Source organism: Kaistia hirudinis (assembly GCF_014196455.1).
GTDB lineage: Bacteria > Pseudomonadota > Alphaproteobacteria > Rhizobiales > Kaistiaceae > Kaistia > Kaistia hirudinis.
Genome location: NZ_JACIDS010000003.1, coordinates 226739 through 282131, shown reverse-complemented (window position 1 = coordinate 282131; position 55393 = coordinate 226739). Strand labels below are relative to the sequence as shown.

Annotated in this window: 58 protein-coding genes, 1 tRNA gene and 1 pseudogene (2 of these 60 cut by a window edge); 27 read left to right on the top strand and 33 right to left on the bottom strand. The window is 65.2% G+C overall.

The window, feature by feature from the left end; translation table 11 throughout:
• From tsaE to trxA, 5 genes are all read left to right on the top strand, one after another.
• Positions 1–4 carry the end of a tRNA (adenosine(37)-N6)-threonylcarbamoyltransferase complex ATPase subunit type 1 TsaE gene (gene tsaE, locus GGR25_RS11380; RefSeq protein WP_183398911.1) on the top strand. It extends 1529 nt beyond the left edge of the window, so only the last 4 of its 1533 coding nucleotides appear in the window; its start codon lies beyond the left edge, outside the window; it ends in the stop codon at positions 2–4.
• A gap of 24 nt (positions 5–28) precedes the next feature.
• Entirely contained in the window at positions 29–778 is a 750-nt protein-coding gene (locus GGR25_RS11375) for a nucleotidyltransferase family protein (protein ID WP_183398910.1), read from the top strand.
• 5 nt (positions 779–783) lie between these two features.
• A complete protein-coding gene (addB, locus tag GGR25_RS11370; RefSeq protein WP_183398909.1) occupies positions 784–3813 on the top strand; it encodes a double-strand break repair protein AddB in 3030 nt (1009 codons plus the stop codon).
• Entirely contained in the window at positions 3810–7286 is a 3477-nt protein-coding gene (addA, locus tag GGR25_RS11365) for a double-strand break repair helicase AddA (protein ID WP_183398908.1), read from the top strand. The genes addB and addA overlap by 4 nt, the downstream gene beginning before the upstream one ends.
• Before the next feature lie 76 nt (positions 7287–7362).
• Positions 7363–7683 (top strand): thioredoxin, encoded by a 321-nt coding sequence (trxA, locus tag GGR25_RS11360; protein ID WP_183398907.1) that lies wholly within the window; start codon positions 7363–7365, stop codon positions 7681–7683.
• Positions 7684–7805: 122 nt separating this feature from the next.
• Here trxA and GGR25_RS11355 read toward each other — a convergent pair whose 3' ends face one another.
• From GGR25_RS11355 to trpA, 3 genes are all read right to left on the bottom strand, one after another.
• Positions 7806–9125 carry a bifunctional folylpolyglutamate synthase/dihydrofolate synthase gene (locus GGR25_RS11355; protein WP_183398906.1) on the bottom strand — a complete coding sequence of 440 codons (1320 nt, stop codon included), beginning with the start codon at positions 9123–9125 and terminating at the stop codon, positions 7806–7808.
• 95 nt (positions 9126–9220) lie between these two features.
• Positions 9221–10126 (bottom strand): acetyl-CoA carboxylase, carboxyltransferase subunit beta, encoded by a 906-nt coding sequence (gene accD / locus GGR25_RS11350; RefSeq protein WP_183398905.1) that lies wholly within the window; start codon positions 10124–10126, stop codon positions 9221–9223.
• Between the two features lie 14 nt (positions 10127–10140).
• A complete protein-coding gene (gene trpA, locus GGR25_RS11345; protein WP_183398904.1) occupies positions 10141–10983 on the bottom strand; it encodes a tryptophan synthase subunit alpha in 843 nt (280 codons plus the stop codon).
• 50 nt (positions 10984–11033) lie between these two features.
• Between trpA and GGR25_RS11340 the strand changes: the two genes are divergently transcribed.
• Positions 11034–11426 (top strand): endonuclease domain-containing protein, encoded by a 393-nt coding sequence (locus GGR25_RS11340; protein ID WP_183398903.1) that lies wholly within the window; start codon positions 11034–11036, stop codon positions 11424–11426.
• A 100-nt stretch (positions 11427–11526) separates the two neighbouring features.
• Here the strand turns inward: GGR25_RS11340 and trpB are convergent, their stop codons facing one another.
• From trpB to GGR25_RS11325, 3 genes are all read right to left on the bottom strand, one after another.
• On the bottom strand, positions 11527–12750 hold the full coding sequence (trpB, locus tag GGR25_RS11335) for a tryptophan synthase subunit beta (RefSeq protein WP_343068032.1): 1224 nt from the start codon (positions 12748–12750) through the stop codon (positions 11527–11529).
• Between the two features lie 10 nt (positions 12751–12760).
• Complete coding sequence (locus GGR25_RS11330; RefSeq protein WP_183398901.1) at positions 12761–13432, bottom strand: phosphoribosylanthranilate isomerase; 672 nt, start codon at positions 13430–13432, stop codon at positions 12761–12763.
• A gap of 76 nt (positions 13433–13508) precedes the next feature.
• Complete coding sequence (locus tag GGR25_RS11325; protein WP_183398900.1) at positions 13509–14006, bottom strand: MarR family winged helix-turn-helix transcriptional regulator; 498 nt, start codon at positions 14004–14006, stop codon at positions 13509–13511.
• Between the two features lie 82 nt (positions 14007–14088).
• Here GGR25_RS11325 and GGR25_RS11320 point away from each other — a divergent pair, with 82 nt between their 5' ends.
• Positions 14089–15306, top strand: a complete 1218-nt coding sequence (locus tag GGR25_RS11320) for an MFS transporter (RefSeq protein WP_183398899.1) — start codon at positions 14089–14091, stop codon at positions 15304–15306.
• Between the two features lie 25 nt (positions 15307–15331).
• On the opposite strand, the gene GGR25_RS11315 is transcribed toward GGR25_RS11320, so the two are convergent.
• From GGR25_RS11315 to aroA, 6 genes are all read right to left on the bottom strand, one after another.
• Positions 15332–15676, bottom strand: a complete 345-nt coding sequence (locus tag GGR25_RS11315) for a LapA family protein (protein ID WP_183398898.1) — start codon at positions 15674–15676, stop codon at positions 15332–15334.
• Between the two features lie 25 nt (positions 15677–15701).
• On the bottom strand, positions 15702–15983 hold the full coding sequence (gene ihfB, locus GGR25_RS11310) for an integration host factor subunit beta (RefSeq protein WP_183398897.1): 282 nt from the start codon (positions 15981–15983) through the stop codon (positions 15702–15704).
• A complete protein-coding gene (gene sppA, locus GGR25_RS11305; RefSeq protein WP_183398896.1) occupies positions 15980–16978 on the bottom strand; it encodes a signal peptide peptidase SppA in 999 nt (332 codons plus the stop codon). The genes ihfB and sppA overlap by 4 nt, the downstream gene beginning before the upstream one ends.
• A gap of 193 nt (positions 16979–17171) precedes the next feature.
• Positions 17172–18866: a 30S ribosomal protein S1 gene (rpsA, locus tag GGR25_RS11300; RefSeq protein ID WP_183398895.1), complete on the bottom strand. Its 1695-nt coding sequence runs from the start codon at positions 18864–18866 to the stop codon at positions 17172–17174.
• Between the two features lie 291 nt (positions 18867–19157).
• A complete protein-coding gene (locus GGR25_RS11295; RefSeq protein WP_183398894.1) occupies positions 19158–19781 on the bottom strand; it encodes a (d)CMP kinase in 624 nt (207 codons plus the stop codon).
• On the bottom strand, positions 19778–21133 hold the full coding sequence (gene aroA, locus GGR25_RS11290) for a 3-phosphoshikimate 1-carboxyvinyltransferase (protein WP_183398893.1): 1356 nt from the start codon (positions 21131–21133) through the stop codon (positions 19778–19780). The genes GGR25_RS11295 and aroA overlap by 4 nt, the downstream gene beginning before the upstream one ends.
• Positions 21134–21340: 207 nt before the next feature.
• Here aroA and GGR25_RS11285 point away from each other — a divergent pair, with 207 nt between their 5' ends.
• The 5 genes from GGR25_RS11285 (at position 21341) to GGR25_RS11265 (ending at position 26146) form a co-directional block, all read left to right on the top strand.
• On the top strand, positions 21341–21730 hold the full coding sequence (locus GGR25_RS11285; protein WP_183398892.1) for a TIGR02300 family protein: 390 nt from the start codon (positions 21341–21343) through the stop codon (positions 21728–21730).
• 109 nt (positions 21731–21839) lie between these two features.
• Positions 21840–21915 (top strand) — tRNA-Ala (locus GGR25_RS11280).
• A gap of 579 nt (positions 21916–22494) precedes the next feature.
• Entirely contained in the window at positions 22495–23388 is an 894-nt protein-coding gene (locus GGR25_RS11275; protein WP_183398891.1) for a hypothetical protein, read from the top strand.
• Positions 23389–23400: 12 nt separating this feature from the next.
• Complete coding sequence (locus GGR25_RS11270; RefSeq protein ID WP_183398890.1) at positions 23401–25467, top strand: hypothetical protein; 2067 nt, start codon at positions 23401–23403, stop codon at positions 25465–25467.
• 10 nt (positions 25468–25477) lie between these two features.
• Positions 25478–26146 (top strand): hypothetical protein, encoded by a 669-nt coding sequence (locus GGR25_RS11265; protein ID WP_183398889.1) that lies wholly within the window; start codon positions 25478–25480, stop codon positions 26144–26146.
• A gap of 474 nt (positions 26147–26620) precedes the next feature.
• Here GGR25_RS11265 and GGR25_RS11260 read toward each other — a convergent pair whose 3' ends face one another.
• From GGR25_RS11260 to GGR25_RS11245, 4 genes are all read right to left on the bottom strand, one after another.
• Positions 26621–27955: an MFS transporter gene (locus GGR25_RS11260; protein ID WP_183398888.1), complete on the bottom strand. Its 1335-nt coding sequence runs from the start codon at positions 27953–27955 to the stop codon at positions 26621–26623.
• Between the two features lie 29 nt (positions 27956–27984).
• A complete protein-coding gene (locus GGR25_RS11255; RefSeq protein ID WP_343068030.1) occupies positions 27985–28419 on the bottom strand; it encodes a hypothetical protein in 435 nt (144 codons plus the stop codon).
• Positions 28420–28430: 11 nt separating this feature from the next.
• Positions 28431–28931: a DUF3833 family protein gene (locus tag GGR25_RS11250; RefSeq protein ID WP_183398886.1), complete on the bottom strand. Its 501-nt coding sequence runs from the start codon at positions 28929–28931 to the stop codon at positions 28431–28433.
• 421 nt (positions 28932–29352) lie between these two features.
• Positions 29353–30255: a LysR family transcriptional regulator gene (locus tag GGR25_RS11245; RefSeq protein WP_183398885.1), complete on the bottom strand. Its 903-nt coding sequence runs from the start codon at positions 30253–30255 to the stop codon at positions 29353–29355.
• On the opposite strand from GGR25_RS11245, the gene GGR25_RS11240 reads away from it, so the two are divergent.
• The 3 genes from GGR25_RS11240 (at position 30254) to GGR25_RS11230 (ending at position 34876) form a co-directional block, all read left to right on the top strand.
• The gene (locus tag GGR25_RS11240; RefSeq protein WP_210299912.1) at positions 30254–31927 is read left to right on the top strand and encodes a proton-conducting transporter transmembrane domain-containing protein; all 1674 of its coding nucleotides are present in this window, start codon (positions 30254–30256) and stop codon (positions 31925–31927) included. The two genes, GGR25_RS11245 and GGR25_RS11240, sit on opposite strands and share 2 nt — an antisense overlap.
• A gap of 25 nt (positions 31928–31952) precedes the next feature.
• A complete protein-coding gene (locus GGR25_RS11235) occupies positions 31953–34424 on the top strand; it encodes a YbcC family protein (RefSeq protein WP_183398884.1) in 2472 nt (823 codons plus the stop codon).
• A gap of 83 nt (positions 34425–34507) precedes the next feature.
• Positions 34508–34876 (top strand): response regulator, encoded by a 369-nt coding sequence (locus GGR25_RS11230; protein WP_183398883.1) that lies wholly within the window; start codon positions 34508–34510, stop codon positions 34874–34876.
• Positions 34877–35026: 150 nt separating this feature from the next.
• Here GGR25_RS11230 and GGR25_RS11225 read toward each other — a convergent pair whose 3' ends face one another.
• Together GGR25_RS11225 and GGR25_RS11220 are read right to left on the bottom strand one after the other, a co-directional pair.
• Entirely contained in the window at positions 35027–35305 is a 279-nt protein-coding gene (locus tag GGR25_RS11225) for a hypothetical protein (RefSeq protein WP_183398882.1), read from the bottom strand.
• 47 nt (positions 35306–35352) lie between these two features.
• Positions 35353–35529, bottom strand: coding sequence for a hypothetical protein (locus GGR25_RS11220; protein WP_183398881.1), 177 nt, complete (start codon positions 35527–35529; stop codon positions 35353–35355).
• Between the two features lie 282 nt (positions 35530–35811).
• Between GGR25_RS11220 and GGR25_RS11215 the strand changes: the two genes are divergently transcribed.
• From GGR25_RS11215 to GGR25_RS11185, 7 genes and pseudogenes are all read left to right on the top strand, one after another.
• Entirely contained in the window at positions 35812–36120 is a 309-nt protein-coding gene (locus GGR25_RS11215) for a DUF2834 domain-containing protein (protein ID WP_210299911.1), read from the top strand.
• Positions 36121–36199: 79 nt separating this feature from the next.
• Positions 36200–36913: an SOS response-associated peptidase gene (locus tag GGR25_RS11210; RefSeq protein ID WP_183399549.1), complete on the top strand. Its 714-nt coding sequence runs from the start codon at positions 36200–36202 to the stop codon at positions 36911–36913.
• An 82-nt stretch (positions 36914–36995) separates the two neighbouring features.
• Entirely contained in the window at positions 36996–37193 is a 198-nt protein-coding gene (locus GGR25_RS11205) for a hypothetical protein (protein ID WP_183398880.1), read from the top strand.
• Between the two features lie 268 nt (positions 37194–37461).
• A complete protein-coding gene (locus GGR25_RS11200; RefSeq protein ID WP_183398879.1) occupies positions 37462–37920 on the top strand; it encodes a thermonuclease family protein in 459 nt (152 codons plus the stop codon).
• Between the two features lie 35 nt (positions 37921–37955).
• A pseudogene (locus GGR25_RS11195) lies at positions 37956–38133 on the top strand (IS1595 family transposase); the annotation flags it as partial.
• Between the two features lie 218 nt (positions 38134–38351).
• Positions 38352–38537 (top strand): hypothetical protein, encoded by a 186-nt coding sequence (locus GGR25_RS11190; RefSeq protein ID WP_183398878.1) that lies wholly within the window; start codon positions 38352–38354, stop codon positions 38535–38537.
• 12 nt (positions 38538–38549) lie between these two features.
• Positions 38550–39398 (top strand): hypothetical protein, encoded by an 849-nt coding sequence (locus tag GGR25_RS11185; RefSeq protein WP_183398877.1) that lies wholly within the window; start codon positions 38550–38552, stop codon positions 39396–39398.
• Between the two features lie 198 nt (positions 39399–39596).
• Here the strand turns inward: GGR25_RS11185 and GGR25_RS11180 are convergent, their stop codons facing one another.
• Complete coding sequence (locus tag GGR25_RS11180; protein WP_183398876.1) at positions 39597–40358, bottom strand: hypothetical protein; 762 nt, start codon at positions 40356–40358, stop codon at positions 39597–39599.
• 179 nt (positions 40359–40537) lie between these two features.
• Between GGR25_RS11180 and GGR25_RS25100 the strand changes: the two genes are divergently transcribed.
• The gene (locus GGR25_RS25100; protein ID WP_183398875.1) at positions 40538–41164 is read left to right on the top strand and encodes an SH3 domain-containing protein; all 627 of its coding nucleotides are present in this window, start codon (positions 40538–40540) and stop codon (positions 41162–41164) included.
• A gap of 231 nt (positions 41165–41395) precedes the next feature.
• Here GGR25_RS25100 and GGR25_RS11170 read toward each other — a convergent pair whose 3' ends face one another.
• The 3 genes from GGR25_RS11170 to GGR25_RS24575 form a co-directional block, all read right to left on the bottom strand.
• Positions 41396–41620 (bottom strand): hypothetical protein, encoded by a 225-nt coding sequence (locus tag GGR25_RS11170; RefSeq protein ID WP_183398874.1) that lies wholly within the window; start codon positions 41618–41620, stop codon positions 41396–41398.
• A gap of 136 nt (positions 41621–41756) precedes the next feature.
• On the bottom strand, positions 41757–42668 hold the full coding sequence (locus tag GGR25_RS11165; protein WP_183398873.1) for an Abi family protein: 912 nt from the start codon (positions 42666–42668) through the stop codon (positions 41757–41759).
• A gap of 289 nt (positions 42669–42957) precedes the next feature.
• The gene (locus GGR25_RS24575; RefSeq protein WP_246409575.1) at positions 42958–43260 is read right to left on the bottom strand and encodes a helix-turn-helix domain-containing protein; all 303 of its coding nucleotides are present in this window, start codon (positions 43258–43260) and stop codon (positions 42958–42960) included.
• A 77-nt stretch (positions 43261–43337) separates the two neighbouring features.
• Here GGR25_RS24575 and GGR25_RS11160 point away from each other — a divergent pair, with 77 nt between their 5' ends.
• Positions 43338–43787, top strand: a complete 450-nt coding sequence (locus GGR25_RS11160; RefSeq protein ID WP_183398872.1) for a hypothetical protein — start codon at positions 43338–43340, stop codon at positions 43785–43787.
• A 794-nt stretch (positions 43788–44581) separates the two neighbouring features.
• Here GGR25_RS11160 and GGR25_RS11155 read toward each other — a convergent pair.
• From GGR25_RS11155 to GGR25_RS11125, 7 genes are all read right to left on the bottom strand, one after another.
• Positions 44582–45670 (bottom strand): AAA family ATPase, encoded by a 1089-nt coding sequence (locus tag GGR25_RS11155; RefSeq protein ID WP_183398871.1) that lies wholly within the window; start codon positions 45668–45670, stop codon positions 44582–44584.
• Positions 45667–46209, bottom strand: a complete 543-nt coding sequence (locus tag GGR25_RS11150) for a hypothetical protein (protein WP_183398870.1) — start codon at positions 46207–46209, stop codon at positions 45667–45669. Before GGR25_RS11150 ends, GGR25_RS11155 begins: the two co-directional genes overlap by 4 nt.
• Entirely contained in the window at positions 46206–46451 is a 246-nt protein-coding gene (locus tag GGR25_RS11145; RefSeq protein WP_183398869.1) for a hypothetical protein, read from the bottom strand. Before GGR25_RS11145 ends, GGR25_RS11150 begins: the two co-directional genes overlap by 4 nt.
• A complete protein-coding gene (locus GGR25_RS11140; RefSeq protein WP_183398868.1) occupies positions 46448–46651 on the bottom strand; it encodes a hypothetical protein in 204 nt (67 codons plus the stop codon). Before GGR25_RS11140 ends, GGR25_RS11145 begins: the two co-directional genes overlap by 4 nt.
• Positions 46652–46873 (bottom strand): helix-turn-helix transcriptional regulator, encoded by a 222-nt coding sequence (locus GGR25_RS11135; RefSeq protein ID WP_210299910.1) that lies wholly within the window; start codon positions 46871–46873, stop codon positions 46652–46654.
• 166 nt (positions 46874–47039) lie between these two features.
• Positions 47040–47681 (bottom strand): hypothetical protein, encoded by a 642-nt coding sequence (locus GGR25_RS11130; protein WP_183398867.1) that lies wholly within the window; start codon positions 47679–47681, stop codon positions 47040–47042.
• A gap of 179 nt (positions 47682–47860) precedes the next feature.
• A complete protein-coding gene (locus tag GGR25_RS11125; protein ID WP_183398866.1) occupies positions 47861–49195 on the bottom strand; it encodes a site-specific integrase in 1335 nt (444 codons plus the stop codon).
• 462 nt (positions 49196–49657) lie between these two features.
• Here GGR25_RS11125 and GGR25_RS11120 point away from each other — a divergent pair, with 462 nt between their 5' ends.
• The gene (locus GGR25_RS11120; protein WP_183398865.1) at positions 49658–50071 is read left to right on the top strand and encodes a DUF2177 family protein; all 414 of its coding nucleotides are present in this window, start codon (positions 49658–49660) and stop codon (positions 50069–50071) included.
• 48 nt (positions 50072–50119) lie between these two features.
• On the opposite strand, the gene GGR25_RS11115 is transcribed toward GGR25_RS11120, so the two are convergent.
• From GGR25_RS11115 to GGR25_RS11100, 4 genes are read right to left on the bottom strand one after another with little or no spacing between them, the layout of a single operon-like run.
• A complete protein-coding gene (locus GGR25_RS11115) occupies positions 50120–50935 on the bottom strand; it encodes a DUF1295 domain-containing protein (RefSeq protein ID WP_183398864.1) in 816 nt (271 codons plus the stop codon).
• A complete protein-coding gene (locus GGR25_RS11110) occupies positions 50932–51810 on the bottom strand; it encodes an alpha/beta hydrolase (RefSeq protein ID WP_183398863.1) in 879 nt (292 codons plus the stop codon). Before GGR25_RS11110 ends, GGR25_RS11115 begins: the two co-directional genes overlap by 4 nt.
• A 7-nt stretch (positions 51811–51817) precedes the next feature.
• On the bottom strand, positions 51818–52501 hold the full coding sequence (locus GGR25_RS11105) for a ChrR family anti-sigma-E factor (protein ID WP_183398862.1): 684 nt from the start codon (positions 52499–52501) through the stop codon (positions 51818–51820).
• Positions 52498–53076: a sigma-70 family RNA polymerase sigma factor gene (locus tag GGR25_RS11100; protein WP_343068028.1), complete on the bottom strand. Its 579-nt coding sequence runs from the start codon at positions 53074–53076 to the stop codon at positions 52498–52500. The genes GGR25_RS11105 and GGR25_RS11100 overlap by 4 nt, the downstream gene beginning before the upstream one ends.
• A gap of 237 nt (positions 53077–53313) precedes the next feature.
• Between GGR25_RS11100 and GGR25_RS11095 the strand changes: the two genes are divergently transcribed.
• Both GGR25_RS11095 and GGR25_RS11090 read left to right on the top strand, forming a co-directional pair.
• Complete coding sequence (locus tag GGR25_RS11095; protein ID WP_183398861.1) at positions 53314–54663, top strand: NAD(P)/FAD-dependent oxidoreductase; 1350 nt, start codon at positions 53314–53316, stop codon at positions 54661–54663.
• A protein-coding gene (locus tag GGR25_RS11090; RefSeq protein ID WP_183398860.1) for a DUF1365 domain-containing protein crosses the window boundary here: on the top strand, positions 54660–55393 show its 5' portion. Its footprint extends 52 nt past the window's final position; 734 of the gene's 786 nt are visible here — the first part of the coding sequence; the start codon lies at positions 54660–54662; the stop codon falls past the right edge of the window. Before GGR25_RS11095 ends, GGR25_RS11090 begins: the two co-directional genes overlap by 4 nt.

Sequence of the window (55393 nt, the reverse complement as noted above, 5' to 3'; positions counted from 1 at the left end):
TTGAGACGAAGAAGAAGAAGAGCGTTCGATGAGTACGCCCATCCCCTTCCGCAAGCCCGCCGGACCCAAGCGGGCCATGATCCTCGCCGCCGGCATCGGCAAGCGCATGCGCCCGGTCACGGCGACCGTGCCGAAGCCGCTGATCGAAGTGGCCGGCCGTCCCCTGCTCGACCACGCGCTCGACCGCCTCGCCGAGGCGGGCGTCGAGACCGTCGTGGTCAATGTCCATTATCTGGCGCAGCTGCTCGAATCGCATGTGAAGCGCCGTCGTCCGCCGCCGCAGATCATCGTCTCGGACGAGCGCGGCCAGCTGCTGGAGACCGGCGGCGGCGTCAAGAAGGCGCTGCCCCTGCTCGGCAATGACGCCTTCTACCTGATGAATTCGGACAGTTTCTGGATCGAGGGGCCGCGGCCCAATCTCGACTGGCTCGCCGCCGCCTGGGACGATGAGCGGATGGATGCGCTGCTGATGCTGGCGCCGACCGTCTCGTCGATCGGCTATCCGGGACCCGGCGATTTCGTCATGGACAAGGATGGCCGCCTGACGCGCCGGCCCGAGCGCACCATTGCGCCCTTCGTCTATTCAGGCGCCGCGATCCTCTCGCCGCGCCTCTTCGACGGTGCCCCGGAGGGATCCTTCTCGCTGAACCCGCTGTTCGATCGCGCGATCGAGGCCGGGCGGCTCTTCGGCGTGCGCATGGACGGAATCTGGCTGCATGTCGGAACGCCCGAGGCGATCCGCGAGGCCGAGATCCGCGTCCAGGAAAGCGCTGCCTGAGGCGGATGGCGCGCGCGGCCCCCCGCCTCTTCTCGATCCAAGCGGGCCTCGCCTTCCTGCCCACCCTGGCCGATGCGCTGCTCGGGGGCCGCTTCGGCACGATCGGCGATGATCCGCTGGCGCTCGGCGACGTCACCATCTTCCTGCCGACGCGCCGCGCCGCCCGCGCGCTGCATGCGGCGATCCTCGCCCGCCTCGGTACGGGAGCGGCGATCCTGCCGGCGATCCGGCCGATCGGCGATGTCGACGAGGCCGACCTGCTGCTCGCCCCGTTCGAGACGCCGGGCGAGCGGGTCCTCCTGCCGGCGGCGATCTCGCCGCTCGAACGGCAGCTGCATCTGACGCGGCTGACGGCGGCCTGGTCGAGCCTGATCCATCGCCAGCTGCTCGCTTTGCCCGACGGCGCGCCCTCCCCCGTTCCCGCCTCCGCCGCCGATGCCTTTCATCTTGCCGGCGAGCTCGCCCGCCTCATCGACGAGGTCGAGACGGCCGGCCTCGACTGGCAGGGCCTGAACACGCTCGTACCCGACAACCTCGCCCGCTACTGGCAGGTTTCGCTCGATTTCCTGAAGATCGTCTCCGAGGCCTGGCCGGCGCATCTGGCCGCGGCGGGGCGGACCGACCCGTCCGTCCGCCGCGACCGGCTGATCCGCGCCGAGGCCGCCCGGCTGGCGGCCACGGCCGGAGACCGCATCGTGCTCGCCGCCGGCTCGACCGGCTCGATCCCGGCGACGGCACACCTGCTCGCGACCATCGCAAGGCTGCCGCGCGGCGCCGTCATCCTGCCCGATCTCGACGAAGGCCTCGATGCGGCCGGCTGGCAGGCCATCGGTGGTCCGGGCGAGGCGGAGGCCGCGCCGGCGCATCCGCAATATGGCCTCCGGCAATTGCTGACGGCGATCGAGGTCGCGCGCGACGAAGTCGAACAGCTCGGGACGCTGCCGGTCCCGATCGCAGCGCGCCGCCGGCTCGTCTCGGATGCGTTCCGACCGGCTTCGACGACCGAAATCTGGGCCGAGACGCCGCCCGCGCCAAGCGAGGCCACAGAGAGCCTGGCGCTCGTCGTCGCCAAGAGCGAGCAGGAAGAGGCACTCGCCATCGCGCTGGCGCTGCGCGAGACGATCGAGACGCCGGGCCGTACCGCCGCCTTGGTCACGCCCGACCGGCGCATTGCCGGCCGCGTCGCCATCGAGCTCGGCCGCTTCGGCATTGCCGTCGATGATTCGGCCGGCCGGCCGCTCGCCACGGCGCCGCCCGGCGTGCTGGCCCGCCTCCTGCTCGCCGCCGCCGCCTCCGACGGCGCGCCGCTCGACCTCATCGCGCTCGCCAAGCATCCGCTCGCGACCTTCGGCATGGAGCGCGCCGCCTGCCGCCGCGCCGCGGAGCTGCTGGACCTCCGCCTGTTCCGCGGCCGCCTGCTGCCGGGCGGCCTCGCCGGCCTCAAGGACGCGCTCGCGGGCGCCGCGCTCGACGCGGAAGAGCGCCCGAGCGCCGAAGCGCTGCTTGCCGGCTTCGCCGCGGCCCTGGCGCCGCCGGTCGCGCTGAACCGCAGCCGCGAACCAATTCCCCTGAGCGCCATGGCGGCGGCGCTCGGCGACGCGCTCCTGGTGGCGGGCGGCGAGGCGGCGACCGCTGGTCCCGCCGGCACGGCGCTCGCGACGCTGCTGGATGGGCTCGGCGGCGACGCGGCCGAGGACCTGGTGCTTACCGCCGGGGAGTTCCCGGGATTGCTCGACGCCGCCATGGGCGCGGTGACCGTCCCCGGGCCGCCGGTCGCCGATGGGCGCGTCTTCATCTGGGGGACGCTGGAAGCGCGCCTGCAGAGCGTCGACCGCATGGTGCTGGCCGGGCTCGACGAAGGCGTCTGGCCGAGCGAGGCGCGCACCGACCCGTGGCTGTCGCGGTCCATGCGGCTCGCCTTCGGGCTGGAAGCGCCGGAACGCCGTCTCGGCCTCTCCGCGCATGATTTCGCGGCGGCGCTCGCCAATCCCGATGTCGTGGTGACGCGATCCGAACGGCGCGGCGGCGCACCGACCGTCGCGGCGCGCTGGATGCAGCGGCTCGGCGCGCGCCTCGGGCCGGCGCGGATGGCGGCACTCGAAGAACGGGGCCGGCGCTATCTCGACTGTGCGCGCGGGCTCGATGCCGCGCCGGTAGCGCGTGCCAGCGCCCGGCCGAACCCGAAGCCGCCGCTCGCCGCGCGGCCGCGCCAGCTCTCGGTCACCGACATCGAGACGCTGGTGCGCGATCCCTACGCGATCTATGCCCGCCGCGTGCTGCGCCTCCGTCAGCTCGACCCGATCGTCGTCGCGCCGGACCCGGCGATGCGCGGCACGCTGATCCACGAGGCGCTCGGCACCTTCTCCGCCGCATGGGCCGGACCGTTCGACGAACGAGCCCGCACGGCGCTGCTCGAATCCGGACGGAAAGCGCTGGCGCTGGTCGAGCCCTTTCCGGCCATTCATGCGCTCTGGTGGCCGCGCTTCGTCGCCATCGCCGACTGGTTCATCGCCTGGGAAGCCCGGCGGACGGAAATCGCGGCGCGCCATGCCGAGATCGAGGGCAGCTGGACCATGCCGGACGGCTTCCGCCTGATCGGCCGCGCCGACCGGATCGATGTCCGCGACGATGGCAGCCTCGAGATCCTCGATTTCAAGACAGGCTCGCCGCCGACCGCCAAGCAGCTTTCGACCGGTCTCGCACCGCAATTGGCGCTCGAAGTCGCCATGGCGCGGGCTGGCGCGTTCACCGGCTTGCCGGCCGGCGCCTCGGTCGCGCTGCTCGGCTGGATCGGGCTCGGCCAGGTCGGCCGGGGCGAACCCTTCCGCACGGCCGTGCGGGACCTCACGCCCGACGAGCTCGGCGCCGAGGCCGCTGCGCGGCTGGCCGACCTGATCGCGGCCTATCGCGATCCCGAGCGCGGCTATATTTCGCGCGCCCGGCCGATGTTCGAGACCCGCTTCGAGAGCCCCTATGACCATCTCGCACGAGTGCGCGAATGGGCGCTCGGCGAGGGCGAGGAGGGCGAGGCATGATCGCCGTCGACGCCGAGACGAAGCGCGTGCAGCAATTGGCGACCGATCCCGGCGTCTCGGCCTGGGTCTCCGCCAATGCCGGTTCGGGCAAGACCTATGTGCTGGCGCGGCGCGTCGTGCGGCTGCTGCTCTCCGGCGCCGATCCCGGCGCGATCCTCTGCCTGACCTTCACCAAGGCGGCGGCGGCCGAAATGGCGAGCCGCGTCTTCGGCATCCTCGCCGGCTGGACCCGGCTGGACGACGAAGCACTCGACAAGGAACTCTCGGACTATCAGGGCTTCACCGACGGCGCCGAGCGGATCCGGGCACGGCGGCTGTTCGCCGAGGCGCTGGAGACGCCGGGCGGGCTCAAGATCCAGACCATCCACGCTTTTTGCGAGCGGCTGCTGCATCAGTTCCCGCTTGAGGCCGGGGTCGCGGCGTCCTTCGAGGTGCTGGACGAGCGGGCGACGGCGATCCTGATCGACAGCGCCAAGCGTGCCGTGATCGAGGAGGCGTCGGCGGGTCCAGATACGCCGCTCGGCCGCGCCTTCGCGCGCGTGCTGGAGGCGTCGAGCGATCTCGGCATCGAAGAGGCGCTCGCCGCCGTGATCGCCAAGCGCGACGCCCTCGTCGGCTTCCTCGATGGGGCCGGGTCGGAGGAGGCGGCGATCGCTTCCCTGCGCAAGAAGCTCGGCGTTGAGGCGGGCGAGACCGCGGACTCGCTGAGGGGCGAGATCGCCGCGGGCCTCCCGCTCGGGCGTGACGAGATCCGCCGCCTCGCGGAGCTGCTCGGCACGAGCGGCGCCAAGCATCGCGGCCTCGCCGTGCCGCTCGGCGCGGTCGCCGGTGCGGCGGAGCCAGGCGATCGTGCGGAAGCCTGGCTCGATTTCCTGATGACGGCCGCGCGCAAGAAGATGCGTGAATTGTCGAGCCTCGCGCCCAAGGCCGTGTTCACGGCCTGGCCCGGGCTCGAAGAGCTGCTCCTCGCCGAGCGCGGACGGGTCGAGGCCTTGCTGGACAAGATCGCCGGGGCCGAGGCGGCGCAATCGACCGCCGCGCTGGTGACGCTCGGCCTTTCCGTCATCCGGCGCTATGAACGGGCCAAGCAGCGGCGCGGCGCGCTCGACTTCGAGGACCTGATCGTGCGCACCGCCGAGCTGCTGACCCGCTCGGGCGCGAGCGCGTGGATCCACTACAAGCTCGACCGCGGCCTCGACCATGTCCTCGTCGACGAGGCGCAGGACACCAGCCCGCGCCAGTGGCAGGTGATCGCCGAGCTCGTCTCCGAATTCTTCTCCGGCGAAGGGGCCGGCCCGCGCCGCCGCACCCTGTTCGCGGTCGGCGATGAGAAGCAGTCGATCTATTCCTTCCAGGGCGCGGTGCCCGCCTTCTTCTCGCGCCAGCGGGAGGAATTCTCCCGCCGCGCCCGCGATGCCCGCCGCCCGTTCGAATCGCTCGAACTCAACCTCTCCTTCCGCTCGACCGCCGACGTGCTGGCCGCCGTCGACCGCGTCTTCGCCGCCCCGCATGCCCATAAGGGCCTCACCGGCACGCCGCAGGCGACCACTCACCAGGCAGCGCGGCGGAACGAAGGCGGGCGGGTGACGGTCTGGCCGCCGATCATTGCCGAGAAGCGGGACGAGCCGGAAGAGTGGCACCAGCCGCTGGACCGGCTCGACACGGAGAGTCCGGAAGTGCGCCTCGCCGCCCGGATCGCCGCCACGATTCGCCAATGGCTGCTCGCGGGCGAACGGATCGACGCGACCGGCAAGCCGATCCGCCCCGGCGGCATCCTCGTCCTGACCCGCAAGCGCGGTGCCCAGACCGACGCCATCAATCGAGCCCTGAAAGCCGCCGGCCTCCCCGTCGCCGGCGCCGACCGACTCGCCCTTGGATCGCATATCGCCGTGCTCGATCTCCTGGCCGCCGCCGATTTCGTGTTGCAGCCTGACGACGATCTGACCCTCGCCGCCCTCCTGAAAAGCCCGCTTCTCGGCGTTTCCGAGGACCAGCTCTTCGCCCTCGCCCATGATCGCCGGGGCACGCTTTATCGCGCGGTCCAGCAATCGGAAGAGCCCGGCGTCCGCGCCGTCGCCGAGCGGCTCGCGGACTGGCGTGCGCGGGCCGACCGCATGCGACCCTTTGATTTCTTTGCGAAAATCCTCGGTCCGGATGGCGGGCGGAAGGCGTTTCTCGCTCGGCTCGGTCCCGAGGCTGACGACGTGCTGCAGGAATTCCTGGCGCAGGCGCTGGCGCATGAACAGGCCGAGGTGCCGACGCTGCAGGGCTTCACCGCCTGGATGCGCGAGGCGGCGACTGAGATCAAGCGCGACGCCGACCTCGCCCGCGACGAGATCCGCGTCATGACCGTGCATGGCGCCAAGGGCCTCGAAGCCGATGTCGTTTTCCTGGTCGACACCGGTTCGAAGCCCGTCCATCCAAGCCATGACCCCAAGATCGTCGCGCTCGCCGGCGGCGAAGGAGCCCCCGCCGCGCCGCTGGTCTGGATCGCACCGGGCGCACCACGGCCGGGTGCCGTCGAACAAGCCCTTGAAGATATTCGCGAAAAGGCGCGGGAAGAGTATCGCCGCCTGCTCTATGTGGCCCTGACGCGGGCGCGCGACCGGCTGATCATCTGCGGCACAGCCAAGGCCGGCGGCGGCACAGAGGCGCTGTGGCAGGATCTCGTGCAGCAGGCCCTCGAAGACGAGGCGCGGCCGGTCGAGATCGATCTCGGCGCCGACCATTTCGCCGCACTCGAATGGCGTAGCGACTGGACCAGCGTGCCGGCTCCGCCGGTAGAAGCAACAGCAGCGGCCGTCTCGGTCGCACCGGTGCCCGAATGGACCCGTCATGCGCCGCCGGCGAGCCCGCAGCGCCTGCGGCTAGCCCCCTCCTCGGCCGCCGGCTTCGGCGAGGCCGAACCCGAGGAACGGCCCGCAAACGCTGCGATTCCGCGCGAAATTAGGCGCAAGGCAATCGAGCGGGGAAGCGCGGTTCACCGCCTGCTCCAGGCCTTGCCCGAGCACCGGCCGGCCGAGCGCGCCGAGGTTGCTGCCGCCTATCTGGCAGCGGTGACGGACTGGGACGAAGCCGAGCGTTCCGCGCTGATCCGCGCGCTCGTCGCCATTCTGGACGACAGCATCTTCGCGCCAGTCTTCGCTGCCGGAAGCCGCGCCGAGGTTCCGATCGCCGGCGTGATCGACACCGCGGCGGGCCCGGCCGAAATCTCCGGGCGCATCGACCGGCTCTCCGTGCTGGCGGACCGGGTGCTGATCGTCGACTTCAAGACCGGCCGCGCGCCGAAGGCCGGGGTCGAAGGTCTGGCGCCGACTCATCTGCGACAGATGGCGCTTTATCGCGCCTTGCTGCAGCGGCTCTATCCCGGACGGAGCGTCGAGGCGGCGCTGCTCTTCACCGATGCGGCCGAGCTCGTGAACATCGCGCCGGCCGCGCTGGACGCATGCATGTCGCGCATCACCGGAGCGTGACCTACCAGCGCTTGACCGACTCGGACCCGATACCTACGTTCGGGGCAACTTCCCTCGAGCTTCCTGTGAGGCCCTCATGGCTACCGCCAAAGTAACCGACAGTTCATTCGACCAGGAGGTCCTCGGCGCCTCGGGTCCCGTCGTCGTCGACTTCTGGGCCGAGTGGTGCGGTCCGTGCCGCATGATCGCTCCGGCGCTGGAAGAGATCCAACAGGAGATGGGCGGCAAGGTCACCATCGCCAAGCTGAATGTCGACGAGAACCCGAACATCGCCGTGCGCTATGGCGTGCGCTCGATCCCGACGCTGATCCTGTTCAAGGACGGCGAGCCCGCGGCCATCCAGGTCGGCGCCGCTCCGAAGAACCGTCTCGCGGACTGGATCAAGGGCGCGATCTGAGCCCTTCGAACCGACGAGAATGCGCGGGGCCTTCGGGCCCCGTTTTCGTTTTGGAGCGTTTTCGAGCGAAGTGGCTTCCGGTTCGCGTGAAGAAATCGCGACCAAACAAAGAGATAGAGCCGTCAGCGCGGCGGCGTACCGTTCTCGGCGAGGACCGTGCCCGCCAGATAGAGCGAACCGCAGATCAGGATACGCGGCACGGTACCCGGCGGCAGCATGCGCTTCAGCTTGTCGAGCGCCGCGGGAACATTGGCGACCGGTTCCGCTTCCAGCCCGGCGGCTTCCGCCGCCGCCGCCAGCTCGGCCGGCGAGCGGCCGGCATCCGAACTCTCGATCGGCACGGTGAAGACATGCCGCGCCAGCCCGGCGAAGGGCTGGAAGAAGCCGACGGGATCCTTGGTCAGCAGCATGCCGGCGATCATGTAGAGCGGCCGCGGCACGCGCTCCTCGAGATCGGCCACCGCTTCCGATATCACCGCGCCGGCGCCCGGATTGTGGCCGCCATCGAGCCAGATCTCCGAACCCGCAGGCGCGAGGTCCACGATCCGTCCGCTCGACAGGCGCTGCATGCGGGCGGGCCACTCGACCGAGAGCAGGCCGGCCTCGATCGCGCCCGCCGGAACTTCGAGCGAGGAGCGGCGGAGCGCGGCAATGGCGGCGCCCGCATTCACGAACTGATGGCGGCCAGGCAGGCGCGGCGCCGGCAGGTCGAGCAATCCGTCCTCATCCTGAAAGACGAGACGGCCGCGCTCGGCATGGGACAGCCAGTCGCGGCTGCCGAGATAGAGCGGCGCGCCGAGCCGCGCGGCGCGGTCCTCGATCACGTCCAGCACTTCGTTGCGCTGCGGCGACACGACCACCGGCCGGCCGCGCTTGATGATGCCCGCCTTCTCGCGCGCGATCCCTTCGAGCGTCGAGCCGAGGAATTTCTCGTGGTCGAGCGAGATCGAGGTGATGATCGCCACCTCCGGCGCCCGGATCACATTGGTCGCGTCGAAGCGACCGCCGAGCCCGACCTCGAGCAGCGTGACGTCGGCCGGCTGCTCGGCGAAGAGCTTCAGCGCAGCAGCCGTGGTGATCTCGAAATGGGTGATCGGGGCGCCGTCATTGATCGCCTCGATCTCGGTCAGCGTCGCGACCAGCCGATCCTCGTCGACGAGACGGCCGCCGCCGGGCGCACCGAGACGGATGCGCTCATGGAAGGAGACGAGATGCGGCGAGGTGTAGACATGGACGGTGCGGCCGGTCGCTTCCAGCATGGCGCGCAGGAACGCCGTGACCGAGCCCTTGCCATTGGTCCCGGCGATATGGAAGACCGGACCGAGCCGCTCCTCCGGATGACCGAGCTTTTCGAGCAGCGGCGTCAACCGGTCGAGCGACAGGTCGATTTCCTTGGGATGGAGCTTGAACAGCCGCTCCAGGATGACGCTGCTCTGGATCATGGAAACGGACCCCGCGGGCAGGCCTCGGCGGGCCGCCCCGATGGATGCTGGGAGATGCGGGCGGCGGGCCGCCCGGACGGCAGGCTGGCAGGCGACTACGACGCCAGCGCGACGCCGTCATGGCGCTGGGCCGTGATGGCCTGTACCGGCGCCGCCTTCGGACCGAGCAGGCCGCAGAGCCGCGCGATGGTGGGCCTCAGCTCATGCCGGTGCACGACCATGTCGACCATGCCGTGGTCGTAGAGGTATTCGGAGCGCTGGAAGCCCGGCGGCAGTTTCTCGCGGATCGTCTGCTCGATGACGCGCGGACCGGCAAAGCCGATGAGCGCACCGGGCTCGGCGATATGGATGTCGCCCAGCATCGCATAGGACGCGGTCACGCCGCCCGTGGTCGGGTTGGTCAGCACGACGATATAGGGCAGCCGCGCCTCGCGCAGCGCGATCACCGCCGCCGTCGTGCGCGGCAACTGCATCAGCGACAGGATGCCTTCCTGCATGCGGGCGCCGCCGGACGCGGCGAACATCACGAAGGGCTGCTGGCGCTGCAGCGCCGCCTCCATGCCGGAAATGACCGCCTCGCCGGCCGCCATGCCGAGCGAACCGCCCATGAAATCGAAATCCTGGACGGCCGCGACCAGCGGCACGCCCTCGACGAAGCCGGCGCCGACGACGACCGCATCCTGGAGACCCGTCTTGGTGCGGGCGTCCTTGAGGCGGTCGGTATAGCGCCGCTCGTCGCGGAACTTCAGCGGGTCGACCGGCACCTCGGGTACGGCAACGGTCTCGTAGCGGCCCTCGTCGAAGAAATAGGCGAGCCGCTTCGGCGCGCTCATGCGCATGTGATAGCCCGAGTTCGGGATCACATAATGGTTCGCCTCGAGGTCGCGATGGAACACCATCTCGCCCGTCTCCGGGCATTTGACCCAGAGATTCTCCGGAACCTCACGCTTGTTGAGGAGGCTCTTGATCTTCGGGCGGACGACGTCGTTGATCCAGCTCATCGTATATCCTGTTGTCAGGCCGCCACCGGGCGCCGCGCCGAACGCACGCCGGCCGAAAGCGCCGTCACGAGGTCGACGACCGCCGGCACCGTCTTGCCGGTCGCGTGGCCTTGCTCATCGAGCGAAGCGGCGATCGCCGAGACGATCGCCGAGCCGACGACGACGCCGTCGGCATGGGCGCCGATCGCAGCGGCCTGCTCGGCGGACTTCACGCCGAAGCCGACCGATACCGGCAGATGGGTATGGCGCTTTATCCGCGCAACCGACTCCGCGACGCGCGAGGCATCCGGCGCCGCCGATCCGGTGATGCCGTTGATCGAAACATAATAGACGAAGCCGGACGTGTTCGAGAGCACCGTCGGCAGGCGCTTGTCGTCGGTCGTCGGCGTCGCGAGACGGATGAAATTCAGCCCGGCTGCGAGCGCAGGGATGCAGAGCTCGTCATCGGCTTCCGGCGGCAGGTCGACGATGATCAGCCCGTCGACGCCGGCGGCCTTGGCCTCGGCGACGAAGGCCTCCGAGCCGCGCACATAGATCGGATTGTAATAGCCCATCAGCACGATCGGCGTGGCGTCGTCTTCCTTGCGGAAGGCGCGGACGAGATCGAGCGTCTTCGCCATGGTCTGACCGCCCTTGAGCGCGCGCAGGCCCGCCGCCTGGATCGCCGGGCCGTCGGCCATCGGATCCGAGAACGGCATGCCGAGCTCGATGACATCGGCGCCGGCAGCCGGAAGGGCCTTCAGCAGCGCCAGCGTCGTCGCCGGATCCGGATCGCCGGCGGTCATGAAGGTGACGAGCGCCGGCCGTCCCTCGGCCTTGAGAGCGGCAAAACGGCGGTCGATGCGGGTTTCGGTCATGGCGTTCGGCCTAGGCTCGATGGAGGATGGCGTCAAGACGGGGAGAGGCGATGGACCGGTTCAAGAAACGTTCGCGGGCATTGAGAGCCACACAGACCGATGCCGAAGCGAGGTTGTGGTATCGGCTGCGCGATCGAAGACTGGCCCGCTGGAAATTCCGGCGGCAGCATCCGATCGGCCGATATGTTGTCGACTTCGTGACGTTGGACGGCAAACTGATCGTTGAAGTCGATGGCGCGACACATTCGACGGATTCAGAGCTGAGGCACGACGCCCAACGAACCGAGATCCTGAACGCACATGGTTTCGAGATACTGCGCGTCACCAATAACGACGTGTACGAGAACCTCGAAGGTGTCCTCGAGGCGATCGCCAATCTTCTCGACCTCGGCCACGCTTCACCTCTCCCAAAGGGAGAGGTCGACGGCGAAGCCGGCGGGTGAGGGGTTAGGGAATTCTCCGGAAAGGGCCGTAACCCCTCACCCGGACCTGCGGTCCGACCTCTCCCTTTGGGAGAGGTGAAGAGACGGCCCATTCGCCGATTCAAATGTCCATCCCCAGCATCTTGCCGACGGTGTGGACGTCCTTGTCGCCGCGGCCGGAGAGGTTGACGAGGATGATGTCGTCCTTGGACATGCCGGGCGCGCGCTTCATCGCCTCGGCGATGGCGTGGGCGGATTCGAGCGCGGGGATGATGCCTTCCGTGCGCGTGCAGAGCTGGAACGCCTCGAGCGCCTCATCGTCAACGATCGGCACATAGGCGACGCGGCCGGTGTCGCGCAGCCAGGAATGCTCCGGTCCGACGCCCGGATAATCGAGGCCGGCCGAGACCGAATGACCTTCGAGGATCTGGCCGTCGTCATCCTGCAGCAGATAGGTGCGGTTGCCGTGCAGCACGCCTGGACGGCCGCCATTCATCGATGCCGCATGGCCATTGTCGATCGCGAGGCCATGGCCGCCGGCCTCGACGCCGATGATCGCGACGTCCTTGTCGTCCAGGAAGGGATGGAACATGCCGATCGCGTTGGACCCGCCGCCCACGGCCGCGATGACGAGATCGGGCAGGCGCCCCTCCTGCTCCAGCATCTGCGCGCGGGCCTCGCGGCCGATCACCGACTGGAAGTCGCGCACGAGCTCGGGATAGGGATGCGGGCCGGCCGCGGTGCCGATCAGGTAATAGGTGTCCTCGACATTGGTCACCCAGTCGCGGAGCGCCTCGTTCATGGCGTCCTTGAGCGTGCCATTGCCGGCGGTGACGGGGTTGACCGTCGCGCCGAGCAGCTTCATGCGGAAGACGTTCGGCGCCTGCCGCTCGACGTCGGTCGCACCCATATAGACGACGCAGGGGAAGCCGAAGCGCGCCGAAACCGTCGCCGAGGCGACGCCGTGCTGGCCGGCGCCAGTCTCCGCGATGATGCGCGTCTTGCCCATGCGCCGCGCCAGGAGGATCTGGCCGAGGCAGTTGTTGATCTTGTGGCTGCCGGTGTGATTGAGGTCCTCGCGCTTGAAGAAGATGCGCGCGCCACCGAGATGGCGCGTCAGCCCTTCCGCGAAATAGAGCTTGGACGGCCGGCCGGCATAATGGTTCGACAGCGCCGAGAGTTCGGCCTGGAACGCCGGATCTTCCTTGGCCGCGCGATAGGCGGCTTCGAGCTCCAGGATCAGCGGCATCAGCGTCTCGGCGACGAAGCGCCCGCCATAGATGCCGAAGAAGCCGCGATCGTCGGGACCGGTGGCGAAGGAATTGGGCAGGGTCGGTGCGGTCACGGGCGAATCCTCAGGCCGGCTGGCCGGCTCTTTCCAGCGAAACGGAGCCGCGGGCGGCGGCGATGAAGGCGCGGATGCGCTCGGGATCCTTGACCCCCGGCGCGCTCTCGACGCCGGACGAGGCATCCACGCCGATGGCGCGGGTCTCAGCAAGCGCAATCCCGACATTGGAGGGATCGAGCCCGCCGGCAAGCATATAGGGCAGGTCCGCGTCGAGACCATCGAGCAGCGACCAATCGAAGGAAAGGCCGTTGCCGCCCGGCAGCGCCGCACCCTTGGGCGCCTTGGCGTCGAGCAGCAGGCGGTCGGCGACGCCGGCAAAAGCCGCCACGGCCGCGACATCGGCGGCGTCGGAGATGCCGAGCGCCTTCAGCACGCCGAGGCCGAAGCAGTCCTGGACCGCGGCGACGGCCTCGGGCGTCTCCCTGCCATGCAGTTGCAGCCAGTCGGGCCGCACTGTTTCGACGATCTCAGCAAGCGCGGCCTCGTCCAAATCGACCGTGAGCGCGACGATCTCGGCCCGGCCCCGCACGCGGCCGGCGAGCGCCGCGGCGCGCGCGGGCGTCACGAAGCGGGGGCTCTTCGGGAAGAAATTGAAGGCGACCATGTCGGCGCCGGCATCGAGCGCGGCGTCGAGCGTGTCCTCCGTCGAGAGGCCGCAGATTTTGACGATCACGGACATGGCTTCCGCATCCTGAGCATGGCCACCCTTTGCCACGAAAGAGCCGGGAAGTCCAACGGCCGCGCCCTGCAGACCGTCAGGCGAGCGCGCGCAGCAGGCGGGCTGCATCCCGCGCCGCCTCGGCCCCGAGTTCGGCGTCGAGTTCGGCGTCGACGCGGGCGTGTTCGGCGCGCCACATCGGCACCGCTTCCTGAAGGATCGCCCGGCCGGCATCGGTGAGCTTCGGCCGGCGCACCCGCGCATCCTCCGTATCACTCATCAGTTCGACAAAGCCGCCGCGCCGGAGCGTCTTCACCGACGCCGTCACGGTGGTCGGATCCATGGCGAGGAAGTCGGCGAGTTCGCCGAGCCGGGGCTTCCAGCCGCCCGACAGCGCGACCAGCAGCGAGAACTGCCCATTGGTCAGGCCGAGTGGCGCGAACAGCCGGTCGAACCGGCGCGCAAGGCGCCGCGCCGCCCGCTGCGCGGCGAGACACAGGCAGCGATCGCGGATTTCGAGCACCGTGGCGACCGGCAGGGGCGCCGCCGGGGCGTCTCCGTGGGTCGGAATGGCGGGTGGACTTGTGTCATCCATAATTGATTGATATCAAACTATTCTCGTGAGGACAAATTTGGACGCGCAGCCGCGTTCCGGAGATACGCGCGGGGAGGACAGGATGGCGGATCCGGCCTATCGCTGGGTGATCGTTGCGGCGGGCGGCATCATGGGCTGCGTGGCGATGGGCGCGATGTTCTCGCTGCCCGTGCTGCTGACGCCGATGGTCGAAGCCACCGCCTGGTCGCGAACCGGCATCTCCGGCGCGATGACGATCGGCTTCCTCGCCATGGCGGCAACCTCGATGGGCTGGGGCGCCCTCTCGGACCGCTTCGGCGCCCGCCCGGTGGTGATGTCCGGTGCGGCGCTGTTCGCCTTCAGCCTGTGGCTCGCCGGCCGCGCGCCGTCGCTGTTCCTGTTTCAGCTGTTCTTCGGCGTCATGGTCGGCGGCGCGGTCGCCGCGTTCTTCGCGCCGATGATGGCGACCGTCACCGGCTGGTTTACGACGCAGCGCAGCCTCGCCGTCTCGCTCGTCTCGGCCGGCATGGGCCTCGCCCCCGTCACCATGTCGCCGCTCGCGGCCTGGCTGGTCGGCGGGCATGACTGGCGCGATGTGTTCTCCATCCTGGCCGTGATCGTGGTGCTGGTGACGATCCCGGCCGCAGCCCTGTTGCGCCGGCCGCCGGCGGTCGAGACGGCGCCCGGCCTTGCCAACGACGCAGGGCCGCCGGCCGGCATGAGCGTGCGCGACGCCGTGACCTCGGCGCCGTTCCTGATCCTCGTCCTGACCAATTTCTTCTGCTGCGCCACCCATTCCGGCCCGATCTTCCACACCGTCTCCTATGCCGAGATCTGCGGGATCTCCGCGCTGGCAGCGGTCTCGATCTATTCGGTCGAGGGGATCGCGGGCATGGCGGGCCGGCTCGGCTTCGGCCTGATGGGCGATCGCTTCGGCGCGAAGCATGTGCTGGTCGCCGGTCTGCTCGCACAGGCCTTCGGCGCGCTCGGCTATTATTTCGCCCGCGAGCTCGGCCAGTTTTACGCGGTCGCCGCCCTGTTCGGCTTCATCTATGCCGGCGTGATGCCGCTCTATGCGGTCCTGATCCGGGAGAATTTCCCGATGCGGATCATGGGAACGGTGATGGGCGGCACCGGCATGGCCGGCGGACTCGGCATGGCGCTCGGCCCGGTCCTCGGCGGCTGGATCTTCGATGCGACCGGCAGCTATGGCGGGCTCTACATCACCTCGTTCGGGCTCGGCCTCGCGGCCTTCCTGATCGCCATCACCTTCCGCCCGTTCCCGCGGCCGCTGGGGGAAGACGCGCCAACGACAGCGTGACGGCCCGGCCGCGGTGTGACCGGTCTCAGGCCGCGTCGCGCCGCGACACGGCGAGCGCCGTGGCCGGGCTGGTGCGCGCGGCCTTGAACGCCTCGTTCTCCCGGCGAACTGTCGTCGCCTCGCGCTTCAGCGCGCGCGCCTGACGACGCCAGCGTCCCTGGCCGAGCCAGACACCGATGCCGCCGAGCAGCACGCCGATAGCGAGCGCGGCGAAGAGGACGACGAACAGCGGAACCGCCACGGCAACCGCCGGCGCCTCGCCATTGAACGGATCCAGCGACAGGACGACCGCATGCCGATTGGCCACGGACAGGGCCACCACGATGATCGCGAGCGGGACGAGGATCAGCGCTGCCAGAAGTTTCTTCATCGTGCCTGCTCTGCTCCCCGGCGGATCAATCCGCGTTGAGGCGCTCGCGCATCTCCTTGCCGGTCTTGAAGAAGGGGACGAACTTCTCGGTCACGTCAACCTTCGTGCCCGTCCGCGGGTTGCGCCCCTGGCGCGCCGGGCGGTTCTTGACCGAGAAGGCGCCGAAGCCGCGCAGCTCGACCCGATCGCCCCGGGCCAGCGCCTCGACGATCTCCTCGAGGATCGAGTTCACGATGTGCTCGACATCGCGCTGATACAGATGCGGATTCTGCTCCGCGATCCTCTGCACGAGTTCCGACTTGATCATCGCGCAGTCCCCCCGGCGTCATTCAGAGCGGTCGGAGCCTGCCAAACCGATTGAAGACCGTCAAGGCCGAGACGCTGCGGCAGAAGGCGACCGATCGCGGAAGCCTCGCCGCCGGACGGATCGAGCCCAACCTGCCGGATCAGCAGGAAAAGTGCGGCTTCCGCGAAGGAGAAGCCCGAGCTCGCGTCATCTTTCTTCCACTCGATCACGCGCAACTGCGGATCAATATTTTTCTCGCTCGCCAGCCATGCGAGCGCGACTTCCTCGCCGCCGACGGCGTCGATCAGGCCTGCGGCCAGCGCCTGGCTGCCGGAATAGACACGGCCATCGGAGAGGCGGAGCGCCGTCGGACGGTCCAGCTTGCGCCGTTCGGCGACGATGTCGACGAACCAGTTGTAGCTGTCGCCGACAAGCGACTGGATGACGGCGAGCGCTTCGGGCGTCGCCGGCTCGAAGGGCGAGGGCGCGGCCTTCAACGGCGAGGATTTAACTTCGGTCAGCTTGATGCCGAGCTTCGCCATGGCTTCGGAAACCTCGGGCGACTGGAACAGCACGCCGATCGATCCGGTGATCGAGGTCTTGTAGGCCACGACGTGATCCGTCGCGATCGCCGCCATATAGGCTGCCGAGGCGCCGACCGTCTTGATCGAGGTGACCGTCGGCTTCCTGGCCGACAGGGCCCGCAACCCGTCATAGAGCGCCTCGCCGCCGACCGTCGCGCCGCCGGGCGAATCGATCGACACGAGCACCGCCTTGACCGCATCCGACTTGCCGAGGCGATCGAGCAGTTCGAGTTCGGCGCGATCGTCCGAGATGAAGCCGCCGATGGAGATGCGGGCGATATGCGCATTGGCGCGCTCGCCGATCCGGTCCGGACCGATCGCGAGGATGCCGCCGACGACGATGGCCGCGACCAGCGCGAGCAGGCCGAGCACGCGCCAGAACACGAGCTTCCGTTTGAGCCGGCGGCGATCGATGATCTGGTCCGCGTCCATGCGTTCCTCCATGCGAGCCAATTCGCCAGAGCAGTTAGCCCTTCCCGGCGGTGAAATCAAACCCGGACGGCGCGGGGCGGCCGGGCAAACGCTTGTCAGGACTTCGGAAATGGCGTCCGCAAACGAAAACGCCCCGCACGAGGCGGGGCGTTCGATCGTGTCTGGGCCGCGGCTCGCGCCGCGGCGAGGAGGATTATTCCTCGTTCTGGCGGGCCTTCAGGGCCGCGCCCAGAATGTCGCCGAGCGAGGCGCCCGAGTCGGACGAACCGAACTGGGCCACGGCTTCCTTCTCCTCGGCGATTTCGAGCGCCTTGATGGAGACGGCAACCTTGCGGGCCTTCTTGTCGAAGTTGGTGACGCGGGCGTCGACCTTCTCGCCGGCAGCGAAACGCTCCGGACGCTGCTCCGACCGGTCGCGCGACAGGTCGGCGCGGCGGATGAAGGCGGTCAGGTCGGTGTCGGCGATGCGAACCTCGAGACCACCATCGGTCACCTGCAGGATCTCGCAGGTCACGACAGCGCCCTTGCGGATATCGCCGGCCTCGACGAACGGATCACCGCCCACCTGCTTGATGCCGAGCGAGATACGCTCCTTCTCGATGTCGACGTCGAGCACCTGCGCACGGACCATGTCGCCGCGGTTGTACTCGTCGATGACCTGCTCGCCGGGACGGTTCCAGTCGAGGTCCGACAGGTGCACCATGCCGTCGACGTCGCCGTCGAGACCGATGAACAGGCCGAACTCGGTCTTGTTCTTGACCTCGCCCTCGACCACCGAACCGATGGGATACTTCTCGGCGAAGGCTTCCCACGGATTCTGCAGCGTCTGCTTGAGGCCGAGCGAGATGCGGCGCTTGACCGGATCCACCTCGAGGATGACCACTTCGACTTCCTGCGAGGTCGAGACGATCTTGCCGGGATGGACGTTCTTCTTGGTCCAGCTCATCTCGGAGACGTGGATCAGGCCTTCGATGCCCGGCTCGAGCTCGACGAACGCACCGTAGTCGGTGATGTTCGTGACGCGGCCCGTGAACTTGGCATTGACCGGATACTTCGCCTCGATGCCCGACCACGGATCGGCCTCGAGCTGCTTCATGCCGAGCGAGATGCGGTGCGTCTCGTGATTGACGCGGATGATCTGCACGCGGACGGTCTGGCCGATCGAGAGAACCTCGGTCGGGTGGTTGATGCGGCGCCACGCGATATCCGTGACGTGCAGCAGGCCGTCGATGCCGCCGAGGTCGACGAACGCACCGTAATCGGTGATGTTCTTGACCACGCCCTCGATGATCTGACCCTCTTCGAGGCTCTGGACCAGCTCGGAACGCTGCTCGGCGCGGGTCTCTTCAAGCACGGTACGGCGCGAGACGACGATATTGCCGCGGCGCTTGTCCATCTTGAGGATTTCGAAGGGCTGCGGCGTGTGCATGAGCGGGCCGACGTCGCGCACCGGGCGGATGTCCACCTGGGAGCGCGGCAGGAACGCCACAGCGCCGTCGAGGTCGACCGTGAAGCCGCCCTTGACCTGGTTGAAGATCACGCCGGTGACCTTCTCCTTCTTGTTGAACTGCTCCTCGAGGCGGATCCAGCTCTCCTCGCGGCGCGCCTTGTCGCGCGAGAGAACGGCTTCGCCGAGCGCGTTCTCGACGCGCTCCAGATAGACCTCGACGACGTCGCCGACCTTGATCGGCTGATCGCGGCCGGGACCCGCGAATTCCTTGAGCGCCACGCGACCTTCGGTCTTCAGGCCGACGTCGATGACGGCGAGATCCTTCTCGATGGCGACGACGGTACCCTTGACGACGCTACCCTCGTAGACATCCTCCTTCTGGAAGGACTCCTCGAGCAGTGCGGCAAAATCTTCGCGGGACGGATTGGATAGAGCCATGAAATCTCCTGGTGCCATTGCTGGCATGCGTCGGCGGTTCGTGTTGCGATATCGGGACCCGGTCCTGCCCGGCGATCATCCCTCTGGGGGATAGGATCGCGGCTGCCGAATAAGGCGGACCGACGCTTCCGGATCGGGGCCCGATGTTTCATCCCGAGGCTGCCGAGACTGGCGCCATGAAGGGGCGCCGGACCCGGGTCCGTCGAGACTTGGGCTCTATATAGTCTCGAATTCACGCCAGCAAGGCGGAAATGGCGCAAAGGTGCCGATTCAGGGGCCGATCGCGTCGATTCAGCCCCGTTTTGCGTCCACGATCGCCACGGCGGCCGCAAAGGCCTCGTCGATGCCGAGATCGCTGGTGTCGAGCAGCGCGGCGTCATCGGCCTTGCGCAGCGGCGCACTGGCACGCACCGAATCCCGTTCGTCGCGCTCCCGGATCTCGGCGAGGATGCGCTCATAGCTCACCGAACGGCCCTTGGCGGCCAGCTCGTCCGTGCGGCGGCGGGCGCGCACCTCGGCCGAGGCGGTGACGAAGATCTTCACATCCGCATCGGGACAGATCGCCGTGCCGATATCGCGGCCATCGAGGACCGCACCGGGCGCCCGGGCCGCGAAGGACCTCTGGAAATCGACCAGCGCCGAGCGCACGGGCGGATGAACCGCGACGCGCGAGGCGAGCTCGCCCGCCTCCCGACCGCGCAGATCGCCATGGCCGAGATCGGCCGGATCGAGCTCCCGCGCCACGCGGCCCGCCGCCTCCGGATCGTCGAGATCGAGCCCGGCATCGGCCATCTTGCGGCCGATCGCCCGGTAGAGCAGGCCCGTATCAAGATGGTTGAGGCCGTAATGGGCGGCAAGGCGCAGGGCGAGCGTACCCTTGCCGGCAGCGGCAGGGCCGTCGATGGCGATGATCATGAGGCCGGCGGCTCCAGTTCTTCGAAACGGGCGCCGAGGCCCGTCATCAGGTCGCGAAATTCGGGGAAGCTTGTTGCGATCGGCGCGGCATCGTCAATGGCGACCCGATCGGCCGTGGCAAGGCCGAGCACGAGAAAGCTCATGGCGATGCGATGGTCGAGATGGGTCGTCACGCGGCCGCCGCCGACGCCGCTTCCGCCCGTCACGACGAGGGATTCCGGCCCCTCCTCGCAGGCGATGCCATTCGCCGCCAGCCCGGCCGCCACGGCAGCGATGCGATCGGATTCCTTGACCCGCAGCTCGCCGAGGCCCTCCATCACCGTCCGCCCCTCGGCGAAGGACCCGGCGACGGCGAGGATCGGATATTCGTCGATCATCGACGGCGCCCGCCCGGCCGGGACGTTCACCGCCCGGAGGCGGCTGGCGCGGACGCGGATGTCGCCGACGCTCTCACCGCCGACGGTGCGGCGCTTTTCGATGGTGATGTCGCCGCCCATCTCGATCAGCGTCTCGAGCAACCCGCTGCGCAGCGGATTGAGCAGAACCGATTCGACGGTTATGTCGGAGCCCTCGACGATCAGCGCCGCGACGATCGGGAAGGCCGCCGCGCTCGGATCGCCGGGCACCTCGACCGATTGCGGCCTCAGATCGCGCTGGCCCTCGAGGCTGATCACCCGCTCGCCATCCGCATTGGTCTCGATCTCGATCGCCGCGCCGAAGGCCGCCAGCATCCGCTCTGTATGGTCGCGCGTGGCGACCGGCTCGACGAGGCGGGTGACGCCCGGCGCATTGAGGCCGGCCAGCAGCACGGCCGACTTGACCTGCGCCGAGGCGACCGGGACGCGATAGTCGATCGGCAAGGCGACGTCGGGGCCTTTCAAGGTCAACGGCAGGCGGTCCTTGGAGCGCGCGAGCACCTGGACGCCCATCCGCCGCAGCGGATCGAGGATGCGGCCCATGGGGCGCCGGCGCAGCGAAGCGTCACCCGTGAAGGTGACGGTCGTGGCCTGGTTGCTCGCAAGACCCATGGCGAGGCGGACGCCGGTGCCCGCATTGCCGAAATCGACGACGTCCTCCGGCTCCAGCAATCCGCCGACACCGAGGCCGTTGACCGTCCAGCGTCCCGGAGCCTGCCGCGTCACGGTGGCGCCGAAGGCCCGCATCGCTTCGGCGGTGGCCAGCACGTCGCCGCCTTCGAGCAAGCCCTCGATCACCGTCTCGCCGATCGCGAGCGCGCCCAGCATCAGCGCACGGTGCGAAATCGACTTGTCGCCGGGGATGCGGATACGGCCGCGCAGCGGCCCCGAGGCAAGGGCGGCGAGCGGCCTGACGCTGCCGGCGCTCGGGGACATGGCGGGCTCCTCATCGGTCGGCGGCGGCATGGAATCGCCACGGCACGCAGGGCATCCGCTCGTCGGATAGCATGGGCCGCGCACGCTCGCCAACGCCGAAGCGGCCTCCGTCATCGCCCTTCGAGGCCTCGACGCCGACGAATAGTTTTGACAGTGTGCCCTATAGTCTTTATGGGAGCGCGGCTTTTCCCAACGACGAGGCACGACGTGGCGAAACCCGATCTCGGCACGAAACGGATCGACCCGGAGACGGGCAAGAAGTTTTATGACCTGAACAAGGATCCGATCGTCTCGCCCTATACGGGCAATTCGTATCCGCGATCCTTCTTCGAGAGCGGGCCCGTGCGCGCCCGCCCGGTCGCCAAGGAAGTCGAGGAAGAGGAGGTCGAGGACGACGTCGCCGATGCGGCCGAGTTCATCAGCCTCGAGGAAGCCGACACCGAAGCCACCGGCACCGCCGACACGGCCGACGCCGATGTCGACGACGAGGATGTCGTGATCGGCGAGGACGATGGCGACGTCTTCATCGAGGAAGAGGAAGAAGAAGGCGACGACGTCACCGACATTATCGGCGGTGTCGACGACGAGGAGCCGTAGGCTTCCACAGCCTGTGGACCGGCGCACGATTGCCACTTGATTTGCTGAAAGGCGCGGCCTATTGATCGCGCCGCCGGCGGGAACCCAAACCTGCCGGCACTGGACGGAAGGGGCCATAGCTCAGTTGGGAGAGCGCTTGAATGGCATTCAAGAGGTCGTCGGTTCGATTCCGATTGGCTCCACCAGTCCAACAGGTTGAAAAGTAACGGCAATCTGACATGACAAGCGGTCCCATTCGGGACCGCTTTTCGTTTTGGTGACCACATGGTGACCACCAGCCGCGATTTGGGCGCTGGACCGCCTCGGATACGCCTCTCCCCCTACTCTTTCGCCAGCGCTCGCGGCTGCGCTTTCGAAGCCCGGCGACGAGCAGGAGGGTCTCGCGGCAGCATGTCAATAAATGTCAGTACTCCTAAATGATACTGAATATACCGCATCATTACTCAATATAATGTCTCAGATTTATCATATACATACGGTCGACCGACATTGTAATACAGTCAAAAATCGGATAATGTTCGCTAGTCAACGGCGAACATTCGACCATGTCCAAGATCATATGCCTTCGTGTTCCGCCAGAGTTTTCTCTGATACTCCGATCGGCCGCATCGGAAGCCGGAATTTCCATTTCTAGGCTCGTGAGAGAGTCGGTCGCGGGGCGCCTTGGCGTCGCCGACTACATGGAAAAGGAAAGGGGCATCGCGACGTGCCGCCAAGGCAGCAGCCCGACGCAGGCTCGTGTACTAGAGGCGAGGGGCTAGGCGATGGTAGCGGTCGCAACGATCGGTTCCGCCGTCATCGGCGCGGGCGCTAGCGCTCTTGCGAGCAGCAAGGCGGCGAAGGCACAGACGCAAGCCGCTGATAAAGCGACGCAGTATGCGCAACAGGCGGCCGGGCAAGCGAGCCAGTGGTACACGAACGCGCGCGATGTCGGTAATCAAGCGCTTCAGGACTTCACCGGGCAGGCGATCGACACGCAGAACGCTGCGCTGCCGCAGTTGCTCGGCTATTATGCCGGCGCCTACGGCAACGGGCAAAGCCAGATGGCCCCCTATATCGGCCTCGGACAGAGTGCAGCCGGCGCGATTAACGACCTGTATGCCAACCCCCAGAATGCACAGGCATGGCTTGCCGCGACGCCTGGCTACCAGTTCACGCTCAATCAGGGGCTGAAAGCCGTCCAGAACTCGGCGGCGGCCCGCGGGCTTGGATCTTCCGGCGCTGCACTCAAGGGCGCGGCGAACTACGCCACAGGCCTCGCAGACAACACCTATCAGAACCAATTCGGCAATCTGACTTCCCTGCTCGGGACAGGGCAGAATGCGGCAGGCTTGCTGTCCAATCTTGGATTGCAGACGGCATCTGGGGCCGCTGGAGTACAAGGCCAAACGGCAGCCAATGTCGCGAACATGCTGACTGCCCTCGGCGCGGGAATTTCGGGGAACTACATGAACGCCGCGCAGGGCGTGGGCAATGCACTGATTGGCGCTGGCAACACGTCAGGGCAAGCGGCCTATGGAGCCGGCAACGCACAGGCTGGCGCCGCGCTCAATACCGCACAGGGCATAACCAACGCGGCAAATAACATCGCACAGTACGAGCTGATGAAGACCTATTTGCAGCCGCCGCAGGCCATGCAAACCGGCGGCCTCTATTAGAGCGCATAACCAATGGCCGAAAAGCGCACCAGTCCAGGCACCGCGCCTTCTCGCAACGAATTCGAGCTTTGGGGCCTCGGCGACGAGCCGAGTGCCGCGGGCGCGTCGAATGATGCCGGTGAGTTTTCCCAATGGGGGCTGACCAGCGGTGACATCGAGCCGGCGCCTGCACGCGAAAGTGCGCCGCCGCGCACGTGGGGCCAGGTTGCCGGTGACATCGGCGAAGGCGCCATGATGGGCATCGATGACGTGCTTGGCACGATCTATCGCGGTGGCATTCGTGGCGTCGGCAGGGGTGCCGAGCTGCTGGGCAATAGTCCGGACAAGTTCAACCGGGCCGCGGCGCGCGACGAACTGATTTCGGGGCTCCTTAACAACCAGTTCGAGCGCGAGCACGGCTCCGGCTGGGGACAGGCCGGGCGCGTCGGTGGCCAGATGATCGCGACGGCGCCGGCTGCCATGGCGCTTGGTCCCGTTGCAGGCATGGGCGTGCGCGCCGTCGCAGGCGGGCGGGCAGCGCAGTTCCTTGCCGGCGCCGGCGGAATGCCGCGCGTCACGCAGCTTCCTACGGGTGCGCTGGCGCAGCAGGGCGGCAATGCCATCGCGCGGCTGCTCTCGCTTGCCTCACGGGGCGCAGGTGAGGGCGCGCTGTTCGGCACGTTGGTTTCGGGTGCGCCCCGTCCAGACGCCACGGCCGTCGATCCCATGTCGCGCTCGGAAATGCTGGACGCACCGATCGAGCCGGGCTTTGGCGAACAGGTCGCCATGGGGGCGGGTCTCGGCGCGGTCGGCTCTCCGGTAGGCTCGGTCATCGCTAAGGCCGCGGGGTCCGGACTAAAGGCCACGCTCGGCGGCATCGCCGATCAAGAGTCGGCCCGTCTGGCGCGGCTGGCCCGCGAGCGCTTCGGCATCGATATTGAGCCGGGCCAGTACGCGCAAAATCCCATGGTCCGCTACATGAACGATGTGGCGAACAAGATGCCGTTTTCCGGCGGTTCCGGCGCCATGGCTGAGCAGCGCTCCGCGTTCAATCGCGCCCTCGCCAACACGTTTGGGGAAAACACGGACAAGCTGACGGTCGAGACCATCAACAATGCACGCACGCGCCTGGGCAATCAGTTCGACCAGAACATTCGGCAGATGGGCGGCATCGGCGGCGATCAGCAGATGATCGACGAGTTCGACAATCTCATTGACGAAGCCGGCATGGAATTGACGCCCGATCAGGTGACGCCGATCCGCAAGCAGGTGGCCAACATTATCGGCAAATTTACGACGAGCGATCCGAAGTCGCTCCAGCCGAAACTCACGGCCGACGCTTACAAAGCGCTGACGGATTACAATTCCCCGCTCGGCCGTGCGATGCGCAGCAATGATAGCAGCGTGCGCTATTATGCGGGCGAGATTCGTGACGTTCTCATGGGCGCCGCGGAGCGCACTGCGACGGATCCTGATGCCGTCAAGGCCCTTCAGGCCACCCGCGGCCAGTGGCGCAACATGCTCCGCGTCGATCAGGCGGCGGATGCAAACGGAAACGTCTCGGTCGCGAAGCTTGCCAACAATCTCAAGAGCAAGGGCGAGCTTGGGAAGGCCGGAGACCTGTCCGATCTAGCGTTGATTGGGACTAGGTTCATGCGCCCGCTTCCTGAATCCGGCACGGCCGAGCGGCTGGCAGGCCAGAGGGTATTAGGTGCGCTCGGCCAGTATGTCGGGCCGGCACTCGGCGTGGGTGGCATGGGCGGTGTCGCTGCTGCTGGCGCTACCGGCGCTCTCGGCCCCATCGCGACGGCTGGCGGTATTGTCGGCGTGCCGCTGGCGGCTCGCGCTGTACGGACTGCCATCAACAACCCTGTGACCCGCGCTCTAATGGAGCGAAAGACCGCAACGGATCTTCCCGAGGTATTCCAAGAGCTTTTGAAACGCGGAGGTGACATTGGCGCCCTAACAGCCCCCGCCGTTGGAAGTGCTGTCCAAGGGGCACCGCGTCTGCCGTTGCAGATCGACGTGTTTGGCGAATCGACCAAAGCGCCGGGCTTCGTTGATGTGCGTACGGGACGATATATCCCAAACATGAAGTGAGGGCGCCGACTTGACCGCACGAAGGCGGGATGACCGCACCGGCTATTCTGACGCTTCGAGCCAAGCGGAGGACGTGGACAATTGCGAACAGCTCGACCGTCAAGACCCGATAGTCGCCCTTTTGCGCACATGCCGGGATCGTGCGTCGGAAGTCATCCATGCCGGGCAGACCCTTGACGCCGTAATAGCAACAGTGCACCCGGATCATTACCGCGCGGCCCGTGTTGACGTTTCAGAGTTTGCAACATCGGGCGCCAACGCCTTGTCCGTCTTCGCGGCGACCCACGAAGAGCTTGACGAGTTTGTTGATGATTTCGCGAACAGGCACCCGCCGAACGGCGCTGCCGAGCGTGCGGTCTTGGAAAGCCGCCGAGCGGAGAAGCATCGAGCCCTCATGGCAGACGCTGCGGCAATCACAGAGGGACGCAACCGGGCTGGGCTTCCCGAGTATCTCGAACGATACGAGGCGCGCATGGCCGAGTGGATTGCAGCCGCGCGAGTCGTCGCCCGTACCCAGCCGACCACATTGCAGGGGTGCGGCCTCATGGCAGAATTCGTGCATGAGCGGTTAATAGCGGATGGCCATTTTGACCGTGACCTTGTCGCTAGCGCAGCGAAGAACCTATCGACGGCGCTGGCCGTCATAGCTTTTGGAAAGCCGCCCTTGCTCCACTCGTGATCTCGGAGCAATCTTCCCCGACAACGGGGAGAAGCCTGCTCTATGGCATCTTTGTTAGACATTCGAAACCACTCGCCAAGCGAGGATCCGCCTCAATCGCCCGATTCAGGCCCGAATCGATCTTCGGCGGAATATCTTGAGACCTTGACGAAAAAGGCTGCGGAAGACGCAGGGATCGACCGTAGGGCCTCCGTCATAGCCGTCGTGATCCTCATCATGTTTTTTTTGGCGGTGTTCTATTTTGGACGAAACGTTGGCTAGCTGATAGACGGGCACTCGACCGCCACGGCCGCGCGTCATCTCTCTGCGGTACTGGCCAGGCTTGTCCTCGATAGGGGAATCGGCTTTCTGCAATGAAGACTGAGAGTAACCCGGACCGCGACAGGGAAGCACGCGCCGCGCGGGCGCAACGCACGGCCAGGGGCGCCAGCCTTAGGCGATGCGCGGTAGCCGCCCACTGCGGCTATCTGACCGTTACTTGGAGGGCGGCCCAACCGGCATGCTGACCTCGATGCGGGCCCGCAGCTCTTTTTGCGCCGCCTCGCCGAGCGGAAAGTTCCACATGATGGCGACTGCCGCCAGCTTCGGCAGGATCGGCAGCCACGCATAAAGGATCGTCAACATATCGAGCGCGAAGGGTGGAATTTCGGCGTCACTTCCCGTTGCGAAGCCCGACCAGGCCAGAATTGGAAAGACCAGGCCGACGCCAAGAGCAAGCGACAGCTTGGTCGCCAGCCCCCAAGCGGCGAAATACACGCCGGTGCGCTGCTCTCCCGACACGGCCGTGTCGCAATCGACCACATCGGCCTGAATCGCCGGCGGAAGGGCGAGATCGAAGCCGAGCAACACGCCGGTCAGCGCACAGATCAGTGCGAAGGCGGCGGTGTCGCCTGTCCCGAGGAAGCCAGAAAAGAAGAACACGACGCAGGCAAGCACCATGGCGCCGCACCAGCTCCGATGCTTGCCGACCCGAGCCGCCACCCAGACGGCGATCGGCACACCGAGAATGCCGCAAAGAAAATAGCCGAACAGCAACGGGCCGCGCATCGACTCGGCGCCGAGACGTTCGGACACAAAATAGAGGAACAGCGACGCTGGGATCGCATTGGCGAATCCGTTGAGCAGGAAGGCGACCACAAGCCTGATGAAGGGACGGTTGTGGCCGAGATAGCGCAGGCTGTCGGGGAGCGAGAGCCGCGACCGCGATCGGTTGGCCGGCTCGGGCACAGCACCTACCGCGATGAGCCCGAAGGCGGGGAGCGCGATAAGGATCAGCACCGCGACGGCGGCCATGCCGTGGAACCCGTCGGAGGCCTTCATGCCGACGGCAAAGGGCAACGCGATGGAGACCAACGTGCCAAGGAGCGTCGCGCCTTCGCGAAACGCCGAGACGACGGAACGGCCGCGATAGTCGGTCGAAAGCTCGGCGCCCCAGGCGGTGTATGGCAAGAGCGTCGCGGTATAGCCAATCGAAAGCAGGATGCCCCAAAACGCGAGGTAGCCGGTCCCGGCGGTGCTCGGCGGCCAGAACACCATGAAGGCCGACAGCGCAGTCATGGGCAGCGAAAGGACGAAGATCGCGCGTCGCCGCCCGAATGTCGGCGACACCCTGTCAGACAGCCAGCCGATCACCGGATCGCTCGCAGCGTCGAACAGGCGGATCAGGAGCAGCACCGTACCGATCGCCGCGAGCGACAGGCCGAGATGGTCGGCGTAGAAAGTCGGCACGATGACATACAGTGGCAGCGCGACCGCCGCGAGCGGCACAGCCGGCAAGGCATAGGCGAGAATCGCCGTGCGTCCGGGCATTCCTGCCTGCACTTCCGGAGCTTGCGCCACTATGGACCGATCCGCGCGGTTCCTGAGGCGCCGTCGTCGCGCAGCCAGGCGATCTTGCCGCCGCCGAGCGACGTGATCCTGAAGCAGAACTGTCGACCATCGTACCAGCTCGGCCATTTTTGGCAGAGCGAATCGTCGGAGATCCACCAGCGCCCTTCCTCGCGAGGCACTAGCATTCGCGCAGCCGAAATCCCTGAGACGTCGCCGACCACGACGCCATTGTCGCGATAGTGAAGCGGCAGGGCGATGCCGAAAGGCGTGTTGAGGCGAACATTCTTGCCCCCGATCATCTGCCGGATTTCCGGACCGCTAAGCTCGGCCGAAGCGGCCGGCGTGGCCGCCACGCATCCGGCAAGAGTTACGGCAAGTGAGAGCCTTCGGCTGGAAGGATTCGGCATGATAAGATTGTCTCCCGTGTCCGTTTGCGATGACACGCGCGTCCGAGTCAGCGGCGGAATTCGACGTGGGTTTTGGCGACGGGCAGGCCGAACTTGGTGATCGTGGCGTTGTTGATGAGCCGGCCATCCTCCTGCAGCACCATGGTGTCGTAGAACCGGACGCGATTGCGCTTTCGCGCCGCGTCGAGATCGACCAGATAGGTGAAGCGCGCCGTATTGCCCGTCACGGTTACCAGCGTGTCGCCGACGACGTCCTCGCGCGTGCCGCGATACTGGTTCGGCGCAATCTTGCGGAAGCGCCAGGTCTTGCGGTCGCGCTCGCCATCGGAATAGACGAAGTCCTCGACCAGCGTCAGCGTCCGGCCGTTCCACCGTCCGCGAAGATCGACGGTGAAGTCGCGCTTCACACCGTTGATTGCGCGGAAACTGCCCACCGCCGAGGTCTTGCCAGTGAAATAGCCTTCCAAGGAAAAGTCGCCGGCGGATGCGGGGACGCACGATAGCGCCAGAATCGCGAAACCCAGAAAGATCAACTTGCTCCGGTACATTGCATCGCTCCGTTGCCGCGCGGTAACTGCAGGGTATACGGAGCATCGACGCGATTGGATCGACCGACGGGCAATAGCGAGGTCGATGATGGTTGCGACAGGCAGATATCGAGCTTAGGCGCCGAAGATCCCTCTCTTGCTACGGGGGATGGGCCTCGGCACTTCGGGCCCATACAGATCGAAACCGTGGAGCCCGGTCTATCTCCAGTTGGCGAGACGGCCGCCATTCGTCTCACGAAGCCGCAAAGCCGACTGCCCGACCGGATCTTGATAATCGTCGGCGACACGGTGGCGCTGCCGTGGGACGCGCCGCGCGGGCGCAACGCGCGGCCAGGGGCGGTAGTCTTAGGCGTTCCAAGTGCTGCTCGCCATGGCGCACCAGCAAATCGGCGTCAGCGAATGCTGCCCGGCGAGGTTGCTACTAGAGCGGAATAGGTTCCGGACCGTCCAAGGCTGACGGCTGGATTAACAGGCGGACCAGGGGATTCGGGAATCGTCGCGCCATCGTGACGGCGTGGAACGCCTCCGCGATACTCGGCAATTTCTCGCCCTCCACTAGCGCGCCTGTGGCGATCTCGTCCTTGACGACGATCGGCGGCAGGACGGCCAGGCCTATGTCCTCGCGGGCGAGAAGCCGCATCATAGCCATGTCCTCGACCTCAGCAATGATCTGGGGCCTCACGCCGAGCTGGTCGGCCAGCGCATCGAAACCGATGCGGATGCTGCTATCGACGGTCGGTAGGATCATCGGATGCCGCCGAAGCCGCTCAGCCAGGGTAGTGCCGCCTGCCAGACGGTCGGGTGTGCCCACCAGGCTGACCGATCGCTCGGCAAGGCGATGCGTGACCAGAGGCCTGAGCGCATCGGCCGTCGGCGCTTGGTTGAGCAGGACGACGTCGAGATTGAGCGCCTCGAGCGCGCGCAACAGCTCGCCTGCGCTGCCGGAGCGCAGAATGAGGTCTATGTCGGTGCGGCCGAGAACGGGACGCAAAAACTCCATCTGGAAATTTCGCGAGAGCGTGGCGAGGGAACCGACGCGCAGGGCCTGACGGGTATCGCCGGTCTGGCGGAGCGTGCCCAGCATTTCCTCGCCAGTCGCGAAGATCGCATCCGCATGGTCGAGGACGATCTGGCCCGCTTCGGTCAAATGGAGCTGCCGCCCTCGCCGCTCAAACAGGGGATGTCCGAGACGCTGCTCCAGCTTTCGAATCTGCACGGAGAGTGCCGATTGCGTGAGGTTGAGCCGCTCGGCGGTGCGGGTGAGGTTGCCGTCATGCGCGACCGCCCAGAAGTAGCGCAGGTGATTGTAGTTCAGCGATGACATGACGTTCGATAATAACGAACGATCTGGCGCCAACAATGCATTTTTCTCTGATTTCCGCCCTTGCTACGAGGCTGTCCCACCGCTCTCCGAGGGATTTGCCGTGTCAGCCTATCTGCTACCCCTTTCCGCGCCGCTGCTGCTGTTCGGCGCCTCCATCTTTGGGTTCGCTCACAAGGAGCGCCGTTCGACTCTGGTCTCGATCCTTGGGGAATGCGCTGCATTCTGCGCGCTACTCGTCGCCATCGCCTCGCTCGGATTTCTCGTCCTTCACGGTCCCGGCGGCAGCGGTTTGTGGGTTTGGTCAGGCATCGGCCTGTCGACTCGGCTCGACGTGGTCAGCGCCGCGATGCTGCTTCTCGTCAGCTTCGTCGGCTGGATCGTCGTGCGCTACACCCGCACCTATCTCGATGGCGAGGCACGGCAGGGCTATTTTGTCGGCTGGCTCTGCGCCGCACTCGCCGCCGTCCTGCTCCTGGTCCAGGCTGGCAATCTCGTCCAACTGGTCGCAGCTTGGATCGCGACCAGCCTCGCGTTGCATCGCCTGCTCCTGTTCTATCCCGAACGTCCCGGGGCGCAGCGCGCCGCGCGGAAGAAGAAGCTGTTCTCGACGATTGGGGCCACCGCTCTGATCCTGGCGGCCGCTCTAATCGGAACGAGCTTCGGCACTACCGATATTGCCACGATCAACACGCTGGCCCGGACGAGCGGCGGAAACGGGCCCGTCATCATGGCCGCCGCAATGCTGGCGCTTGCCGCTCTCCTGAAGTCCGCGCAATTCCCGACCCATGGCTGGCTCACCGAAGTCATGGAAGCGCCAACCCCGGTCTCGGCACTGCTTCATGCCGGCGTGATTAATGCCGGTGGCTTCCTGCTGATCCGTTTCGCCGATGTGATGCTCGCCGCTCCCGGTGTGCTCGCCGTGCTGGCTATAGTCGGCGGTTTCTCGGCTCTCTTCGGCGCGCTCGTCATGCTGACGCAGCCAGCGGTCAAGACCTCACTTGCCTGGTCGACGGTCGCGCAGATGGGCTTCATGATGCTGCAGTGCGGCCTTGCGCTGTTCCCGCTGGCGCTGCTCCATATCGTCGCCCACTCGCTCTATAAGGCGCATGCGTTCCTGGCGTCCGGCGGAACCGTTGAGCGGGTGGCTGCCATGCGTCGTCCCGGACCGGTCGCCGTTCCCGACGGCTTAGCCGTAGGCCGAGCATTCCTCATCGCCATCGCGATTTACGCCGGGAGCGGCGCTTCCTTCGGCGTCGCCTTCGGGTTCGACCATAAGTCTCCGCAGGCATTGGTGCTCGGAGCCATCCTGATCTTCGGCGTCGCCTATCTACTGGCGCAAGGCCTTGCCGACGCCGCGCCACGCGCATTGACCCGCAGGACCGCGGCCTATGCCGGTGCGGCGGCCGTCGGCTACTTCGCATTGCAGACTGCGGCGGAATGGCTGACGGCTGGCGTACTGCCGTCCCCGCCGGCGCCAGGCCGCCTCGAGTGGACGCTCATGGTGCTTGCGGTACTGAGCTTCGGCTTGGTGGCGGTAGCGCAGGCGCTGTTTCCGCTCTGGACCATGCATCCCGCCGCCGTCGGTGCGCGCATCCACCTTTCCAATGGGCTCTACATCAACGCCCTGATCGACCGGCTGCTCGGCGGTTGGGACGTGCGCAAGGCATCGTGAAGCTGAAAAGCCGAGGACAGACCCCATGCTCATGACCGTGGCCAAGGCGCCGCTCCTGCCTTCAGAAGCCATCACAGAGGCGGCAAACCGTGCGGCACGCGCCATTCCGCCGCTCTGGCCGCTCGCATCCAGCGTCGCTGTCAATCCCTTCCTCGGGCAGACGGGCGAACCGCTCCCGCTGGCGGCGGCCCGCCTTCGTCGGGCGGCGGGGATCGCGATAACGATGCCCCGCGCCTGGTATGCCGAGAAGCGGCAAACCAGAGAAATCCTGGAAGAGGATATGTTGGACGCTTTCGAGGCGGCGCCGCCGGCGTTCCGGCTAGGGACATTCGCCGCATTCAAGGCAGCCGCACACGTGGAGCGGGCGGCGCCTTTGCCGCTTCCGACCGTCGCCGAGCTCGCCCGCGATGTCGCGTTCGTGGACTGGCCTGGCGTCGTCCAGGAGCGGATCAGCCATTGGGCAGCCGGCTTTTTCGATCAGGGGCAAGCGCTCTGGGCCGCCGGAGACGCGCACGGCGCCTACGCTTCGTGGCGGAATCATGCGGTTCACGACCTCACGCCGGAGATCGCTGGCCTCAGCGGATTCGCGCGCTTCGTGGCAGATGCTCCGGCCACGGCTGAAGGTGCCATTGCCGAATGCGTTGCGCAACTCGGGCTCCCGGAGCCGGCGCTGGAGAGCTATTTCCACCGGCTGTTGATGACGCTTGGCGGCTGGAGCCAGTTCGCCCGCTATCGACTCTGGCAGGCTGATTTGCGGGGGGCGACGGATGCGTGCTTAACCGAGATGCTGGCGATCCGCCTCCTCTGGGAAGCTGCATTGCTGCGCCACGACGAATCCTCTGTTGAACCGCTTTGGCGGCCAGTCGTCGCGGCCTATGCCGAGCCCGTCTCGCCCACCCCGGATGATGGGATCGATTCGATCCTCCAGGAGTCGGCGGAACGCGCCGCACAACGGCGGCTCCAAATTCTCCTGTCGGAATCGCCATCAACGCCAGTGGCGTCGGCTCGCCCTTCCTTGCAGATGGCCTTCTGCATCGATGTACGCTCGGAGGTGTGTCGCCGGGCGCTGGAGAGCCTCGATCCAGGGATCCGGACGCTCGGCTTCGCCGGCTTCTTCGGACTGGGCATTGGCCATCGCCGCTTCGCATCGGATGTCGTTGAGGCGCGCCTGCCCGTACTGTTGACGCCTAGCGTCTTCACTTGCTCGGGAGAGGCGACACCGCAATCGGCGAGAGCGGAACGGGCCACGCGCATTGCGGCGCGCGCGAAGCGGGCCTGGGGCCGCTTCAAGCTGGCGGCCATTTCCTCGTTCGCCTTCGTCGAGGCGACGGGCCCGGTCTATGCCGCCAAGCTTTTGCGTGACGGACTGGGCCTCCCCCATGCCGCTGCGGCCAACGATCCCGCCCCGCGCGTGACCGATCAGCTCGACCTCGCGACGCGGCTGACAATGGCGGAGAAGGTGCTCAGGGCGATGTCGCTCACCGACGGATTCGCAAGGCTGGTCCTGCTAGCCGGGCATGGCGCCAGCGTGGTCAACAATCCCCATGCGAGCGCGCTGAACTGCGGCGCTTGCGGCGGGTATTCGGGTGACGTTAACGCGCGGCTGCTGGCTTCGCTGCTCAACGATCGCCCGGTGCGCGATGGTCTGGTCGCACGCGGGATTTCCATTCCGCAGGACACGCTCTTTCTGGCCGCTTTGCACGACACGACCACGGATGATGTAGTCATCTATTCGAACGACCATCCCTCTGCGGCTCATGCCGGGGATCTCGCGCAGGCGAGGGTCTGGCTCACTTCGGCTGGTGCTCTGGCACGGACAGAGCGGGCGCAGCGCCTGCCGCGGGCCGGACATGGCCGGGGCATCCCGCGTCGTGCCCGCGACTGGGCGGAGCTGCGTCCCGAATGGGGGCTCGCCGGCTGCCAGGCCTTCATCGCCGCGCCCCGCTCGCGCACCGCCGGTCGGGATCTGGCCGGCCGGGCCTTTCTGCATGACTATGACTGGCGGCGCGATGAAGGTTTCGCCGTGCTCGAACTGATCCTGACCGCGCCGGTCGTCGTCGCGAGCTGGATCAGCCTGCAATATTACGGTTCGGTCGTTGCTTCGGGAGTCTTCGGGGCCGGCAACAAGCTGCTCCACAACGTCACCGGCGGTCTCGGTGTCATCGAAGGCAATGGCGGCTTAATGCGGGCCGGACTGCCTTGGCAGTCCGTCCATAACGGTGAGCGGCTGATCCATGACCCACTCCGACTTTCCGTGCTGGTTGAAGCGCCCCGCGAGGCGATCCTCTCTGTTCTGGCGCGCCACCCTCAGATCCGCGCGCTTTTCGACAATCGCTGGCTGCACCTCTTCGGCCTCAGCGACACCGGCCGTATGACCTGGCGATATGTCGGCAATTCAAAGTGGGAAAGCTGTCTCGGCCTAACCGAGCCAGAAGCCGCGATGCGATCGGATGACGAGTCCGCCGAACGCGTCGTAGATCCGAGCGCAATCCGTTGAGACTGCCGATTCTCGCTGGAACCAAGTCATGACGTCGTCATTCAATAGCCGGCCTGTTCGGCCTGGCCTTAGGATTCATTCTCATGTTGCCCGAGCCTTTCGCTACGATCCTCCTTGTGGAGGACGAGCCGCTAATCCGAATGGCCACAGCTGTGGAGCTGGAGGGCGCTGGCTTTCAGGTGCTGCAGGCGTCCGATGCGGCTGAAGCAATCGCCATGCTTGATCGGGAGCCGTCCATAAGGGTCATCGTCACAGACATCGACATGCCTGGAGACATGGACGGCGTGAGACTGGCCCACACCGTCCGACATCGCTGGCCGCCAGTGCATATCGTAGTTATCTCCGGCCGACGTGCACCGCAGGCAAGTGACTTGCCGGAGAAGGCTGTATTTTTCGCGAAGCCTTGCCGCTTCACCGATTTGAACAGAACATTGCGAAGTTTTGTAATTTGATCTTGCGAAGCCGTCTGCTCACTCGTCCATGTTGAGATTTTGGCCGACCGTTTGCACCAGGCCTCTTAGCCGGCCATCGAGCACCCTTTCCCGCAATTTTTCGAGGAAGGGTCAAACTTTCGCACAGGTGAGGAAGGTGACGGTTCGCGTTCATCGCCCACCGCCGTCATATCTCCCACGATCCCCAAACCAGTCCGGTTCGGCGAGCAGCTCCAGCTTGATCTCGTAAGCGGTTTCGAGACACCGGCGGCAGAGCGGCCTGCACGGCACTTTGTGGACATGCGCCCGGCAACACACGATGGCGGCGATACGACGCTGTTTCGGGACGGCGATATAGGCGCGGAGCGCGCGCAGCACGATTACTGTGGTGTCCAGTGTCAGGCGGACGCCTTTCCCGGCGGTGACGCGGCGCTCGATCAGGTCCTTCAAGCGCCAGGGCGTCATCTCGGGCGGGACGGGGTTAGGCCCATCACTCGTCATCGCGCTCGCCGACGGACATAGCCGGTGGAGATCTGCTCGCGGCGATCGTCGTAAGCGAGCAAGAGCGTCTCGATCACCCCGCGCAGGTCGCCGCCGTGGACCACGATCAGTTGATCGATCCGTGCCATCAGCGCCCTTTCCTGATCGGTCAGATCCTGATCCTGCTCGGTCACTGCCATCTCCTTTGCCACAATTCGTTCTTATAATGTTCTCGTTCGTGGTGGAGTCAATCGACCGCCGATTGATATGGGCGGCTGCCCGAGACGCGCGCTTGCTGCTATCCTCGCGTGTGTGAGCTGCATCCCCCGATGCGGTTCGCGAGAGCCCGACCGCGGATTGCCCCACATACTTTGCGCGGCCGGGCTCTTCGTGCCGCAGGCCGGTGTCCACCCTTATAGGGCGCTTTCAACAAGCCCACCTCGACCTTTAGCGGCTTCTCTGCGAGGAATAGAGCATTGACGATCCGACATTTTTATATCGCCATGGCAATTATCGGGACGGCCGCTCCCTGGTTGTTCTTTTCGTCTTTCTTTGCGCAGCATGGCCTCGCGCTTCCGCTATTTCTTAAGTCGCTGTTTGCAAATGATCCATCCGCTGGATTTTCGGCCGATATACTCATTTCGATACCGATTTTCTGGGTTTGGTCATGGCGCGACGCCGTGAAGCACAAGGTCGAGCGCTGGTGGCTGGTTCTTCCTGGAAGTTTCTTTGTGGGTCTGTCGCTGGCACTGCCGCTGTACCTCTATTTGCGGGAACGGGATTGATGGGACCGACCAGTTAAGGACTGCAGTGTCCATCGACCACGAATTGTGCGGCTCCGGCGCCTATGGCAGGCTGGCTGGCATGTGCAACCTCTACAGCATGACCTCGAACGCAGAAGCGATCAGGGCGATGACCGGGGCGATGCTCGACACGACGGGTAACTTGCCGCCGCTTCCGGGCATCTATCCGGACTATGCCGCACCGGTCGTGCGCAACTCGCCCGCCGGCCGCGAACTGGCCATGGTCCGTTGGGGTATGCCGTCGTCATCCCAGGCCCTGTTCAAGGCGGCGACGACACGCGCCGACAAGCTGCGGGCCAAGGGCAAGGATATCAACTTTCCCGCGCTGCTGAAGGCCGAGCCCGACAGCGGCACGACCAATATCCGCAACACGGCGAGCAAGCACTGGACGCGCTGGCTGGGCGTCGAGCATCGCTGCGTCGTGCCGTTCACGTCGTTCAGCGAGTTCAACAGGGACGCGGGCGGCGATATCTGGTTCGCCCTCTCGGCCGAGCGGCCGCTCGCGGTCTTCGCCGGTATCTGGGTCCCGCAGTGGACATCCGTCCGCAAGATCAGGACGGGCGAAGAGACGATCGACCTTTTCGGCTTCCTGACGACGGAACCGAACGCTGAGGTCGGCGCGATCCATCCCAAGGCTATGCCGGCGATCCTGACCAAGCCGGAAGATATCGAGACCTGGCTCACGGCGCCGGCGGCCGACGCGCTCGCTCTGCAAAGGCCGCTGCCGGATGGAGCGCTGCAGATCGTGGCGCGCGGGGTGAAGAAAGACGGCTAACTCCTGTCGCATTTTGGCACGAAGTTGCATTCTTCATATGATACTATCTTCAGGTGAATGCACGCGCACTGGGGAGCGCTATATGCACACCACGGCTGAATATGTCGGAAGAATGTCGGGGGAACTGGCCAAATTGGCTAATGTCGCGGGGCTGCCGTTTCTGGCCTATCTGCTGAAGATGGCGGAGACTGAAGCCCAAGCAACGGTTGGAGATGATGGCCCAAACGAGACCCCTCGGCAGCGAGCAAGCGCTTTCGAAGATCGAGCACAAGCTGGCTGAGCTGATCAATCTCACTGACGTCGCCGACATGCCGGACCTCCGGCGCCGGCTCATCGCCGCATCCGATGAGGCCCGACGGCTTCGTCCGCCTTCCGACCCGCCAATGGTGCCCGATCTATGACGCTAGGCCAGTGGATGATCGTCTGGCTGGGTGTCTTGCTCGTCGTCGTTTTCGGCGCGCATTGGCTGTTCATGCGGTGGTTCAGGAAGACGGCGGGGCATCGGGCTGCGGTCACCTGCCGGCCGGAAGCGGACAGATAGCGACGCGATGCTGCTTCGTCGTCCTTTCCGAATTCGTCTCGCCGCGGCCCTTGTCGCAGCGGCGCTGCCTCTGGCCGCACACGCCGAAGCGATCGACGGCGACCGGATCGTGATCATCGACGGCGACACCGTTGCGCTGCCCTGTGTCGCGCCGTCGAAGGGGTGCGCCGAGAAGATCCGCTTCATCGATATCGACGCGCCGGAGACATTCCGGCCGCGTTGCGAGAACGAGCGACGGGTCGGGCTGGAGGCCAAGGCTCGGGTCGCGAAGCTTCTCCGCGGCGCGACCGTCTATGTCGAGCGGTCGGGCCGCAAGGATCGCTATGGGCGGACGCTGGCCAACCTCACGACGGCTGACGGCGACGTGGGCGATGTGCTGGTGCGTGGAGGGCTGGCGTTGCCCTATCGGCCTGGCGCCGAGGCCAAGGCGGCGCGAACTGCACACTGGTGCGGTGAGAACCTGTAAACGAGAGGCCAGCGGGCCACAGGGTGGGTCGCTGGCGCATGGTCGAAGGCCAGCACCATCACGTGTCTGCTCTTGCTACCTGCATCAGTACGCGGCGCACGCAGCGTGGCTAGAGGATCATCGCAAGCTGGACAACGGCGCATGGCGCGCCGCGCTCTTGGGCTGGCGATGGCGCATCCGGTGAGCCGTACGTGGAAGGGCTATCGGCATCGCCAATTGCAACTAATTGCACAGAGCATAAATCAGCGCATGAAGCCGCGTTTGTGCCGAGCCCCGGAAAATGAGCCGGAATGCGTTCGTGTGCAAACGGGACATAAGCACGAATTGTCAATGAAAGCATCGTACGCTTGCGACGTGATTCATGCCGTGCGATGGTTCAAACAATGAACCACGGTGAACGTGCCGCATTGATAGCTAAAGAGGAGGGTCGCATGGTCGTCACTAGCACGCATAACAGCGCTCTTATCGATAAGCTCGTACGGCTCGCGAATGGCAATATCGAGCTCGTGCAGGAAGCTATCCGCGCGACCGCCAAGAAGGGCGGCAAGGAAGCCGACCTGGGCGACATTATTGACTACATCGTCCAGAATCGGGATCGGCAGACTGCCGCAGCCTGACGGCGCTTCGCTATGGCGATAGCGTGGACAACCATCGCTATTGTGTTTGCGCTTCTCCCTGGTGTCTCTTTCTTTTTCGGCGCCGCCCTTAAGGAGCGCTTCGCGCGCGACCTCATCCGAACAAGCGTGGTTGGGGATGTCGCGGGAGCGTTCTTTGTCTCGTTGGCCGCACATAGCCTGTCCTGGTATATTTCCGCGACGTTCTTTGGGTTCAACATCAAGTCATACATATATCCATTAGTATATTATAGAGTATATCCTAGTTTTTATGTTCTTCAACAGATCGAGCGTGGGATAGAAATTTCAGTAATATATGCCTTTGTCATATCAACGGCGTCATTTTCGATCGGGATTCTTTTAGCATATTGTGGAGTATTTCGGTATTTTTCAGCTTTCAAATGGGTAAAAAATCTATCATCAGAAGATTATTCTATAATAACAGCATACATTGCCACAAATGTGGTCGAAAATAATCGATGTTTAATGTACAAAGGTATTCTAGAAGAGTATTTTCTTGATGGAAATGGCTCTTTTTCCTATATCGTACTGAGAAATTGTTCGAAATATTTCATGATCATGGATGGTGATACGCCATCTACAGGTCTAAAAACACAATTATTTCCAAATCATGACTATAATAATAATAACGAATGGAACTATTTTTTAATAAACGGGGCAAATATCTCTAATGTACTATTTGATAAGACGAATACATCAATTGTCAATGTCTCCGAGTCGATCAATAGATTGAATGATGAGTTGCAACGACTAGTAAAAGACATTCAAGCTAGCAACATCAGATCTCAAGTTAATGTAACCGCCACACGCATCCCCCGGGATTCATCCCAACAGGATGGTTGAAAGTAAGTGCATCACGAAGTTTCGATACTCATTGCCGGTATCAGTTCACTAACTACCGACGCTCCCAGACCAGATTGCCTTTGGCGTCAGCCCGCGACCGAACATCCCCTGCGTCCCTCATCGCTCGTAGCGCCTTGCTGACGCGCTTCGTGAGTTCGGCAAGGGCAGTTCCTGGCCCCGTGGGTCCCCGCAGCACCCCTACCCGCTCGCCCGGCTCTGCGTCACGTCGATCTCATGCACCTCGCCGGCGAACGAGACCGTGATGCGGTAGACCTTCGGCTTGTCGGTCGCCACCAGCTTCGGCGGCGCGATGACCACCCGGCCGCCGTACCACTCGCCTGGCAGCACGGTGTTGTCCTTCATCACGGATTGCTCGAGCACCGCCAAATTGCGCTGGCCGGTCTCGACCGCGTCGGCAATCATCGCCGAGTTCGTCGCGGCGGCATTCGCATTGGCGATTGCTGCGGCCGACGCGTCGTAGCCCGACACCGTCACGCGTGAGACGCCATAGGGCGAATAGACCGTGCCGCTGGCGTTGTAGTAGCCCGCATTCGCCGCGGCGGCCGCGTTGGCGCTGGCAGCCAGGCCAACGAGGATCGCCCGGTTGAGCTGCACTTGCTTCTCCTCTGCGACAAGGTCGTCATAGCTGTAGACCTTGAGCTCATAGGGCTTGTCGCCAGGGATCGACTGCGAAACGCGCACGTCGCGGACATAGAGCGTCGCGGGCGCCGGCCCGGTGTTGAGCACGGCGACGACGAAGGCCGGCCGCTCGCCGCCTTGAAACGACCGGGTCGCCGGCCGGACCATCACCACCGATTTCGGCTTCTTGGAAATCAGCGCCGGCTGGCCGTCGCGCACGATCGCCTCTTGCTGCGCGTTCGGCACAAACGACGGTGTCTCGACACTGGTGCATGACGCCAGCGCAGCCGCAGACGCCAGCGCAACAATTCTTGCCCTCATGGTAGCCCCTCCCCCGAAGGGGAGAAGATCATCCCAACACAATCGGGAGTCGAGTCCCTTTCCACAGTCTAGCGCCGGGTCGAAATGCCGAGGTGCCGCGCCACCAAGTGCGACCGGCGACGCGCTCGACTTCCAATTGTCTGGCCGGCAGACTGCTCGCGCGCTTTGGGGAGGGCGGCATGGGGAGTTCGGGGCGACTGCCGTGGGCGATCGTCATTGTCGGCGCCGGGCTGTGGTGGCTTTCGTCGAAAGCGCCCGAACGCGCGCCACCACCGCCGGACACGAACTCCGCAACGAGCATCAACCAGGATTCACGCGGCCAACCGCAGGCGGCACCTGTGCAGCCACCTCCCGCGGCGCCCGCGCCACGTCCGGCCGCACCCGCCCCGCGCCTTGATCCTCCGGCCGCAGCTCCCCGTGCCGTGCGCCTGTTCACGAGCACAACGGCGAGGGTCCGCGCCGGGCCGGGGACGACGTTTCCGGTCGTCACGGTCCTGCCGGCTGGGCAATCTCTGGACGGCTTTGAAGTCACCGGAGAATGGCGAAGGGTGAAGGCGACCGGCGCGGCAGGTTGGGTTCACGTCGACCTTTTGGCAGAAGCCACTCCAGCCGCGCCGCGACCTCTCGTTTCAGCTCCCCGGCCGCCGGCCGATCCCGCGCCAATGCAACGCGGCGCCAACCCGGTGCGTGAGCCCTATGTCGGCCGCTGCGATTGCCCGTACGACCTCATGCGCAACGGGCGCCTGTGCGGTGGCCGAAGCGCCTACAGCCGGCCGGGCGGGCGCTCCCCGATCTGCTACGACTAGAGCGGCCCGAGCGCTCGAACGGCCCGCCGCTGCTCGCTGCGCGCGGCGTCAGCATGCCTCCCTATCGCGCTTGAAGCCCGTCCCGCATTGGTTCGGGGTATTGGTCATGGTCTGATATGTGCGCGACTTCGTATTGGCCATGGTGCAGGCCGTGAGAGAAGGAGCGGCGACTGAAAGCGCCACAAGTACCATCACGAATCGCATTTTGACCTCCCTCGGGGCCTAACTTCCTCAATCGCCCCAACCGCTAACGCTTTTCATGTTGATAGGTTCAAAGCGGATGGGCTGCGTCATGCGCTTCAGTTTGTCGAGATAGGCGCCAGTATCGAGATGCGTGCCGCGAATGAGGCCCATAGCCTCTTCCGTCACCTTCTCGCCGCGCTCGGCGTCTCGCTGGATCGAACGTTCGGCGCGGCCAGAAACAGCAGCGGTTTCTGCCGAAAATGCAGTCGCCAAGTTGGCGCTTGCATCCCATCGTGCCGTCGCGCCTGCCGTTCCGGCCTTAGTCTCCGGATGCAGCTCCTCATAGATCGCCTTACGCCGCGCCCGTGCGCCTTGGCCTCAGAATCTGCAGGTGCTACAGGCGCTACCATCAAGCGCAGGCCGACTTCCAGGCAGGCATTTCTTTCCAGTTGGTCGGGAACCCCATCGCAGCGGTGCCTGCAAGCGGGCAGGACGCGACCAAGTCAGCCAGGTGTTTCCGCCACTCTGTGCCAGGCGCGACTATCCCGATCAGATAACCAAGAACTGCCAACGTGTTGTAGAGCTTTCGCGTGGCCGCCGTGTTCATCGCCAGCTTTAGGGAACCCGGAGAGTTTGGAATGGTCATTGTGACGGTAAATTGCTTGTTCCAGAGCCTTCCGTGATGAGCACAGATATTCCGCACATAGGTCAGATGATGAGCGACCGAGGTAAGAACCTTCTCATCCAGTCCATAAATCTTCGCGATCGCCTGTCGATCTGGACGACGCTTCAAGTTGCTATACCACTTTGAGAGCTGCCCTAGCGACATGACTTCGGCAGTCATCCATATTGGTGGTTGCTCTGGATCGTCATACTTGGACTTGTAGTGGACGATAAAGGTGTCAGTCGACCGCTCAATTTCATCCAAAAGGCCGGTGAGTGCATTCGCAAATCGATCCGCTCGATCATATAGGTTCGGATCAAGATAGCCGTGGGAGCCATATTTCACGGCAAGGTGGTATGCCCAAGCACCCCGCAATGAGACCTCGATCCGCTCAATCGCATCCATGACGAGCAAGCGAAGTTGGCGGTCGAACACGTAGAGCGCAACGGCATCATCGATCGAAGTGCCGTTGCGAAACATATGGTCGCCGTTGACGGGCGCAAGCTGCTCAAATGGGAGCCAATATGCTCTAAGCCTGTAATAACTGACGTGCTGAAGGTAGTGTTCTGCCCTTGCCCGATCGGGGATCGTCATCCCTCTTCGTTTGAGAAGCGCGATCTGGTCAGCAATGGGTAAAGAAGGTTTGGCAAACTTCATGCCGTCATAAATATGACGAGAAATCGCCCCTGAAAAGAAGAAACCCGCCGGGGTGCGCAGTGCGAAGCCGAGGCTTCGTCCGAGGCGTGGCGGGTCTTATTAATTCGAGATATGGCCCATCTTTTCTAAGAAGGCAATAACGGGAGCGTCCGAAAATTTGCTCCGGATCCCGCGTTCCGACGCAACCCATTGGTATGGATTCGGATCTTTTCGGCCGCCCGTTCCGGCTACTTACCCTTGTATCGAGCTGCATCCCCATACTTCAGCGACCATCTCGGGAGTGAAAAGATCATCCCTCACGGGCGGGACTGTCGGTTGGCGCTTTTGTGCGCTTTGCCAACCTAACACCCGCGCCGCCGCCATTCTCTGGAATGAACTCGACGCCAGCGGCCTCTAGGGCAGCGCGGATCGCTGCGAGATTATTGGTGATGGGCACTGAGCGGGCCGTCTCGAAATTTCGCACGGTGCTCAGGCCGACCGTCGCCGCCTTGGCCAGATCGGTTTGAGACCATTCGATAAGACCGCGAGCGGCCCGGCATTGCGCGGGGGTCAATGACATCCTTGGGTATTTCGCTATGGCAGTAATAGCCATCTATAACGAATTTCATTGACGATGGCTACATACAACGATATAGGTTGTACATAATGATTTTGGTTATGGAGGATGAAATGTCAAACACCATTGCGGCTGTGGCTGCTGGATATCTTGCTCAACCTGGTCCCTCGATGAGGGCAGCTTTTGCGTCCGCGGCATCGCCGCTCGCGGAGGCATCAGCAGCGCCGGCCGACACCATCATGAGCACGCTGCGTTCGGCCCATGGCATTGCGATCCAGCGCCTGAACTCGTTGGTATCAGGGACGCCTCAAGCCACGATCGACCGCCTCTTCGCAGAGACCTTGGCAATCGAGGAGCAAGCGATGGCAGCGCCAATCGTAACGGCGAGGGACTGCGCCGCGGCAGTCGCCATTTTCGCGGATAGGACCAGGGACTGTGTCCCCGGCGAAGACGACCTGTCTTTTCTCGCCCGTGCCGCAGATACGCTGGCGCGGCTCGCTCGCGCCGATGCGACAACGCAGCTTGAGCCGGCCGACGCTATGATCGCTGCCGCGGCGGCTTAGTGGGTCGGTCAATAAACAAACACGGTCAATAGGGCGCCTTGTTCGAGGCGCCCTTTCTCTTTTTGGGGGCAGGATCTCGCGCGTCGGTATCGTGGCATACGGCGACGCATCCTCAGATGCGCTACTCGCGGGCGCGCGAGGGTGAACGTCAAATTGCCCACTGTGAATTTTCCGACGCTGGAAAACGCGAGACTGTTCGGACGATTGCAGAGCGATGGCAATGCTGCGCAGGAGTTTCCGTATACCGTAAAATGCGCGCGCGAATATCACCGATTTATCTACGGTCATCACGCGAGCTGAGGCCGCAATTTCGTCAGCAGTACGCGCGCGAGACGCAAGCCGAAGCCGACGCGGTGCGGAGTTTTCGGACGCCGTAAAAGGGATGGCTCACCGATTTATCTGAAGTCATCACGCGAGGGCGCCGGTTATCGGTGCCACAGCGGCCCGATCGCAGATGCGATGGCGAGAAGTGCGACGAACAGAGCACCGGCTATCGCCACCCACGCGATAAGCTCTCGCCACGACGCGCGCATATGGCGCCTCAAGCGCATGCGAAAATCGTCCGGCTCGGACAGCCAGTCGCTTAGGTGAACAAGAGCCATGATTAGCCGAAAGCGGATATGCAGTCTCAAGACTGGCGAACTTCCTGATTAGAGCGCTTTCGAGGGAACAGCACTCCCTCACATTGCCTTTCGAGAGGTATGTGTTGGATTTCATTGCAGCTCTCTTGGCGAAGCTTTTTTACCGGGGGGCTCCCCCCGATAAGATCGATAAGAACGGTAAGAAGGGTGTTCTCACGACTCGTCATCACGTCCGCTTCTTATCTTCTTATCGTTCTTGTGGAGGGGCATAAGGTCAGTGCGCTCGGCGTGAACGTAGTGCCCGCGGCCGGCCCTGATTACCTCGCCAGCCCTCGCCATTTTGAAGAGCAGCTGATCCACATTGTTTCGCGGCATATCGGCGCCAATTGCGATCTCGCGCGGAGCCATAGGCTCGGTTGCAGATAGGAGAACATCCAGGATCGACGAGCGCTCATCGGTTCGGCGCACGTCGATAGCGTCGCCCTGAATAGTCCACTTGCAAAGGATCTTGTCAAAAAACACTGCCTTTTCAACCTCTTGAATGTCACGGCCGCGGGCATAGAGCGTGGCGCCCTGGCTATCGCGATCCAAGATGGCGACGGTATCGGCGGCTCCAGAAAGTCCAAGCGTGCCGCTTACCTTCTCGAAGGGGTCGACGTCAGAGCCTGCTTTTCTGGTGTGGTGCACGACGAGGATTGCGACACGCTCTTCCGATGCGACGCTCTGGAGTCCCTTGATCGCCTGATAGTCCGCCTCATAGGGCATGTCTCTCGCGGATGCGGCAGGGCGGAACATCTGGAGAACATCTACGATAACGAGCCGCGCATCGGGCGTGTTTCTTATCCAACTCCTTATCGCTTCGATGCCGCCTTCATTGGCGCGAGGCCATGCCGTCGCCATGTGCAAACTTATCGGCGGGGGGTCGCTAGCGATAAGAAGCTTGCGGAGGCGGCTTTGCAGTCGCCGCTCATTGTCCTCTAGTGCGAGATACAGGACGGCACCTTGGGCGCACCGCAGTCGTCCGAGGCAGGTTTCACCTTGGGCGACTGAGAGCGCGATATCATAGGCCAGCCACGACTTGCCGATTTTGGGTCTTCCGGCAAGAATGGTGAGACCCTCGGCAATGATCTCCGGAACCACGTAAGAAATGGGCGCGAAAGTTCGTGCCATGAGATCCGGCGCCGACACGATAACGGGCGCCGATGCGGGCGAGCGAGCCGCCTGGGATGCTTGAGGGCGCCAATCACCGAACCGGGCGCGCTCTTCCGCTTCGTCCAGGCTAAGGAAGGCATTGTGCGTCACGCAGCGATCCTTTCCCGTGTCTGGGCTGGGACAACGATAAACGGCCGTGGCAGGGAGAGCATGTCCCGCAAATCGCGACCGTGCCCGACGTCGACGGCATGTAGCGTCATGCCGGCAAGACGATAGGCGGCGGCCTGCGGATCGACGACAACAAGCCCCTTACGGTGCGCCATCAGCCAATCCGCAGGGGTGCGCAGAACTGGCAAGGGCAGGCCAGTTGTGCCGAGGCCATCGCGGCCTATCTGGCCTTCTCCGAGAAGCCCTCCGATTCCGAGGCGCGTCCCAATTCTTCCCGTTCGCGGATGCCACGCGGCAAGGTCAATGATCCCGTCCGATGCGATGACGGCAAAGACAAAGCTCGGATCCCCCATTGGCGATGGCGCATAGCGCCACCGTTCAGGGAAGGCGACGCGCGCGACGCGCAAGCACCATGGAGCCACGATCGCATCCAGTGGCACGCCCGCATCCAGAAGAAACGAAAGCTGCCGCATAGTCGGGGCGGTGCCCTCGGCGGGGTCCTCGAAAAGGTCCTTTATCATGCGCCATCCCCTTCCGGCGGGGTCTGGGCTTGCAGGGCCTGCCAAACTATCGCGTTAAGCTGGTTCGCGACTTGCTGTGCCTCGCCTTCCAGCTTGTAGGGACCGAAGTCGGATTGAATGCCGAAGCTGGCACCGCCGCGCGACTCATGATCGATCCACCATAAGCCGTCAGCGAGGCGAACGGGGAAAAAGCGCCCGGACTTCGGGTGTTGACGGGAAGGGAACGTCAGGACGTTGTTCATGCGCGCGCCTCGCCAAATGCATGCAGGGCGATGACGGCGGCGCGCTCCGGCAGGAAGCCAAACCGATCGGCAAGGCGTTGCGCCTGCATCACTGACGCGTTATTTTCGATCGTGACCAGCCGCCGCCAAGCGAGGTCTTCCCGAAGGGCGTTCACTGTCTCAGCAGTGGCGCCCTTCGCCGCTTCTAAGGCCTGCATCAATCAGGCGACCTCGGAAGTCGAACGACGGCGGTTCGCGTCAACCCACGCGTCGAGATCCGAGCGTTTGTAAACGACCCTTCTTCCAAGGGCACAAAAAACGGGCCCGCCACCCTTGAGCCGCTTCATGTCCAGCGTGGACTTGCTCAAATTGAGATAGTCCGCAGCTTCACGCGTGTTGAAGAGCGAAGACTCGGTTCGAAGCGAAGAATTCATGGTTTCCATTGCCGAGTATCCCGATTGATGACGGGATCATCGTCAATGTAACGCACTAGGCGTGCAATATAATCAAAATGCCCGACCGAATTTACTGGGTCGATACCCGGAACAGTCCCGGATCGATTTTGGGACGATCCCGGTCGAATTCGGGGCATTTCGGGTCGGGTATGGGCTAATCGGTCGGCTTGTCCTTGCCCGGCCTTCGTCCAGGCTTAAGATTCGGAAATCTGTTTTTCCATGCCGCTTCGAACCGCGCTCGCGTCACCGAACGGTCGGGACTCAAGCGGCGGTCTGTTTCCTTCCATGCCTTGAGCATCGAAGGCTGGCTTTCTTCGTTCGCGTACGCGTCGACGATGGATCGGAGATCAGATTCCGCCACCTGCTTCGGTAGGCTGGCGTGATGCGCGGGCGATATATCCGCTGGCAAGCGGAGGAAGAGCCATCGATGGCGCGGGCTGTCATAATAGTTGGAGCTGGACGATGCGCCGACCGGCGCCCAGCGCATTTGCGCGTCGTCAACGGGCGCCCAAGTGTAGTTCCCTTCTAGATCGTCGGGATTGGCGCGGCACTTGCCGAAAGCGGGCGCGTCGACAGTCAGGCCTCCCCACCGATCCGAGGGAATTTCCTTCACGATAGAGCCATCCAGATAGCCCGCGCGGTCGATCCCTGCCTGCAACCTGCCTAGTAGTGCTCTTGCGATCTCGGCGCGAGCCTCTGCGAAGGACCCGGCGCCTTGCAGCAAATGCCAGTCATTTCCAAACCAAGTGCCCCCGAAATTCAATACGGCGCGGCCGAAGAAGGAATAGCCCTTCACATCCTCCGGCCAAATCCGATTGCGCCAAAATTCGATAACGGATTGATCGCGCCAACCGTCCGGACACCTTGGGGGTATCACAACCATCGCAGCACCTCGCGAAGCACCGAAGCGGGCGCGGGGAAGCCGAATGGTGCATTTCGGCTTGTCGGCTGGCCGGCCTATCCCCGCGCTTCTCGTCAGCCGGTCTCCCGCGATCGGCCGAAGGGGATAACCTCCCCGGACGGGGCCGCAGCCGCGCCCTCGCCAAGCGCCTCGGCGAGTTGCGCTCCGATGGCTTCGGAAGCCCGTCGAAGCGGGTCCGCGCTCAAATGCGCATAGCGAAGCGTCGTCTTATGCTGTGCATGCCCAAGCAGCTGCCCGATGGTTTGAAGGCCAAGGTTTGATGCAGCGCCGAAACTCGCATGCGTGTGTCTGAGATCGTGAATTCTCACGTTGTCCAGCTGCGCCATGCGCCTTACGGCATTCCAGGCGCGCTTGAGATCGTGGCGGGGCTTTTCTTCCGGACCGCCGTCAATGTCGCGAGCCTCCCTCTCAGCTGGGAAGATGAACTTTCCTTGTCGAGGGAGCGACGCCAAGACCGCGAGCGCAGGCGGGTTGAGATAGATCGATCGTTTACCGGTCTTGGAATCTGGTAGCGTGGCAATACCGCGCTGGAAGTCGATCCACTCCCAGCGCATGTGCAGCACCTCCCGCAAGCGGGCTCCCGTGAAGAGCAAGAGCCGGAGGGCGCCAGCGGCATAGGGCGAGATGAGCGTGCGGCGGTTTTCGGGCTTCGGCGCATGCTTTGCCTTGGCCTTGGCTTCGTCGACCTGCCACGGAATGCCGATCGTCTCGGCTTCGCGAAGTGCGGCGCCGAAGCGCTCCAACTCATCAAGATCAAGGAAGCGCTCCCGCGATTGCTCGCGATATCGCGCCACGCCCGAAATTGGGTTTGATCCCTCGGGGAGGTATCCGTTCCCAGCCGCCCATTCAAACATGCCGCTTAGGATCGCAAGAGCGCGGTTCGCAGTGACGCGATGATCTGTCAGCCCCGCATGGAAGCGCAGGATGTCGGGGCGGCCGATCGAATCGGCTCGACGCGCGCCCCAAGCTGGCAAAATGTGTTTCTTGAATGTCGAACGATAAGACGACGCCGTTGACGGCTTCAACTTCGTCGAAATGTGCAGCCGGTCGTACTCGTCATAAAGCGCCTGCAGCGTCGGCCGGGCCTTCGCTTCCCCGATCTTCGCGGCGGGATCTTCGCCACGCGCGACGGCGCCGAGGATCGCCAACGCCCTCGCCCGCGCTTCGTCGGGTGTGAGCGGCCCGTGTCTGCCGATCGTGACGAAGCGCTTGGCTGCCGTCCTGCCGCCGTCCCTCGGTCGGTAGCGAACGAGATAGGTCTTCGTGCCGCTTGGCTCGACACGCAAGCCGAAGCCCTTCAGCTCGCTATCCCATACGACGAAACGGGATTCCCCCGGCGCCGCCGCGTCGACGACGCGCTTGGTAATCTTGCGGGCTGGTTCGGCCATATCGGCTCTCCGGTGACCACATGGTGACCACCGAGAGGCTAACGTAAGCAGACCCGGCGGGACGGGTTGATACGTAACACGCTGATTAATCGCACACAATATATGTCGATCGTATCCAATGAGATGCAGGCCGCTTGAATGGCATTCAAGAGGTCGTCGGTTCGATTCCGATTGGCTCCACCAGTCCTCCAGATTCGGTTCTGAAAACAATCTGAACTGACGAAGCGGCCCCTTGCGGGCCGCTCTTCGTTTGGGCGCTACGCGGCGATGGCGACCATCTTCGCGTCGGCCTACCGCCTCGCCCGACGACAGGGCAGAGACATCGGCGCGCATCCGACCGCGTCACGGCTGAGCCGACTGACGAAGGCGTGCATCCTCCGGCGCCAAAGGCGCCGGGGCAGCTGATCCATGAGCGCGCGGAGGCCGTATAGCGGGGGTCAGGTTTCGAACTGGAAGGCCGTCATGCAGCTGGTAGTCGCCTATCTCGCCACGGGCATCGTGTTCCTCGCGATCGATGCCGTCTGGCTCTCGACGATGGCGAGCCGCTTCTACAAGCCGCAGCTCGGCGATCTGATGACCGATCAGGCGAACTGGCCGGCGGCCGTGCTGTTCTACCTGCTCTATGTCGCCGGTGTCGTCCTGTTCGTCGTGCAGCCGGCGCTCGCATCGGGACGATGGACGTCGGCCCTGCTGATGGGCGCGCTGTTCGGTCTGGTCGCCTATGGCACCTATGACCTTACCAACCAGGCAACGCTCCGCAACTGGCCTGCTCTGCTCACGGTGGTCGATCTCGCCTGGGGAACGGCTCTCACCGCGGTGGCCGCGACGGCCGGCTTCCTGATCACACGCATGGCGGCGGGCTGGACCAGCGGCTGATCCCGACCCCGCACGCGCAGGTTTGTGTGTCGAAGATGTGTGCCGGACTTATGCTCGCCCATTGGAGCGACGCGCGGGTCCAGGCCAGAACGCGTTCACGCGTCGCTGATAGTTCCGGAACGCATCGCCGCGCGAGCGCAGCATGTGGGCCTCGGTCGGCGGAATGCCGGAGGCATGCACCAGCAGCGCATACATCAGAAGCGGGGCCAGCAGCGCGGTGAAACCCCAGGGATGGGCGCCGGCGAGATCGATGGCGAAGAGCGGATAGGCGAGCCAGCCGAGCCATTCGAAGAAATAATTGGGATGGCGGCTCATCCCCCAGAGGCCCTGATCGCAGATGCGGCCGCGATTGGCCGGGACAGCGCGGAAGCAGGCGAGCTGTCGATCGGCGATGCCCTCCCCCAGAACCGCGATGATCGCCAGCGCGACCGCGACGCCATCGGCAATGCGCCACGTGGCGACCGGGTTATGCGCGGCGGCCGCGACGCCAAGCGCCAGAACGAGCCCCGCGAGCGCCTGGATCTGAAGAAACTGGAACAGGCGCCGGCGGGCCGATGATCCCCATTCGCGGCGGAGCGCCGCATAGCGCGGATCGTCCCCGCCCTTCAGCGTGCGCCTGAGGATATGCAGGCCGAGGCGGAGCGACCACGCCGCCGCGAGGCCGGCGACCAGGACTTGTCGCGGGATCCAGCTTTCGGCGCCGATGGGCCAGAGCGCGGCGGCGACGGCGGCCACCCCGGTCGAAAGCGACCAGATCGTATCGACCCAGCCATGATTGCCGCTGCGCTCCGCGACGAGCCAGGCTCCGGTCATGGCGAGCGAGAGAAAGACGGCAAGCCCGACGAACGGGACGAGAAGGCTCATGTCCCGCTCCCTCGTGGCGGCGTGGCGTCGATGAAGGCCGCGACATCGTCCAGGACCGGCGCGAACAGGCGGAGCGGCGGCGACAGCGCGCCGATCAGGGTGCGGTGGTCGACGCGCGGATAGAACCGCGTCGTAACCGCGTCGCCCTGCCGGCCAAGGCGCGCCGCGAGGCGGCTCGTATTGCCGGGATCGACCGTCGTGTCGTTGAGACCCGTCGCGAGGAAGGCCGGAGGCTCGCCGCCCGCCACGAAATTGATCGGCTGGCTGAGGGCTCGCGTCTGCTCCGGCCCGAAGATCGCCTCGAGCGTCCGGCTGTGCAGGGGGAGAAAATCATAGGGGCCGGCCAGACCGATCAGGCCGGCAATGTCGCGCCGGCTGTCCATGCCCTCTCCATTCAGCCATTGCCCGTCCAGTGCCAGCATCGCGGCGATATGCGCGCCGGCCGAATGTCCGGCGAGAAACAGACGGGATTCGTCGCCGCCATATTCACCCGCGTGATCGCGGGCCCAGCGGACGGCGCGCGCGCCATCTTGAAGGAAATCGGGAAAGCGCACCTCAGGATAGACGCGATAGTCGGGGATGATGGTGACGAAGCCCCGGCTTGCGAGGGCTGAACCGACGAAGCGATAGAGCGCACGTTCGCCATCCTCCCAGCCGCCGCCATAGAAGAACACGACGACCGGCCGGCCCTTGCCGCCGCCCGCCGGCGCATAGACGTCGAGGCCGTGGCGCGGCCCATCCGCATAGGCGAGATCCGCGGTGACGCGGACATTCTCGATCCGGGCCAGAGCGTTCAGCGTCGCGACCGGCGCCAGCCAGAACGCGACGCCGGCGCCGGCCAGGAGGCCGAGCGCGAGGAGCCCAGCCTTGCGCATGGCGCGCCTAGAGACGGACGAAGGGCTGGATCAGGCGCCCGAACGGACCGGTCATCCGCATGCCGCCTTCGAGCGCGGCGAGGCAGATGCACTCGCCGTCCGGGTCGACGATCGGCTGGTGCTCGATATCGTGGTTCATCTCGGTCAGGTCGCCGGGCATGTAGCGACCGAACTCGTCCGTGAACGAACCGACGAGGATCTGCGTGAATTCCGTGCCGAAATGGCCGTGCTCGGGGAGCTTGCGCCCCGGCCCGACCCGCAGCAGCGTCAGCCGCGCTTCCGGATCGTCGGGCATCTTGACGGCGCTGGCGCGCACGCCGATGCCGATCCAGCGCCACGGGCCGATTTCGCAATCGCGCAGCGGCTCGGGCAGCGGAATGCCGCCCGGCAGCGTGGCGGGCGCGCGGCCGGCACGTGGCTTGGCCGCCGGGCGGGCGGTCTTGCCCGCGGCAGCCCGGGTTTCCTCGGCGTCGATGGCGCGCAGGGCGGCGGCGAAGGCATCGGGCGCCATCGGGACCGGCGCCGACTCCTCCAGCAATATGCCGCCGAGCGCCTCGAACTCGGCCACCCGCTCGCGGCACTGGGGGCAGCCGGCCAGATGCGTCGCGACGACCATGGCAGGCCCCGCCGGCAGCGAGCCGGCAGCAAGGCGCATGAGCGATTCGTCGGTCGGGTGGTGTCGAATGGTCATGTCTCGCCTTCCAGCAGCGCGCGCAGCCGGCCGAGGGCCAGGCGCACACGCGATTTGACGGTGCCGAGGGGCAGGCCGAGCTCGCGGGCGATCTCCGAATGCGGCTTGTCGCCGAAGAAGGAGAGGCGCAGCACCATCGCCTGCTCATCGGAAAGGGCCGCCAGCGCCGCACGCACGGTCGACTCGCGCTCGCTCGCCAGCATCAGCGCTTCCCCGGAGGGCGCGGTCTCGATCTCCTCCGGCTCGACCTGCTCGGCCGATGTCGCGACGCGAACCCGCCGCAGATGATCGATCCGCAGATTGCGGGCGATCGTGAAGATCCATGTCGAGGCGCCGGCACGAGCCGGGTCGAACTGCTCGGCCTTGCGCCAGACCGTCAACATCACGTCCTGCGCGATCTCCTCGGCCATGTTCGGCGGCAGGCCGGATTTGCGCAGGAATGCCGTCACGCGCGGCGCAAAATGGCTGTAGAGCGCGGCAAAGGCCTGCCGGTCGCGCTCGACGGCGATGCGGACGATCATGCGCGCCAGCTGCGCGCCATCGGGTGGTCCACCCTCCTGCATCACATGCGTCACCGTCCGCCTCCGCCGAAACGACGGAAGCCGGATGGGCTCTCCTGAGGATATGTGGTCCAGCGGCGCATTCATGCCCCTTCTACGCACCGACCGCGTCGGCGGATCAGTCAGCCGGGCGATCGATTGCGGGGCGATCAAGCACCGGGCGAGACCGCGCCGTCGGGTGATCCATGGCCGAGCCGGCTGCGTACATTAGCCGATACCGCCTCTCCACTCTATTGGCTGGAACGCTCGCAGATGAACATGCGTCAGGACTTCGGACCAGAGCGTCCCATGCGCATCGGCGTGGTCGGTGCGGGCATCTCGGGTCTCTCGGCGGCCTGGCTGCTGTCCCGGCGCCATGACGTCACGCTGTTCGAGACGGAACACCGACTTGGCGGCCACTCCAACACCGTCGATGTGGGCGAGACGCCCGTCGATACCGGCTTCATCGTCTACAACGAAAAGACCTATCCCAACCTCACCGCCCTGTTCGCGCATCTCGGCGTCGCGACGCAGGCATCCAACATGTCGTTCGGCGTGTCGCTCGATGGCGGGCGGCTCGAATATTCGGGGTCCGGGCTCTCCGGCCTGTTCGCGCAGCCGCGGAACCTGGCGTCCCCCCGCTTCGCGTCGATGCTGGCCGATCTGCTGCGGTTCTATCGCCACGCCCGGCGGGACCTGCCCAAGATGGGCCTGGAGAGCCTCGATCACTATCTGGATGCCAACAAATACGGCCAAGCCTTTCGCGACGATCATCTCTATCCGATGGCGGCCGCGATCTGGTCGACGCCGGCCGCCGATGTCGGCGCCTATCCGGCGGCCGCCTTCGTGCGGTTCTGCGAGAATCACGGCCTGCTGCAGCTCACCGACCGGCCGGTCTGGCGCACGGTCGTCGGCGGCAGCCGGAGCTATGTCGCGCGGCTCCGCGAGGATTTCGGCGGCAGGATCAAGACCGGTCGGACGGTGCGCGGCGTGCGCCGCCAGCATGTCGGCGTGACGATCGTCGATGCGGCGGGCGGCGAAAGCTATTTCGACCAGATCGTGATCGCGACGCATGCCGATCAGGCGCTCGCCATGCTGGACCAGCCGACCGGCGCGGAGCGCGACGTGCTCGGCGCCTTCCGCTACAGCCGCAACGACGCGGTTCTGCATTCGGATCCGCGCCTGATGCCGCGCCGGCGCAAGGCGTGGTCGGCGTGGAACTATCTGGCCGACCGTCGGTCCGACACGCAGCTCTGCGTGACCTATTGGATGAACCGGCTGCAGGATATCGCGGGCGAGCAGCAGCTCTTCGTCACGCTCAATCCCTCGATCGATCCCGATCCGGCCACGATCAGCTATTTGACCAGCTATGATCACCCCCTGTTCGATGTGGGCGCCATGGCGGCGCAGGCGCGGCTCTGGTCGCTGCAGGGGGATGGCGGCGTGTGGTTCTGCGGCTCCTATTTCGGCGCCGGCTTCCATGAGGACGGTCTTCAGGCCGGGCTCGCCGTCGCCGAAGCGCTGGGGGGCGTGCGCCGGCCCTGGCGGGTTGCCGACGAATCCGGTCGCATCGGCCTGCCGCAGGGCCGCATCGCGCCTGCGGCGCTGGAACCGGTCCGATGACCGAAACCGCCTCCGCGCTCTATGCCGGCTCGGTGATGCATGTGCGGCTCAAGCCGCGCCGCCACCGCCTCGCCTACCGCATCTTCTCGCTGCTGCTGGACCTCGACGAACTGGAGGCGCTCGATCGGCGGCTGCGTCTCTTCTCGCGCAACCGCTTCAACATCTTCAGCTTCCATGACGGCGACCATGGCGGATACGGCGCCGGGTCGCTCAAGGCGCAGGTCGAAGGGCTGCTCGTCTCGGCCGGGCTGGAGCCAGATGGCGGGCCGGTCAGGCTGCTCGCCATGCCGCGCCTCCTCGGCTACGCGTTCAACCCCATCAGCATCTATTTCTGCCACCGCCGCGACGGCTCGCTGCTCGCCCTGCTCTACGAGGTCAACAACACCTTCGGCCAGCGTCACAGCTACCTGATCCCGGTGACGGACGGCGCCGCATATCCGCTGCGCCAACGGGCCGAGAAGCAGTTCTACGTCTCGCCTTTCATGGACATGGACCTGACCTATGCGTTCCGCATCCGCCCGCCCGGCGAGGAGGTCCATGTCTCGATCCTGGCCAGCGATGCCGAAGGACCGGTGCTGAGCGCCGTCCACCATGCGGCCCGGCGTCCGCTCGACGATGTTCAGCTCGCCCGCGCCTTCGCCGCCTATCCGTTCCTGACGCTGAAGGTGATGGCCGGCATTCACTGGGAGGCGCTGCGGATCTGGATCAAGGGCATCGGCCTTCGACCGCG

Excerpts from the sequence above, each read along its gene's own strand:
- GGR25_RS11375 (WP_183398910.1), top strand. The coding sequence starts at position 29 with ATGAGTACGCCCATCCCCTTCCGCAAGCCCGCCGGACCCAAGCGGGCC.
- addB (WP_183398909.1), top strand. The coding sequence starts at position 784 with ATGGCGCGCGCGGCCCCCCGCCTCTTCTCGATCCAAGCGGGCCTCGCC.
- addA (WP_183398908.1), top strand. The coding sequence starts at position 3,810 with ATGATCGCCGTCGACGCCGAGACGAAGCGCGTGCAGCAATTGGCGACC.
- trxA (WP_183398907.1), top strand. The coding sequence starts at position 7,363 with ATGGCTACCGCCAAAGTAACCGACAGTTCATTCGACCAGGAGGTCCTC.
- GGR25_RS11355 (WP_183398906.1), bottom strand. The coding sequence starts at position 9,125 with ATGATCCAGAGCAGCGTCATCCTGGAGCGGCTGTTCAAGCTCCATCCC.
- accD (WP_183398905.1), bottom strand. The coding sequence starts at position 10,126 with ATGAGCTGGATCAACGACGTCGTCCGCCCGAAGATCAAGAGCCTCCTC.
- trpA (WP_183398904.1), bottom strand. The coding sequence starts at position 10,983 with ATGACCGAAACCCGCATCGACCGCCGTTTTGCCGCTCTCAAGGCCGAG.
- GGR25_RS11340 (WP_183398903.1), top strand. The coding sequence starts at position 11,034 with ATGGACCGGTTCAAGAAACGTTCGCGGGCATTGAGAGCCACACAGACC.
- GGR25_RS11330 (WP_183398901.1), bottom strand. The coding sequence starts at position 13,432 with ATGTCCGTGATCGTCAAAATCTGCGGCCTCTCGACGGAGGACACGCTC.
- GGR25_RS11325 (WP_183398900.1), bottom strand. The coding sequence starts at position 14,006 with ATGGATGACACAAGTCCACCCGCCATTCCGACCCACGGAGACGCCCCG.
- GGR25_RS11320 (WP_183398899.1), top strand. The coding sequence starts at position 14,089 with ATGGCGGATCCGGCCTATCGCTGGGTGATCGTTGCGGCGGGCGGCATC.
- GGR25_RS11315 (WP_183398898.1), bottom strand. The coding sequence starts at position 15,676 with ATGAAGAAACTTCTGGCAGCGCTGATCCTCGTCCCGCTCGCGATCATC.
- ihfB (WP_183398897.1), bottom strand. The coding sequence starts at position 15,983 with ATGATCAAGTCGGAACTCGTGCAGAGGATCGCGGAGCAGAATCCGCAT.
- sppA (WP_183398896.1), bottom strand. The coding sequence starts at position 16,978 with ATGGACGCGGACCAGATCATCGATCGCCGCCGGCTCAAACGGAAGCTC.
- rpsA (WP_183398895.1), bottom strand. The coding sequence starts at position 18,866 with ATGGCTCTATCCAATCCGTCCCGCGAAGATTTTGCCGCACTGCTCGAG.
- GGR25_RS11295 (WP_183398894.1), bottom strand. The coding sequence starts at position 19,781 with ATGATCATCGCCATCGACGGCCCTGCCGCTGCCGGCAAGGGTACGCTC.
- aroA (WP_183398893.1), bottom strand. The coding sequence starts at position 21,133 with ATGTCCCCGAGCGCCGGCAGCGTCAGGCCGCTCGCCGCCCTTGCCTCG.
- GGR25_RS11275 (WP_183398891.1), top strand. The coding sequence starts at position 22,495 with ATGGTAGCGGTCGCAACGATCGGTTCCGCCGTCATCGGCGCGGGCGCT.
- GGR25_RS11270 (WP_183398890.1), top strand. The coding sequence starts at position 23,401 with ATGGCCGAAAAGCGCACCAGTCCAGGCACCGCGCCTTCTCGCAACGAA.
- GGR25_RS11260 (WP_183398888.1), bottom strand. The coding sequence starts at position 27,955 with ATGCCCGGACGCACGGCGATTCTCGCCTATGCCTTGCCGGCTGTGCCG.
- GGR25_RS11250 (WP_183398886.1), bottom strand. The coding sequence starts at position 28,931 with ATGTACCGGAGCAAGTTGATCTTTCTGGGTTTCGCGATTCTGGCGCTA.
- GGR25_RS11240 (WP_210299912.1), top strand. The coding sequence starts at position 30,254 with ATGACGTTCGATAATAACGAACGATCTGGCGCCAACAATGCATTTTTC.
- GGR25_RS11245 (WP_183398885.1), bottom strand. The coding sequence starts at position 30,255 with ATGTCATCGCTGAACTACAATCACCTGCGCTACTTCTGGGCGGTCGCG.
- GGR25_RS11235 (WP_183398884.1), top strand. The coding sequence starts at position 31,953 with ATGCTCATGACCGTGGCCAAGGCGCCGCTCCTGCCTTCAGAAGCCATC.
- GGR25_RS11230 (WP_183398883.1), top strand. The coding sequence starts at position 34,508 with ATGTTGCCCGAGCCTTTCGCTACGATCCTCCTTGTGGAGGACGAGCCG.
- GGR25_RS11210 (WP_183399549.1), top strand. The coding sequence starts at position 36,200 with ATGTGCAACCTCTACAGCATGACCTCGAACGCAGAAGCGATCAGGGCG.
- GGR25_RS11205 (WP_183398880.1), top strand. The coding sequence starts at position 36,996 with ATGCACACCACGGCTGAATATGTCGGAAGAATGTCGGGGGAACTGGCC.
- GGR25_RS11200 (WP_183398879.1), top strand. The coding sequence starts at position 37,462 with ATGCTGCTTCGTCGTCCTTTCCGAATTCGTCTCGCCGCGGCCCTTGTC.
- GGR25_RS11190 (WP_183398878.1), top strand. The coding sequence starts at position 38,352 with ATGGTCGTCACTAGCACGCATAACAGCGCTCTTATCGATAAGCTCGTA.
- GGR25_RS11185 (WP_183398877.1), top strand. The coding sequence starts at position 38,550 with ATGGCGATAGCGTGGACAACCATCGCTATTGTGTTTGCGCTTCTCCCT.
- GGR25_RS11180 (WP_183398876.1), bottom strand. The coding sequence starts at position 40,358 with ATGAGGGCAAGAATTGTTGCGCTGGCGTCTGCGGCTGCGCTGGCGTCA.
- GGR25_RS25100 (WP_183398875.1), top strand. The coding sequence starts at position 40,538 with ATGGGGAGTTCGGGGCGACTGCCGTGGGCGATCGTCATTGTCGGCGCC.
- GGR25_RS11165 (WP_183398873.1), bottom strand. The coding sequence starts at position 42,668 with ATGAAGTTTGCCAAACCTTCTTTACCCATTGCTGACCAGATCGCGCTT.
- GGR25_RS24575 (WP_246409575.1), bottom strand. The coding sequence starts at position 43,260 with ATGGCTATTACTGCCATAGCGAAATACCCAAGGATGTCATTGACCCCC.
- GGR25_RS11160 (WP_183398872.1), top strand. The coding sequence starts at position 43,338 with ATGTCAAACACCATTGCGGCTGTGGCTGCTGGATATCTTGCTCAACCT.
- GGR25_RS11150 (WP_183398870.1), bottom strand. The coding sequence starts at position 46,209 with ATGATAAAGGACCTTTTCGAGGACCCCGCCGAGGGCACCGCCCCGACT.
- GGR25_RS11145 (WP_183398869.1), bottom strand. The coding sequence starts at position 46,451 with ATGAACAACGTCCTGACGTTCCCTTCCCGTCAACACCCGAAGTCCGGG.
- GGR25_RS11135 (WP_210299910.1), bottom strand. The coding sequence starts at position 46,873 with ATGGAAACCATGAATTCTTCGCTTCGAACCGAGTCTTCGCTCTTCAAC.
- GGR25_RS11125 (WP_183398866.1), bottom strand. The coding sequence starts at position 49,195 with ATGGCCGAACCAGCCCGCAAGATTACCAAGCGCGTCGTCGACGCGGCG.
- GGR25_RS11120 (WP_183398865.1), top strand. The coding sequence starts at position 49,658 with ATGCAGCTGGTAGTCGCCTATCTCGCCACGGGCATCGTGTTCCTCGCG.
- GGR25_RS11115 (WP_183398864.1), bottom strand. The coding sequence starts at position 50,935 with ATGAGCCTTCTCGTCCCGTTCGTCGGGCTTGCCGTCTTTCTCTCGCTC.
- GGR25_RS11110 (WP_183398863.1), bottom strand. The coding sequence starts at position 51,810 with ATGCGCAAGGCTGGGCTCCTCGCGCTCGGCCTCCTGGCCGGCGCCGGC.
- GGR25_RS11105 (WP_183398862.1), bottom strand. The coding sequence starts at position 52,501 with ATGACCATTCGACACCACCCGACCGACGAATCGCTCATGCGCCTTGCT.
- GGR25_RS11095 (WP_183398861.1), top strand. The coding sequence starts at position 53,314 with ATGAACATGCGTCAGGACTTCGGACCAGAGCGTCCCATGCGCATCGGC.